This window comes from Pseudoalteromonas sp. RB2-MNA-CIBAN-0110, assembly GCF_040309305.1.
Lineage (GTDB): Bacteria > Pseudomonadota > Gammaproteobacteria > Enterobacterales > Alteromonadaceae > Pseudoalteromonas > Pseudoalteromonas arctica.
In genome coordinates this window covers 57672-115342 of record NZ_JBEOOQ010000005.1, presented here as the reverse complement: position 1 = coordinate 115342, position 57671 = coordinate 57672, and the positions used below count along the sequence as shown (strand labels likewise).

Annotated in this window: 50 protein-coding genes, 6 tRNA genes and 1 pseudogene (2 of these 57 cut by a window edge); 43 read left to right on the top strand and 14 right to left on the bottom strand. The window is 38.1% G+C overall.

Translation table 11 applies throughout. From position 1 onward, the window contains the following. Positions 1-948, top strand: the 3' portion of a protein-coding gene (locus AAEY68_RS04920; RefSeq protein WP_165728721.1) for a serine hydrolase domain-containing protein. The gene continues 207 nt to the left of window position 1, outside the view; the window shows 948 of its 1155 coding nt (coding positions 208-1155); its start codon lies beyond the left edge, outside the window; its stop codon occupies positions 946-948. Further along, entirely contained in the window at positions 945-1448 is a 504-nt protein-coding gene (locus AAEY68_RS04915; RefSeq protein ID WP_350585612.1) for a SixA phosphatase family protein, read from the top strand. The genes AAEY68_RS04920 and AAEY68_RS04915 overlap by 4 nt, the downstream gene beginning before the upstream one ends. Before the next feature lie 80 nt (positions 1449-1528). Here the strand turns inward: AAEY68_RS04915 and yhbY are convergent, their stop codons facing one another. Continuing rightward, positions 1529-1825: a ribosome assembly RNA-binding protein YhbY gene (gene yhbY / locus AAEY68_RS04910; RefSeq protein WP_002963153.1), complete on the bottom strand. Its 297-nt coding sequence runs from the start codon at positions 1823-1825 to the stop codon at positions 1529-1531. Positions 1826-1913: 88 nt separating this feature from the next. Between yhbY and rlmE the strand changes: the two genes are divergently transcribed. The 8 genes from rlmE to AAEY68_RS04870 all read left to right on the top strand — a co-directional run bounded on the left by rlmE (position 1914) and on the right by AAEY68_RS04870 (position 9992). Further along, positions 1914-2543, top strand: a complete 630-nt coding sequence (gene rlmE / locus AAEY68_RS04905) for a 23S rRNA (uridine(2552)-2'-O)-methyltransferase RlmE (RefSeq protein ID WP_007586629.1) — start codon at positions 1914-1916, stop codon at positions 2541-2543. Positions 2544-2609: 66 nt separating this feature from the next. After that, a complete protein-coding gene (gene ftsH, locus AAEY68_RS04900) occupies positions 2610-4553 on the top strand; it encodes an ATP-dependent zinc metalloprotease FtsH (RefSeq protein WP_350585611.1) in 1944 nt (647 codons plus the stop codon). Positions 4554-4631: 78 nt separating this feature from the next. Then, positions 4632-5480, top strand: a complete 849-nt coding sequence (gene folP, locus AAEY68_RS04895; RefSeq protein WP_010553862.1) for a dihydropteroate synthase — start codon at positions 4632-4634, stop codon at positions 5478-5480. Further along, complete coding sequence (gene glmM, locus AAEY68_RS04890) at positions 5477-6826, top strand: phosphoglucosamine mutase (protein ID WP_007586638.1); 1350 nt, start codon at positions 5477-5479, stop codon at positions 6824-6826. The genes folP and glmM overlap by 4 nt, the downstream gene beginning before the upstream one ends. Positions 6827-6897: 71 nt before the next feature. Beyond that, positions 6898-7647: a triose-phosphate isomerase gene (gene tpiA / locus AAEY68_RS04885; protein ID WP_007586641.1), complete on the top strand. Its 750-nt coding sequence runs from the start codon at positions 6898-6900 to the stop codon at positions 7645-7647. A gap of 1 nt (position 7648) precedes the next feature. Further along, on the top strand, positions 7649-8002 hold the full coding sequence (gene secG, locus AAEY68_RS04880) for a preprotein translocase subunit SecG (protein WP_002962769.1): 354 nt from the start codon (positions 7649-7651) through the stop codon (positions 8000-8002). A gap of 81 nt (positions 8003-8083) precedes the next feature. Continuing rightward, a tRNA-Leu gene (locus AAEY68_RS04875) sits at positions 8084-8168 on the top strand. Positions 8169-8366: 198 nt separating this feature from the next. Continuing rightward, positions 8367-9992 carry a methyl-accepting chemotaxis protein gene (locus AAEY68_RS04870; protein WP_024590962.1) on the top strand — a complete coding sequence of 542 codons (1626 nt, stop codon included), beginning with the start codon at positions 8367-8369 and terminating at the stop codon, positions 9990-9992. A gap of 440 nt (positions 9993-10432) precedes the next feature. Here the strand turns inward: AAEY68_RS04870 and AAEY68_RS04865 are convergent, their stop codons facing one another. Both AAEY68_RS04865 and AAEY68_RS04860 read right to left on the bottom strand, forming a co-directional pair. Then, the gene (locus tag AAEY68_RS04865; protein ID WP_024594050.1) at positions 10433-10840 is read right to left on the bottom strand and encodes a type 2 periplasmic-binding domain-containing protein; all 408 of its coding nucleotides are present in this window, start codon (positions 10838-10840) and stop codon (positions 10433-10435) included. A 12-nt stretch (positions 10841-10852) separates the two neighbouring features. Then, positions 10853-12019: a porin gene (locus tag AAEY68_RS04860; RefSeq protein WP_024594051.1), complete on the bottom strand. Its 1167-nt coding sequence runs from the start codon at positions 12017-12019 to the stop codon at positions 10853-10855. A gap of 454 nt (positions 12020-12473) precedes the next feature. Here AAEY68_RS04860 and AAEY68_RS04855 point away from each other — a divergent pair, with 454 nt between their 5' ends. The 6 genes from AAEY68_RS04855 (at position 12474) to AAEY68_RS04830 (ending at position 18197) form a co-directional block, all read left to right on the top strand. Then, the gene (locus AAEY68_RS04855; RefSeq protein ID WP_024594052.1) at positions 12474-12944 is read left to right on the top strand and encodes a hypothetical protein; all 471 of its coding nucleotides are present in this window, start codon (positions 12474-12476) and stop codon (positions 12942-12944) included. A 53-nt stretch (positions 12945-12997) separates the two neighbouring features. Beyond that, positions 12998-13474 carry a hypothetical protein gene (locus AAEY68_RS04850; protein ID WP_024594053.1) on the top strand — a complete coding sequence of 159 codons (477 nt, stop codon included), beginning with the start codon at positions 12998-13000 and terminating at the stop codon, positions 13472-13474. Between the two features lie 56 nt (positions 13475-13530). After that, positions 13531-14229, top strand: a complete 699-nt coding sequence (locus AAEY68_RS04845; protein ID WP_024594054.1) for a fimbrial biogenesis chaperone — start codon at positions 13531-13533, stop codon at positions 14227-14229. Positions 14230-14303: 74 nt separating this feature from the next. Then, positions 14304-14945 carry a fimbrial biogenesis chaperone gene (locus AAEY68_RS04840; protein WP_148664645.1) on the top strand — a complete coding sequence of 214 codons (642 nt, stop codon included), beginning with the start codon at positions 14304-14306 and terminating at the stop codon, positions 14943-14945. A gap of 2 nt (positions 14946-14947) precedes the next feature. Beyond that, positions 14948-17356: a fimbria/pilus outer membrane usher protein gene (locus tag AAEY68_RS04835; RefSeq protein WP_350585610.1), complete on the top strand. Its 2409-nt coding sequence runs from the start codon at positions 14948-14950 to the stop codon at positions 17354-17356. Further along, positions 17346-18197 carry a hypothetical protein gene (locus tag AAEY68_RS04830; protein WP_350585609.1) on the top strand — a complete coding sequence of 284 codons (852 nt, stop codon included), beginning with the start codon at positions 17346-17348 and terminating at the stop codon, positions 18195-18197. Before AAEY68_RS04835 ends, AAEY68_RS04830 begins: the two co-directional genes overlap by 11 nt. On the opposite strand, the gene AAEY68_RS04825 is transcribed toward AAEY68_RS04830, so the two are convergent. Further along, on the bottom strand, positions 18187-18777 hold the full coding sequence (locus tag AAEY68_RS04825; protein WP_024590969.1) for a LuxR C-terminal-related transcriptional regulator: 591 nt from the start codon (positions 18775-18777) through the stop codon (positions 18187-18189). The genes AAEY68_RS04830 and AAEY68_RS04825 overlap by 11 nt on opposite strands. A gap of 408 nt (positions 18778-19185) precedes the next feature. Between AAEY68_RS04825 and AAEY68_RS04820 the strand changes: the two genes are divergently transcribed. From AAEY68_RS04820 to purF, 10 genes are all read left to right on the top strand, one after another. After that, a complete protein-coding gene (locus AAEY68_RS04820) occupies positions 19186-21408 on the top strand; it encodes a TonB-dependent receptor (RefSeq protein WP_350585608.1) in 2223 nt (740 codons plus the stop codon). 265 nt (positions 21409-21673) lie between these two features. Then, positions 21674-22795 carry a 4-phosphoerythronate dehydrogenase gene (locus AAEY68_RS04815; protein WP_350585607.1) on the top strand — a complete coding sequence of 374 codons (1122 nt, stop codon included), beginning with the start codon at positions 21674-21676 and terminating at the stop codon, positions 22793-22795. Positions 22796-22843: 48 nt separating this feature from the next. Then, entirely contained in the window at positions 22844-23860 is a 1017-nt protein-coding gene (locus AAEY68_RS04810; protein WP_007586655.1) for an aspartate-semialdehyde dehydrogenase, read from the top strand. Positions 23861-24214: 354 nt separating this feature from the next. Next, entirely contained in the window at positions 24215-28384 is a 4170-nt protein-coding gene (locus AAEY68_RS04805) for a FimV/HubP family polar landmark protein (protein ID WP_350585606.1), read from the top strand. 148 nt (positions 28385-28532) lie between these two features. After that, a complete protein-coding gene (truA, locus tag AAEY68_RS04800) occupies positions 28533-29330 on the top strand; it encodes a tRNA pseudouridine(38-40) synthase TruA (protein ID WP_007584098.1) in 798 nt (265 codons plus the stop codon). Between the two features lie 140 nt (positions 29331-29470). Then, entirely contained in the window at positions 29471-30346 is an 876-nt protein-coding gene (accD, locus tag AAEY68_RS04795) for an acetyl-CoA carboxylase, carboxyltransferase subunit beta (RefSeq protein ID WP_007376856.1), read from the top strand. 25 nt (positions 30347-30371) lie between these two features. Continuing rightward, the gene (folC, locus tag AAEY68_RS04790) at positions 30372-31637 is read left to right on the top strand and encodes a bifunctional tetrahydrofolate synthase/dihydrofolate synthase (protein ID WP_350585605.1); all 1266 of its coding nucleotides are present in this window, start codon (positions 30372-30374) and stop codon (positions 31635-31637) included. Between the two features lie 11 nt (positions 31638-31648). Next, positions 31649-32290: an SPOR domain-containing protein gene (locus AAEY68_RS04785; protein WP_024590975.1), complete on the top strand. Its 642-nt coding sequence runs from the start codon at positions 31649-31651 to the stop codon at positions 32288-32290. A gap of 195 nt (positions 32291-32485) precedes the next feature. Then, positions 32486-32980, top strand: a complete 495-nt coding sequence (locus AAEY68_RS04780; RefSeq protein WP_007376853.1) for a CvpA family protein — start codon at positions 32486-32488, stop codon at positions 32978-32980. 18 nt (positions 32981-32998) lie between these two features. Next, positions 32999-34525: an amidophosphoribosyltransferase gene (gene purF / locus AAEY68_RS04775; protein ID WP_007580920.1), complete on the top strand. Its 1527-nt coding sequence runs from the start codon at positions 32999-33001 to the stop codon at positions 34523-34525. 116 nt (positions 34526-34641) lie between these two features. On the opposite strand, the gene AAEY68_RS04770 is transcribed toward purF, so the two are convergent. Continuing rightward, complete coding sequence (locus AAEY68_RS04770; protein WP_007580923.1) at positions 34642-35241, bottom strand: Yip1 family protein; 600 nt, start codon at positions 35239-35241, stop codon at positions 34642-34644. A 206-nt stretch (positions 35242-35447) separates the two neighbouring features. On the opposite strand from AAEY68_RS04770, the gene miaE (AAEY68_RS04765) reads away from it, so the two are divergent. The 5 genes and pseudogenes from miaE (AAEY68_RS04765) to miaE (AAEY68_RS04745) all read left to right on the top strand — a co-directional run bounded on the left by miaE (AAEY68_RS04765) (position 35448) and on the right by miaE (AAEY68_RS04745) (position 39680). Continuing rightward, entirely contained in the window at positions 35448-36206 is a 759-nt protein-coding gene (miaE, locus tag AAEY68_RS04765; protein ID WP_350585604.1) for a tRNA isopentenyl-2-thiomethyl-A-37 hydroxylase MiaE, read from the top strand. Between the two features lie 111 nt (positions 36207-36317). After that, positions 36318-36827, top strand: a complete 510-nt coding sequence (locus tag AAEY68_RS04760) for a hypothetical protein (RefSeq protein ID WP_350585603.1) — start codon at positions 36318-36320, stop codon at positions 36825-36827. After that, a complete protein-coding gene (locus tag AAEY68_RS04755; RefSeq protein ID WP_350585601.1) occupies positions 36827-38770 on the top strand; it encodes a nuclease-related domain-containing DEAD/DEAH box helicase in 1944 nt (647 codons plus the stop codon). Before AAEY68_RS04760 ends, AAEY68_RS04755 begins: the two co-directional genes overlap by 1 nt. 12 nt (positions 38771-38782) lie before the next feature. Continuing rightward, a pseudogene (miaE, locus tag AAEY68_RS04750) lies at positions 38783-38971 on the top strand (tRNA isopentenyl-2-thiomethyl-A-37 hydroxylase MiaE); the annotation flags it as partial. A gap of 52 nt (positions 38972-39023) precedes the next feature. Continuing rightward, positions 39024-39680 (top strand): tRNA isopentenyl-2-thiomethyl-A-37 hydroxylase MiaE, encoded by a 657-nt coding sequence (miaE, locus tag AAEY68_RS04745; RefSeq protein WP_350585600.1) that lies wholly within the window; start codon positions 39024-39026, stop codon positions 39678-39680. Here the strand turns inward: miaE (AAEY68_RS04745) and AAEY68_RS04740 are convergent. The 3 genes from AAEY68_RS04740 to AAEY68_RS04730 form a co-directional block, all read right to left on the bottom strand. After that, the gene (locus tag AAEY68_RS04740; protein ID WP_350585598.1) at positions 39677-40471 is read right to left on the bottom strand and encodes a substrate-binding periplasmic protein; all 795 of its coding nucleotides are present in this window, start codon (positions 40469-40471) and stop codon (positions 39677-39679) included. The two genes, miaE (AAEY68_RS04745) and AAEY68_RS04740, sit on opposite strands and share 4 nt — an antisense overlap. Positions 40472-40525: 54 nt before the next feature. Further along, positions 40526-41263, bottom strand: a complete 738-nt coding sequence (locus tag AAEY68_RS04735) for a UDP-2,3-diacylglucosamine diphosphatase (protein WP_007580929.1) — start codon at positions 41261-41263, stop codon at positions 40526-40528. An 87-nt stretch (positions 41264-41350) separates the two neighbouring features. Further along, complete coding sequence (locus AAEY68_RS04730) at positions 41351-41842, bottom strand: peptidylprolyl isomerase (protein ID WP_350585596.1); 492 nt, start codon at positions 41840-41842, stop codon at positions 41351-41353. 155 nt (positions 41843-41997) lie between these two features. Between AAEY68_RS04730 and cysS the strand changes: the two genes are divergently transcribed. Beyond that, positions 41998-43377, top strand: coding sequence for a cysteine--tRNA ligase (cysS, locus tag AAEY68_RS04725; protein WP_350585594.1), 1380 nt, complete (start codon positions 41998-42000; stop codon positions 43375-43377). Between the two features lie 72 nt (positions 43378-43449). On the opposite strand, the gene folD is transcribed toward cysS, so the two are convergent. Further along, entirely contained in the window at positions 43450-44304 is an 855-nt protein-coding gene (folD, locus tag AAEY68_RS04720) for a bifunctional methylenetetrahydrofolate dehydrogenase/methenyltetrahydrofolate cyclohydrolase FolD (protein WP_002958348.1), read from the bottom strand. 352 nt (positions 44305-44656) lie between these two features. On the opposite strand from folD, the gene AAEY68_RS04715 reads away from it, so the two are divergent. The 11 genes from AAEY68_RS04715 (at position 44657) to AAEY68_RS04665 (ending at position 54154) form a co-directional block, all read left to right on the top strand. Then, positions 44657-44733 (top strand) — tRNA-Pro (locus AAEY68_RS04715). 55 nt (positions 44734-44788) lie between these two features. Continuing rightward, positions 44789-44865 (top strand) — tRNA-Arg (locus tag AAEY68_RS04710). Positions 44866-44888: 23 nt separating this feature from the next. After that, positions 44889-44964 (top strand) — tRNA-His (locus AAEY68_RS04705). Positions 44965-44978: 14 nt separating this feature from the next. Further along, positions 44979-45055: transfer RNA gene (locus AAEY68_RS04700), tRNA-Pro, on the top strand. A gap of 70 nt (positions 45056-45125) precedes the next feature. Beyond that, positions 45126-45202: transfer RNA gene (locus AAEY68_RS04695), tRNA-Pro, on the top strand. A gap of 378 nt (positions 45203-45580) precedes the next feature. After that, a complete protein-coding gene (gene tig / locus AAEY68_RS04690) occupies positions 45581-46885 on the top strand; it encodes a trigger factor (protein WP_007580935.1) in 1305 nt (434 codons plus the stop codon). A gap of 164 nt (positions 46886-47049) precedes the next feature. Continuing rightward, a complete protein-coding gene (gene clpP / locus AAEY68_RS04685) occupies positions 47050-47667 on the top strand; it encodes an ATP-dependent Clp endopeptidase proteolytic subunit ClpP (RefSeq protein ID WP_007580937.1) in 618 nt (205 codons plus the stop codon). A 135-nt stretch (positions 47668-47802) separates the two neighbouring features. Next, positions 47803-49086, top strand: a complete 1284-nt coding sequence (gene clpX, locus AAEY68_RS04680; RefSeq protein WP_002958344.1) for an ATP-dependent protease ATP-binding subunit ClpX — start codon at positions 47803-47805, stop codon at positions 49084-49086. A 151-nt stretch (positions 49087-49237) separates the two neighbouring features. Beyond that, positions 49238-51607 carry an endopeptidase La gene (lon, locus tag AAEY68_RS04675; RefSeq protein ID WP_024592760.1) on the top strand — a complete coding sequence of 790 codons (2370 nt, stop codon included), beginning with the start codon at positions 49238-49240 and terminating at the stop codon, positions 51605-51607. Between the two features lie 177 nt (positions 51608-51784). Continuing rightward, positions 51785-52081, top strand: a complete 297-nt coding sequence (locus AAEY68_RS04670; RefSeq protein ID WP_290192505.1) for an HU family DNA-binding protein — start codon at positions 51785-51787, stop codon at positions 52079-52081. Positions 52082-52252: 171 nt separating this feature from the next. After that, a complete protein-coding gene (locus AAEY68_RS04665; protein ID WP_350585593.1) occupies positions 52253-54154 on the top strand; it encodes a SurA N-terminal domain-containing protein in 1902 nt (633 codons plus the stop codon). Positions 54155-54262: 108 nt separating this feature from the next. Here the strand turns inward: AAEY68_RS04665 and AAEY68_RS04660 are convergent, their stop codons facing one another. The 5 genes from AAEY68_RS04660 to AAEY68_RS04640 form a co-directional block, all read right to left on the bottom strand. Continuing rightward, positions 54263-54754 carry a VOC family protein gene (locus AAEY68_RS04660; RefSeq protein WP_197120707.1) on the bottom strand — a complete coding sequence of 164 codons (492 nt, stop codon included), beginning with the start codon at positions 54752-54754 and terminating at the stop codon, positions 54263-54265. 85 nt (positions 54755-54839) lie between these two features. Then, the gene (locus AAEY68_RS04655) at positions 54840-55601 is read right to left on the bottom strand and encodes an ATP-binding cassette domain-containing protein (protein ID WP_024608618.1); all 762 of its coding nucleotides are present in this window, start codon (positions 55599-55601) and stop codon (positions 54840-54842) included. Continuing rightward, complete coding sequence (locus AAEY68_RS04650; protein ID WP_007580952.1) at positions 55601-56593, bottom strand: peptide ABC transporter ATP-binding protein; 993 nt, start codon at positions 56591-56593, stop codon at positions 55601-55603. The genes AAEY68_RS04655 and AAEY68_RS04650 overlap by 1 nt, the downstream gene beginning before the upstream one ends. Continuing rightward, the gene (locus tag AAEY68_RS04645; protein ID WP_007580954.1) at positions 56594-57487 is read right to left on the bottom strand and encodes an ABC transporter permease subunit; all 894 of its coding nucleotides are present in this window, start codon (positions 57485-57487) and stop codon (positions 56594-56596) included. Further along, a protein-coding gene (locus AAEY68_RS04640) for an ABC transporter permease (protein WP_007580956.1) crosses the window boundary here: on the bottom strand, positions 57474-57671 show its end. It continues 837 nt past the right edge of the window; 198 of the gene's 1035 nt are visible here — the last part of the coding sequence; its start codon lies beyond the right edge, outside the window; it ends in the stop codon at positions 57474-57476. Before AAEY68_RS04640 ends, AAEY68_RS04645 begins: the two co-directional genes overlap by 14 nt.

Here is a 57671-nt window from a genome sequence, read left to right as displayed (position 1 = left end):
ATGGGCGTAACTAAATCACGAAATGGACAAAAAGTTAATAAGCATACTCGGTTTAGACTCGCGTCTGTTTCGAAGACATTTGCAGGCTCGTTATCAGCTAAATTGGCTGCTAACGGCCTACTGGAATTAGATAAGCCTGTTAGCGAATACATAACTGATTTTAAAGGGACTGTTTATCAAGATGATTTAAAGGTGTTTCATCTTTTGAGCCATTCAAGTGGATTAGTTCCTAATGCATACGACAATTTAATTGAATCTCGTATGGATTACCCAGGTATTGTTGAAAAGCTGCTTAGCGTCAAACCAATTTGCAAACCCGGCGAATGTTATGGCTATCAAAACGTTATGTTTAGTCTTATAGGCGATGTGATATTACAAAGCACCGATAAAAGTTACGGACAGTGGTTACGAGAAGCTATTTTTGAGCCATTAAAAATGAGTGATGCGAGCTTAGGTTTTGAACAAATGGTGCATGACAATAATTATGCTCTACCTCATGTGCGGGGTAAAAAACGCTGGTATAGCGCTAAGCTTAAAAAAAATTATTATAAAGTGGGACCTGCAGCGGGTGTGAACGCTAGCGCAAGTGATATGGCTATTTGGTTAAGAGCGCAGCTGGGCCAATATCCTGATGTTTTGTCATTGGATACTCTAGCAAAACAAACACGCCCTTATACACATACAAAAAAAGAAATGCATCGCAGGGTATGGAAAAAACACCTCAATGAAGCCTATTACGGATTAGGCTGGCGCGTTTATAACTATGCTGATGAAACACTTTACTATCATAGTGGCTGGGTGCAAGGTTATAGAAGTGATGTGGTTGTATTTCCTCACTTAAATATTGGTTTTAGCTTAATAGTTAATGCTGAAACCGGCGTAATCAATGAGCTAACGACTGAATTTATCGACAGGCTATTAGAATACAAACGAGGTAAAAAAATATGAATAATAAAATAATATTAGCAATCACTTTTTTAATCATGTCATTCAATTGTAGTTTAGTGTTTGCAGCACCTGATGAGATATATTTGTTTCGTCATAGCGAAAAGTTAACGGGTAAAAATCCAGCGCTTTCAGAAGAGGGGAAGGCACGTGCAAATAATTTAGTTACGTTGTTTAAAGAACATCAAAATATACATCTTTTTAGCAGCAACTATAAACGCACGTTGCAAACAGCCGCACCTTTGCAGGCACATTTTAATACCAAAATAAATGTGTATAACGCAGGTAAGCTAAGTGATTTAAAAAATGAGTTACTAAAACTAAAAGGTGTAGTTGTTGTTATTGGGCACAGTAATACAACACCGCAACTAGCCGAGCTACTTTCGAATGAAAAAGTGCCAGCAATGAGTGAAACACAATTTTCTCAGTACTTTATATTGAATAAGAAGCCCAGTAGTAATGGTAGCGAATATGATGTAACCCATCATAAAATGAGTTTTTGATTTAAAATGTTAAATAATAAAAAACCAGCATTAAGCTGGTTTTTTTAATTTAAACGCACTAAATCCTTTAACAGGAATAATTAGTTACGCGGTAAATGTATTTTTTTCTCAACGCTTTGACGATAAAGCACAATAGTGTGACCTATCGTTTGTAGCTTAGTCGCACCAGTTTCACGTACGATTGCTTCAAAAATTAATGCTTTTGTTTCACGATCGTCAGTTGGAACTTTAACTTTGATTAATTCGTGAATTTCTAATGCACTTTGAATTTCTACTACTACGCCTTCGGTTAAACCGTTAGAACCTAGTAAAACTACAGGCTTAAGGCTATGTGCCTGACCTTTTAAAAACTGCTTTTGTTTGTTTGATAATGTCATGTTTATACAAATTTTGCTGAATATGGCTTGAATTAAGGGTATTCTAACGCCATCTAGAGAATATTACTAATTAGTTGCGTGTTAATTTATGACAAATAAAAAACAGTCAGCCAGTTCACAGCGATGGCTGAAAGAACATTTTGATGATAAATATGTTCAAGAAGCGCAAAAAAAAGGCTGGCGTTCCCGAGCGGTTTTTAAATTAGATGAAGTACAAAATAGAGATAAAATACTTCGTCCAGGTATGACAGTTGTTGATTTAGGGGCGGCTCCAGGAAGTTGGTCTCAATATTTGGCTGAAAAAGTAGGTGACAAAGGCCAAGTGATCGCGTGTGATATATTGCCGATGGATTCACTTGCGGGTGTTGACTTCTTACAAGGTGACTTTCGTGAGGAGGCTGTATTAAATGCGTTGTTAAAACGTATTGATGGTAAAAATGTTGATGTGGTACTCTCTGACATGGCACCAAATATGAGTGGCAATAACTCAGTAGATCAAGCGGGTAGTATGTATTTGGTAGAACTTGCGCTGGATATGTGTAGTCAAGTACTAAAGAAAAATGGCGCATTTATTGTTAAAGTTTTCCAAGGAGAAGGCTTTGATCAATACTTGCAAGATGTACGTAATAGTTTTAAAGCAGTGAAAATACGCAAACCTGATGCCTCACGTGCCCGTTCTCGGGAAGTATATATAGTAGCGACTGGATACAAACTGTAGTACAGTTGCTTGGCGTTTAGTTGAATTTAAATTAATTGGATACAAGAGGTTAACCCCTTGAGCGATATGGCGAAAAATTTAATACTATGGCTGGTGATTGCAGTTGTGCTGATGTCAGTCTTTCAGAGCTTTAATGGCGGCGAGCAAGTTGATCGTCAAACAAGTTACACTCAATTTGTAAAAGATGTCCGCAGTGGCTCTTTACAAGAAGTTATTATCGACCGCGGTACAGGAAATATTACTGGTACTAAGAGCAGTGGTGAGCGTTTTCAAACAACGATGCCAATGTACGATGAAGACTTAATAAATGATTTACTTAAAAATGATGTAAATGTGAAGGGTGTACAACCTGAAGAACAATCATTCTTAGCAAGTATATTTATTTCTTGGTTCCCGATGATACTGCTTATAGGTGTATGGATATTCTTCATGCGTCAAATGCAAGGCGGCGGCGGTAAAGGCGCTATGTCATTTGGTAAGAGTAAAGCTCGCTTAATGAGCGAAGACCAAATTAAAACAACGTTTGCTGATGTTGCAGGCTGTGATGAAGCGAAAGAAGACGTTACCGAATTGGTCGACTTTTTACGTGACCCATCGAAATTTCAAAAGCTTGGCGGAAGTATTCCTAAAGGTATACTAATGGTTGGTCCTCCAGGTACCGGTAAAACGTTACTTGCAAAGGCTGTTGCTGGTGAAGCAAAAGTGCCATTTTTTACAATTTCTGGTTCAGATTTTGTTGAAATGTTTGTCGGTGTTGGTGCGTCACGTGTACGTGACATGTTTGAGCAAGCTAAAAAAGCGGCGCCTTGTATTATCTTTATAGATGAGATTGACGCTGTTGGTCGTAAACGTGGTGCTGGTATGGGCGGCGGTAACGACGAACGTGAGCAAACACTTAACCAAATGCTAGTAGAAATGGATGGTTTTGGTGGTAACGAAGGTATTATCGTTATCGCAGCAACTAACCGACCGGATGTATTAGACCCTGCATTACTTCGTCCAGGTCGTTTTGACCGTCAAGTTGAAGTAGGTTTACCTGATATTCGTGGTCGTGAGCAAATACTTAAAGTACACATGCGTAAAGTGCCATTAGGCGATAACGTAGAAGCGGCTCTTATAGCCCGTGGTACTCCAGGTTTCTCTGGCGCTGATTTAGCAAACTTAGTAAACGAAGCTGCACTTTATGCAGCACGTGGTAATAAACGTGTTGTAAGTATGGCTGAATTTGATGCAGCTAAAGATAAAATCATGATGGGCGCAGAGCGCAAGACCATGGTGATGAGCGAGCAAGAAAAAGCAATGACAGCGTACCATGAAGCTGGCCATGCAATTGTTGGTCGTATGGTGCCAGAACATGATCCGGTTTATAAAGTATCTATTATTCCACGTGGCCGTGCGCTGGGTGTAACAATGTACTTACCTGAACAAGACCGTGTTAGTCATTCAAAAGAGCTTTTAGAGTCAATGATTTCTAGCCTTTATGGTGGCCGTATTGCTGAAGCGCTTATTTACGGCGCAGATAAAGTAACAACGGGTGCAAGTAATGACATTGAACGCGCTACAGACATAGCGCGTAAAATGGTTACGCATTGGGGTTTAAGTGAAAAATTAGGCCCATTACTTTACGCTGAAGATCAGAACGAAATGTACATGGGTGGCGGTGGTAGTCGTTCATCTAGCATGTCAGACGACACCGCTAAAATAATTGATGCAGAAGTACGTTTATTTTCAGACCGTAACTATCAACGAGCAGAAGAAATATTAAAAGAAAATATTGATATTCTTCACTCAATGAAAGATGCGTTAATGAAATACGAAACTATTGATGCTAAGCAAATTGATGATTTAATGGCACGCCAACCAGTACGTGAACCGCGTGATGCACATGACCGTCATGAAGCTAAACCGGTAAAAGCGGAAGAACCTCAAGAACCAGTTGCTGATGAAAGTCAAAAGACTGATGATTCATCAAAAAAAGATGAAACAAACCTTGATGACAAAGCTGAATAATCGTTAAAATAGTAATGAAAGCCCCGAACTTCGGGGCTTTTTTGTATCAGCTATTTAGAAAAAGAATAAAGGTTGGCAATGACTAACATATTAAAGCTTCCGAGAGGGCGTACGCTTAATCTTGAAAAGCCCGTTATTATGGGAATACTAAATGTAACGCCGGATTCATTTTCTGATGGTGGGCAGTTTTTAGATCCCAAAATAGCGCTAAAACGCGCAATGCAATTATTAGATGACGGTGCGACAATTTTAGATATAGGGGGAGAATCTACTCGCCCAGGCGCGCCAGATGTTAGCTTAGAAGATGAACTTGCTCGAGTAATCCCCGCTATTAAAGCGATACGTCAGCACAGTGATTGCGTTATTTCAATTGATACCAGTAAAGCACAGGTAATGGAACAAGCAATACTTGCAGGTGCAGATATAGTCAATGATGTTAGAGCTTTACAAGAAATAGACGCCTTAGAAACGGTTGCGCAGTATGAAGATGTAGCAATTTGTTTAATGCATATGCAAGGGCAGCCCCGGAGCATGCAATCGTCACCTCATTACGATAATTTGTTTGCAGATATAAGTATGTTTTTTAGTGAACGTATTAAAGCATGTGAAACAGCTGGGATTAAGTTTGAACGACTTATTCTAGACCCAGGTTTTGGATTTGGAAAAACGCTTAGTCATAACTATCAAATATTGGCTAAGTTTGACGATTTTAATAAATTAGGTTTGCCATTATTGGCCGGATTATCTCGTAAATCGATGATAGGTAATTTATTAAACAGAAATACAAATGAACGGTTAGCGGGCAGCTTAGCGGGTGCGTTAATCGCAGCGCAAAATGGCGCAAAAATTATTCGTGTACATGACGTAAAAGAAACCGCAGATGTACTTGGTGTATATCAAGCCTGCGAACAAGGAATTTCACAATGAAAGAAAGAAAATATTTTGGCACCGATGGCGTGCGTGGACTTGTAGGCGCCGCTCCAATAAACCCTGAATTTGCAATGAAGCTAGGCTGGGCTGCTGGGCGTGTATTATCGCAAAGTGGTACTAAAAAAGTAATTATTGGTAAAGATACGCGTATTTCGGGCTATATGCTTGAAACCGCACTTGAGGCTGGTTTAATTGCTGCTGGCATTGATGTTGTATTATTGGGTCCTATGCCTACACCGGCCGTTGCTTATTTAGCGCAAACATTTCGTGCTGAGGCAGGTATTGTAATTAGTGCCTCACATAATCCGTATTACGATAACGGTATTAAGTTTTTCAATGGTCAAGGCTTAAAGCTTGATGATGCAGTAGAGCTTGAAATTGAAGCGATGCTTGATGAGCAAATGACATGCGTTGCTTCAGATAAATTAGGCAAAGCATCGCGTTTAGTCAGTGCGGATGGCCGCTATATAGAGTTTTGTAAGAGCCAGTTCCCGCAAGGCCTGTCTTTAGAAGGTCTTAAAATTGTTGTCGATTGCGCAAATGGCGCAACTTATCATATTGCACCTTCTGTTATGCGTGAACTTGGCGCAGAAGTAATAACACATGCGTGTGAGCCTAACGGCGTTAATATCAACCATGAATGTGGCGCTACTCACGTAGATACCCTTAAACGTAAAGTGCTTGAACTTAAAGCCGACGTAGGTATTGCATACGATGGTGATGGTGACCGCGTGATGATGGTTGATCATAATGGCCGTGTTTTTGATGGTGATGATCTGGTTTATATTATTGCTTGCCAAGCAGCCCAAGATGATAATTTGGGTGGTGGTGTAGTTGGTACTGTTATGTCTAACATGGGCCTTGAAAACGCTTTAAAAGCAAAAGGTATCGAGTTTGCTCGCAGTAAAGTGGGTGATCGCTATGTTATGGAATTACTACAGCAAAAAGGCTGGAAAATTGGCGGTGAAAGCTCAGGTCATGTACTGAATCTAGACTTAATTAGCACGGGTGATGGTATTATTTCAAGCTTACAAGTACTTGCTGCTATGGTTGCACAAAATCGTACATTGCAAGACTTAGGCGCTGGTTTTACCAAGTATCCAATGAAGATGATTAACGTGCGTTATACAGCTGGAACTGACCCGACAAAAGCACCAGAAGTGCTTTCAGCTGTAGCAGAAGTAGAGCTTGCTTTAGGCGATAAAGGCCGTGTTTTACTGCGTAAGTCAGGCACTGAACCTGTGGTTCGTGTTATGGTTGAAGCCGAGCAAGAAAAGATTGTAATAGACAGCGCTCAAAAAATTGCAGCTGTTGTAGAATCTATGAGCAAACAAACTGATTAATAACAATAATCTCTTGTAACTTTGGGCGAGAAAAGTTAATATCTCGCCCGCTTTCTAATGTGGAGTGGATAATGGCAATACGCAAGGCGATGGTCGCAGGCAACTGGAAAATGAATGGCTCTTTAGAGTTAGTTAAACAAATGTCTGACGCTATTAACGATGTAAAATCACAAGAGATGGACATTGTTTTATTTCCTCCATTCCCACTTGTACCAGCAATGGTAGCTAGCGGTGTTTCTACAGGAGCTCAAACTGTTTCTGAAAATACACCTGGCGCATTTACTGGTGAAGTTGATGCGCAGCTTATAAAAGATTTAGGTGCAACTTACGTACTCGTTGGTCATTCTGAACGCCGCAGTATTTATAACGAAAGTAATGCAACAGTCGCTGAAAAGTTTGCTAGAGCACAGCAAGTTGGGTTAACACCAATATTATGTGTAGGCGAGAGCGAAAGTGAGCAAGAAAACGGCCAAACCGAACAAGTAGTTGCTGCACAAATTGATGCAGTAATAGAGAAATTAGGTGTAGCAGCACTGAAAGATTCTGTGATAGCATACGAGCCCGTTTGGGCCATAGGCACAGGTAAGACTGCATCGCCAGAGCAGGCACAAACTGTTCATAAATTTATCCGTGACAAAATTGCATCACTTGATAGCAATTTAGCACAAGGGCTTACCATCTTATATGGTGGTAGCGTTAATGAAAAAAATAGCGAATTATTATTTGCACAAACAGATATAGATGGCGGCTTAATTGGCGGCGCAAGTCTAAAAGCAGAATCTTTTACTGCAATCTGTAACAGTGCAAAAGGGACTGTATAAGATGTACGAAATTTTATTAGTAGTTTATTTAGTTGTGGCTTTGGCTCTAGTTGGAATGGTTTTAATTCAACAAGGTAAAGGCGCAGATATGGGTTCTTCATTTGGCGCTGGTGCATCAGGCACAGTTTTTGGTTCGTCAGGTGCAGGTAACTTTATGACAAAAACAACCACAAGCTTAGCAACGGTATTTTTTGTATTAAGCATTGTGTTAGGAAACCTAACTGCTGGTCAAATTAAAAAGACTGACGAATGGGAAAACCTAGAAGCAGCTCCAGCAGTAGAAACAGTAGTTCCTGTTGAAGAAGATGTTCCAGTAACATCTACTAAAGAGCAAAGCTCTGACGTACCAAACTAATTTAGCGTAAAGCTATCGTTAAACGATTTATAGTCCTCAAATAAATCACATGTTTAACAATTAAGCGAAAGCTTAAAAAATGCGGATGTGGTGGAATTGGTAGACACGCCACCTTGAGGGGGTGGTGCTTTAGGGCATGGGGGTTCAAGTCCCCCCATCCGCACCAAATTTAGAAACCAGTAGCAGTGATGTTACTGGTTTTTTTGTATCTGTAATTTATTGTGATCGTTTTATGAGCGATGTGTGTTTATTGTTAAATAATTCTTCTATTTGTTAGAAAAAACTAGAAATATTACAAATTTAGCTCACACTTATAGATATCAAGCCGATAATAGATATAGACAATAAAATAAGGTAGCACAGTATGGCTTCAGGCTTCTCTTTTCAAAACCTAAGCATAACAAAAAAAATACATGCAATAACATGCATTGCGGTAGTGGCTTTCATAGTGATCGTATTGATAAACTATTTAGCTATGAATGATAATAAGGTTTCTCTCGATGAAATGAGTAACTCATCGTATAAGGTTGTAAAAATAACGTCGCAAAACGTAGGGCTTTTAGAAAAACTTGATGAACTTTATACCCAAGCGGTTACGTTTGGTGAGCAAGATCTTATAGTTAAAGCAGACGAGGTATATCAAACTTTAGAGTCTAATATTACCTTAATAACGCAACTTAATAACTCCTACATTAATAACGATATTATTAATGAGTTGTCAGATTATGAAAAAATATCCTCAAGTATTGCTACAGGTATGGTTAACGGTACTGCTGATTTTAGTAAGATTCAGCAACAAGCGCAGCTTAAAACAAGTTTATATGGATCTGTTTTAGAAAGTTTTAAAGGCGCTCAACAAAAAGCGGATAATCGTTTTTTTGAACTGGTTGCCAACACTAAAGCGCGCTCTGATGAAGCATTAACTCTAATGTTAGCTGTATCCATTATTTCATTAATTTTATTATTGTTTATGGCTATTTGGATTGCTAAGAATATAGGTTCATCTGCGAGTGATGCAGCTAACAACCTTAGTTTATTAGCAAGCGGCAATGGTTCTTTAAGCACACAGCTATCTGTTAACTCAGAAGACGAAATTGGCCAAGTCTCTATTAATTTTAACGCATTTATTTCCTTACTAAGAGAAACAGTTCTTGAAGTTATTGCTGTATGTGAGCCTTTAATGGAAAACTCAACACGACTAGTTCAAGGTATGGAACAAGCTGAGCGTGCTACAACAAAGCAAACCACTGATGCTGAAATTGTTAAGCAATCTATGGAAGAAATGAAGCAGAGTGTTGGTGATATATCAGAATCTGCAGCTAACGCTTCTCACGCTGCTGAAACGGCCGAGAAAGAAGTTGAACAAAGTCGTACACAAGTACAGATGTCAGTTACCGCTTCTCGTACGCTCAGTGATGAAATTAATCGAGCTGCAGGGACTATTAATAAGCTTGCGGACGATACAAAAAATGTATCGCAGATTTTGAATGTAATTACGTCTATTGCAGATCAGACAAACTTACTTGCTCTTAATGCTGCTATTGAAGCTGCACGAGCAGGTGAACATGGAAGAGGCTTTGCTGTAGTGGCAGATGAGGTTCGTGAACTGGCTTCTCGCACTGCACATTCTACTAATGAAATACGTGAACTATTGGGATCATTAACGACTGCCGCAAATGAATCTGTAGCTGCTATGACTTCAGCACGTGATATGGCAACAGATAATGCTACAGCCGCAGAAAAAACAGGTATTTCAATAGAGAAAATCGCAGAGCAAATGTTAGAAATTAATGGTATGAATTCGCAAATAGCAGCAGCGACTGAGGAACAAACATCCGTTGCAGCTATGGTAGTAGATAATGTGTCAAATATGCATGTATCGTTCGAAGATACTATGGACTCACTACTTGCTGTACGCGACGTAGCCAAAAACCTACATTACCTATCTGATAACCTATTAGATGCAACCGCTAAGTTTAGAATTGAGTAAAGCTCAGTACTGAGTCAGTATATAAATCTACCCTAGGGTGATGCCAGTTAGTTAACCGCTGACTGGCTTTTTTGTTTGGGTATTTGGTTTGACATACCTAGTATATGTCCACTCTCGCTTTATTAGTAATATGTGATGCTCTACTTTAGCTTACTATTACTCTATTTATATAGGGATACTCCCTGAGTTCTCAATAAACATAGTCTGAATTAAATTAATAATATTAATTGCACAGTTCGCAACACTCAGCTGACAGAAGTCTTCTGAATTGGGTTCGTAACTATTGGCTAGAAAAAGTGTTGTAGTGGGCTGCAAAAAAAGGCCTCTGAATAAATTCAGAAGCCTTCATAAACAGACCAGAAGGTCGGTTTATTGATTAGTTAAATATTTATTAACCTATCAGTATTAACCTCTAGGTGGTTTTTATATCAATTTCACTGCTAAAAGGTAGCAATTACTTTTACTTTATCGGTCACTTTAGCGCTATCAACATAGCCAATAGCATCGTTATTAGCAGCAACAAAATCAATAACAGCTTGGTCAGTTGTTAGTTTTTCAGGCGGGGTGCCTTTACCTGTAAATACAAGCTTTGACCAATATGCATTTAACTGACTGCTAGACTTACCTACTACTTTGTCGTTAAATTCATCAGCTACAGATGTACCATCTTGATTTATAGGATTAACTTTATCGCCATTACTAAATGACTTACTTTTTCCCAGATAAATCTTTTTTATTGTGTCAGCATCTACTGTGCTAGCATTGCTTGGATTAATAATCACAGCAACTTCTGCAAATACATTAATTGAGCACAATGAAAGTGCACTTACTAAAATTAATTTTTTCATCATAAGCTCCAATTAAAAGACAAGATCTACACCAACAGCTACAACATCCGTCTCTGTATCGGTTATATCATCTTCAAAACGACTAAAGTCGATTTTGAAAGCAGCGGAAGGGTGAAAATCATAACGTGCACCAATTGTGTATACGTTACTTTGTGCACGAAGACCTTCAAGAGCACCATTTACAGCCGAGTTTAAGGTTGGTATTGACTCAATGGTATTAAAACGTGATGAGTCATGTTTGTCATCATTGTCTTCATAAGTAAAATGAACAATTACACTGTCAATACGGTAACCAACTGATGCGTAATACTGTGACTGTTCTGGTAGTATACTGTCTTCAACCTCAAATTGTGTATATTCGGCATCAAACAAAAAGTTTTCATAATCAACAGAAAAACCAACGCCAACGAAACTCGTTTTATCTTCTTCAGTGATTAGGTCATTCGCAGTATTAGTTAAGCCACTATCAGACAATACACTTACGAGACCAATTAGGCCGCTATCCTCTGATGAAATGCTAGTGTCGGCCACAATGTATGCAGCTCGCGCACTGAACCAGTCGTATGATAGACTCCAGTTTATACCGGCTAAATTATTTAATTCAGCAGGTAATTCTGTTCCAAATACGTCAATATCACCATCGAATGCACCATAAAAGCCTTGAAGCGTAGAATCCCAATCACCTAATTGAGAGCTGTAAACTACACTAACTCCTTCATAAGTTGAAAATGGGATACCGTATACTGATTTTGGCGGACGTACCCAGCGATAAGCATAACCTACATCCAAGAAATCAGAATACTTGTAAAAAGGAACACGCATTTTACCAGCGCTAAATTGCAGTTCATCGCTGTATTCATAAGTAATGTATGCCCATTCGAATGTAGCGTCAAAGTCATCCTCTCCACGCGCAATAATTTGAGCCGTAGCTGTTAGCTTTTCATGTAGGTCTGCAGATAATTGTAAAGCGAATTTACTCTCATTTTTAAAAGAGATATCGTCATCATAGCCATATATAGTAGGATTATCATCCGGATCATTTGGATCAGCTATGTGATCTAAGTTGTCCAGACTTTTACCACCGATAATTGATGCAAAACCATTAATTCTTACCTCAGCACTAGCATAGCTAGATGCTAAAACTGCACATACAGCCACTGCTACAGATAGCTTTTTCATATGTTGTTCCTATTTGTTATTTAAATGTTGATTTCTTTATTAGTATAAGTGCATAACGAGTATTTATCTAATAAACAGAACTGTTTAAGGTTTTTATTTTATTTTTAGTCAATATTATTTTGTTTTTTAATTAATCAGGTGCGAATGTTTGTGTTTAAAAATGTTTAGTACTGGGGTTGGATATAAAATATACGCCTGGTGATTTTTGTTTATAACGTCTTCATGTAACTTACAAGCCGTAAGTATTGTATTTACTACCATATAGATTTGTTAACATTTAATTATAAGTGTTTTACATAAGTTATTTAGTTTAAATGTTTATATTTTATATTGTTACATAGTCGAAATTATCAATAAGTAAAGCTAATCATAAGCAAATAACAACTTTCTAAACTGCAATTTTATCATAGTATCAGTCCTGTCTTAGCGAGGTCGGTCAAAGGAGATGGCGCGGATGAAGAAGGTAATATGGTTTTTATTATGTTTCTTTGCAATGAATGCATACAGTAACGATGAAGTAAGTTTAACTCTGGTAGGTCATATTTCACCAGTGTGCGGCTTTACTACTCAAAATAACAACCTTCAGTTTTCTTCAGATGGCCTTGCGAGTACAAAGCTAGTGATTAATTGTAATTCACCTATGCGAGTATCAATGCAATCTGAAAATGGTGGCCTGCGCCATCAGCAAAGTACTCAAATAAATGCTTATAACATTAATTGGTCAATAGAGGGGGTTTCAAGCGACGTTTCTGCAACAGCACTTGAGCTCAAATCTATGTACAATTTTGATGTTGATAAGATTTTATTTAACAGCGTAGCTAAATTACAGTTAAAACTAGATGAGCCTTTAATTTATGCCGGAAGTTACCAGGATGTGCTTCGCATAGAAATGACACCATCGGTTGTATCTGGTGGAGTTTGGTAAAACACTAACTATTAAATATAAACAAATATGTCACATGGATAAGGAATATTAAAATGAAAAAGTTAATCGTGTTATCAGCAATCGCAACTCTAACATCTGGCGCAGCATTTGCTGAAAATCTAAATGTAGGTGGTGCAGTGTCATCGATTTGTGGGGTGAGCAACATTAACACTACACAATTCTTTCAAACATTATCAGATGGTGCAACTAAAAATGTAGGCTTTGATTTGCAGTGTAATGATGTTGATGGTGCAACAATGTCATTAACAACATCTGAAGGGCACTTGCAAAATGCTGACCATGAAGATCGTGGTGTCGGCTACACTGCCAAGTTAACTGCAGGGACATTTGATTTTACGCTTTCGGCTGAGAATGGCCAAAATGATAAATCTGAGTCGCAAAGCCGTGCTGGTTCTCCAACGCTTGCAGCAGGTGGCGTAGCTGGAAATATTTTACTAACTGTAACACAAGCACCCGTTTATGCCGGTACTTATGCAGATACGCTGATGTTGGCAATAACAGCTAACTAATTAGCATAATAAAAGGCAGTAATTACTGCCTTTTAATTTAGCAGGAGGGACTCTATATGCGTTATATCTTTTTAATGATACTTTTACTCAGCTCTTATTCTACACTGGCTTTTCAAGTTAAACCAATGGTCGCAGAGCTTGAATCATCAGGTAGCCAATCACAACAAACAATTCGTATATCTAACCCTTCAGATAGTTCTTTAACTATTGAGATATCAGCTTTTGATTTACTAATTGCACCTAACGGTGATGAAACATTAAAAGCGAACGAAGATGACTTTTTAATTATTCCTATGACTACAATTATTCCGTCCGGGAAAAGTCAATCAGTAATTGTTCGATATATTGGGGAACCAATATTAGAAAATTCGAAAGCGTACCGTGTAGCCATTGATCAGGTATCTGTTGATTTAGAGAAAGCGGGGCAGTCAGGCGTTGGTATGTCAGTTAGCTTTAGGACTTTATTTAATGTGGTGCCTAAAGGTGCTGAGGCAAAATTATTAATTAAAAATAAACGCCAAGTAGATACAGAAACATGGAATGTGCTTCTGGAAAATACAGGCAATAAATATATTCGCTTATCGCAGGCACAGTGGCTTATTAAAGGCGATGATCAAGAGCTATTATTAGAAGGGGCTGAATTGAGTAAAGCACTGACTGGAAAAATTTTATTACCAAAATCTAGCCGTGAGGTCTCAATAAAAATTCCAACAAAATTTAATGCAGCAAGCAGTGTTCTAGAGGTCAATTTTTAATGCTGCGGATATGCAGTTACTTTCTTATATATGTAATTGTAATTGCACCGACCTTTGCTGTAGAAGTAACGCCTATGGTGGTTACTTTCTCCCCTGATAGTCGTTCAAGTAACGCTTCTAGCTTGGTTCACAATCAGTTACCAAGAGACATTGCTTTTGATATCCAAATTTACGAAATTGACTTTTCTCAAGGCACGCCTAAATTAATTTCTTTAGATGACTCTCCATTGTGGGTTTTTCCTCCATCGCTATTTTTGCAACCAGGGCAAAGCCAGCAGTTGCAATTTAGATGGTTAGATAAAAAACTTCCTAGTACAGATAAAAGCTATCAAGTTAGTTTGATTGAGCAGCCCATTGCAAAGCAGTCTATAAATAAACAGTCACAACTTACGATGCTGTTAAATGTAAATTTAATTGTTCATTTGGATCAACCTCGATTAGTTCCTAAACTGACTATAAAAGAACCTCATGTTGAGGATGGCTTTATCGTCACTGAAGTATTAAATGAAGGAAAAGGGGCAGGACGATTAAGTGATTATGAAATAAAAATCACTAAAAATAAAACCCTGAGCGATCGAATTTTAAAAGATCAATTAAAAGCAAACGGATACGATGTTTTTTTTGCTCCTCATAGCACCAGTGTCATAAAAGTCCCTATGCCACAATCTTTACAGGAAGGAAGTTTAAATCATCTACGTTTAGTGCTGGCTCGCTAGTTATGCGAGTTTTATTATGCATATTTTTATTGAGCTTTACTCAATTATGTTATTCAAAAATTAACCCGTCTAAAAGAACCATCGAACTCAGTGTTGAAGCAGAACTGAATAAAAATGCTATTGGTAAATTAACTCTTGCAGTTGACCCAAATGATAATTTATCACTCAAATGGAGTGAAATTAAAGTTTCATTCGAACGACTTTTATTTTCAGAAGATTTTGATTCTTTAGAGTCTAAAGTTAATAAGAATGTTATTGATACAAAAGCATTAGAGTCATTTGGATATAATATTTCATTCGATATGAGTGATTTTAGCTTAGAAATATCAGTACCTCTTACACTGACTCGCCCTCAACAGCTAAGTTTAAAATCTGATTCAAGGAATTTAATAGCATCGGAACCCGCTAAACTAAGTGGATTTGTTAATGCTTATTCAAGTTATTTTTATCAGCAAGATAAAGGCGAGGACACAACAGATGAGCTCTTAGCTATTCGCTCTGAAATGGTAGTGAGCTGGGAAGGCTGGGTTTTAGAAAACGAAGTGGAGTATTTATCTGAAGTAGCTCCTACTTCATCAAATATTAGACGCTTAGGTACTCGTATAATACATGACCTACCGCTTAGTGGGTTACGTATATCAGTCGGTGATAATTATAGTTCAGGTAGTTATTTTCAATCAACAGCACGGGTACTAGGTTTGTCGCTTTCACATGATTTTTCGCTAGTTTCTGACAGACCTATCAGACCCAGTGCTTCTCGTAGCTTTACCTTAGAGAGTCCATCCTCTGTAGAGGTGTTAGTTGGCGAGCGGATAGTACAAAAACTTAATTTAGCCGCAGGTATATATTCTCTTGATGATATTCCCCTTAATGAAGGAAGCAATAATATTACTTTGAGGATCACTGATATAGCAGGAGTTGTGCGTTTTGTTGATTTTGACGTAACGACAGGTTTAGATCTTTTTGCTCAAGGGCAACTTGAATATGAGTTTCATTTAGGCGTTCCTTCACGCTTAGGTAGTGAGCTAGATTATGATTACGACGAGCCACTAGCCAGCTTTTATCTTGATTATGGCATTACACCTAGCTGGACAGCGGGTGCGGCAGTACAGGGTGATGAGTATTCTCAGCAGGTTGGTTTTAAAAATATTTATGCAGCTAAAATTGGACAGATTGCGTTTGAAAATGCGATAAGTTTCAATGAAAAAACAGGCCATGCTTATCGCATTGTTTATAGTAACTATAGAAATCATAGTGATAATAACACTGACATTACGGTGGGTTATGAATACTCATCAAGATATTTTACAGGCCTTGGTTATCGGCCTGATTCTCAATCTAGTTCTCGCTTAAGAGAGCATTATATTCAGGCTAATTATAGTTTTTTTTGGGGCGATAATACGCAAACATCTTTTTTTACAAGCTTATCAAGGTCATATGATGAAGCTCAATTTGATAAATCAATTGGGGTTAGTCTTTCTGGTGAGATCGATAATAGCCAATGGAGATATAGTTTAGGTGGGCAGTGGGAGGGTCTCGCTGAAGAAAGTCAATGGGATGTAAGGTTGTCTGTCACTTATAAGTTTTCTAATACTCGACGGGCTAAATTATCTCATCAATCTAGGCGTGAAAAAACACGTTTAGAATTCTCTCAAGATAGTAATCAGCGCTATGTTGGAGCTTTGAACATAAGAGCTGGGCTTGAAAAAAATGATCAAAATGAAGCTGTTTTTGATCTAAATACTCAATATAACGCGAATCGTTTTGTTATGAACTTTGATCATGGGAGTTTTTACGAGCAATTTAATGAGGACTCAGCTTACCATCAGAGCCGATTAAGCTTGGCGTCAAGTATAGCATTTGCAGATAAGAGTTGGGCTGTTGGGAAACCCATATACGATAGCTTCGCTTTAGTAAAACCTCACTCTAGCCTTAAAGGAAAAAAAGTTATATTGGGGCAATATGAAGATGAATATAGGGCAGATAATGAAGACTTCGAGACTATTTTATTGAACGATATAAGTTCATACGCCTCAACCAACGTTGCAGTCGATATTGACAACTTAGCGCCAGGGTATGATATAGGTTCTGGTATTATTACTCTTTATTCACCTTATCGAACGGGTCATGCAATTACAATAGGGACTGCCGCTAACATATCAGTCATTGCAACGCTGTACGACCAACAAAAAAAGCCACTATCGTTACAGGTTGGAACGGCTATTTGTTTAGATAATAGTAGTAAGAAAGAGCATACATTTTTTACGAATAAAAAAGGACGATTTGCATTAACAGGTTTAACCGCCTGTAATTATGAAATTACACTTAAGAATGCAGAAAAGTCACATTTTACGATTGAAGTATCTGAAGGCGAACAATTACAGCGCAAAGGAGCTATTTATGTACAATAAAAAAGTAAGTTTATTATTGGGTGGTTTAGCACTATTTATTTTTACGCCTTTAATTCATGCGCAATGTGCTGCTAGGTTCGATAAGGTTGAACATATTTATGATGATTTTGAAAGCTACCATGCCTTACAGCAAGTAGACTCTAAGAAAGAGTTACGTATAAGCGTTATTAATGATGAGAGTTGTCAATTACAGCTCGTGATTACAAGTGAGAACCAAGCTCAGTTAAAAGGGCAATTTCAAAGTGTTCCGTACCAAATGCAAAGTATACAGAGTCAGTTAGTTAGCACATCAACTTTAAAGTTGAGCTTTACTAATTCTTCGACGATATTGTCATTACTAATACCATCAGGAACGCCGATTAAAGCTGGTGTCTATACAGATAGACTCCAAATGAAATTATACGATCAGGGGAGCAAGTTGTTAGATGAACGAGAATATAGCATTCAAGAAAATATTGTGCCCAGAACAAGTCTTTCTGTACTTGGGTATAATACATTTTCAAATACTATTAATTTGGGAGAGCTAATACCGGGTAAGGAATACACTATGTTACCTAGTTTACAAGTTGTTACTAATTCAGATATTCAATTATCTGTAAGTTCAGATAATAATGGTAAATTAATACACAGTCTCTATAGAGATAAATATGCAATTAATTACAGTCTAGATCTGGCAGGAAGTTGGCTTGAACTAAATAACGTATCACAACATAAATTTACATATTCAGGACAAACCGTTTATTTGTTACCTTTGAAAATTCAACTAAATGATTTTGAAAGGCAAGCTGCCGGTGAATATTCTGACATAATAAGGTTTCAAATAAGTCCGCTTAATTATTAACCTTATTTAAGTTTTTTTGACACCAAAGTAATGCTTGTTGCTTATTTTTTACAGCAATTTTTTGGTAAACCTTGTGTAGGTGAACGCGAACAGTAGCTTCACTTATAAATAAAGTGTCTGCAATTGCACTTGAATGTAAGCCAGAAAATAATAAGTTTAATACTTTCATTTCCTTGCAGGTTAAGTTGTTTGATTGCAGAGTAGTTTGTTGTTCACTCGCTAGCATTTGCCTCATCCAATCATCGGTTACTGCACGAGGGAACCATAACTTTCCTTGTTCAATGGCTTCTAATCCTTGTTGAAGTAGTACTTCGTCAGTGCCTTCGTAAAACAATCCTTTTAAATTTGGCCACTCTTTTAATGCTAGTACATCGCAGTCTTTTGGTACATCAAAAATTACCAGTCCTTGGTGACCATTTTTTAGCATGAATTGATTAATAAGTTCATAATTGGTAATGACGTTTAAGGCTTGATAATTAACAAGTAAAACGTTGAAGTCAGCTGCAACACAAAAAAGTGAAGTGTAATTTGGATTTGTGAAGCATTTGAGGCTTTTATCAGCTGTGTTTTCAATATTCATAATATTCTATCCATAGACTACATTTTAGTACTATATTCTTATTTTTAGTTAATTTCAATGATAGGAGAATGTGTTGTAGCTCTTTTTTTATACACTAAAGTACATGTGTAAAGTACGTTTTATGTGCTTTTTAAAATTGTATTTATGCGTTTTTTTGTTTTAAAACAGCTTTTTAGTGAGGTTGATATTAATGTTCTTTATTTATGATAATCCACCTAAAGCTAACAATGCCTAAATTGCTTTTATTCTTTATACATTTATTCAAATAATTTATACATTTCTTCACAATTCTGTCATATAATACCCATCCAGAGGAAAGATGCATTACGCATCTTTTTTTATGCCTGAAATTTATACTTTTAAGTATAAATGCATAACTAAATCACACGGTATCCTTTGGAGAATATTTTGAAATTACGTAACCTCTCACAGTTAAGTCTAGCAATTTTTGCTGCACTCACTACCTCTGTAAACGCCGAAGAAACTAAAAAAACAGCTAAACAAGACGCATTTGAAAAGATAGAAGTCACAGCTCGTAAACGTACAGAGAGCCTGTTTGAATCTCCAACCGCTATCACTTCAATTGGCGCTAACCTAATTGATAAAGCCAATATGAGTAACCTAGAAGATATTGGTAAATATGTTCCAAATTTAAATATTACCCGCTATGGCGTGGGCAATTCTGCGCATGCGTCTGTATTTATCCGCGGTATAGGTTTGCAAGATCACATAATAACTACCGATCCGGGTGTGGGTGTGTATCTTGATGGTGTGTACTTAGGTCGCCAAATGGGTTCTAACTTATCATTACCTAATGTTGAGCGTGTTGAAGTGCTTCGTGGCCCGCAAGGTACTTTATATGGTCGTAATACATTAGGTGGCGCTGTAAATGTAATTACAAAGCAACCTGGTGATGAAGGTATTGTTACTACTACAGCTAAGCTGGGAAGTCGTGGACGTATTGCTGGCGATGTTTATTTTAATAACTCACTAACAGATGATGTAAGTATGTCTGCAAGTGCATCGTACAAAACACGTGATGGTGTGGGCGAAGCTGTTCATTTAGCAAACCCAGAAAAAGAAATTGGTGAAGAAGAAGAATTTAGTGGTCGTGTTGCACTTAAATGGCAAGCAAATACCGACTTAGCATTCACTTTTTCTTTAGATGGTGTTGATAACGAATCTGGCCAATCGCCTTATACAATTGAATTGACAGACCCACTAGACTCAAATGATGTTTTTAATGGCGACTTCCCATTATTGACTCAAGATTTAATTCCATCAGACCCTGATGATTTAGGCACAACTGTTGCGGGTATTGAATCTACCTCTTACTCAGGTTGGGGCACATCGTTTTCAGCCGATTGGGCAATTAACGATACTTATACCACTAAGTTTATCTCAAGCTACCGTACATCTGAGTATGAAGGTGGCCTAGATGATGATGCATCACCTTTAAACTTGTCTGAGTTTCCAGAGGAGGGCGGTGCTGATCAGTACTCATTTGAAGTTCAGCTAAATGCAACATTCGATAATATGGACTTTGTATCTGGTCTTTACTTTTTTAATGAAGATGGCTTTACACGTTCAGGCCCGTTTGTATTTAGCCCATTTAATACACCTAATGGCTTGTTGAATGATGGTGTAACAGAATCATTTGGCGGTTACGGCGAATTTGAAATTAACCAAGAAACTAATTCGTATGCAGCATATATAAATGCCAGCTACGATTTAACTGACGATTTAACGGTTGGTGGTGGCCTTCGTTATTCAAAAGATGAAAAAGATGCAAATGCTATATTCCCATCATTTCCAACTCGTAAATATGTAAGTGCAGATTTTGATGCGGTTACGTGGGATGTAAATGCATCTTATCAGCTTAGCAATAATATGAATGTTTATGGCCAGATTCAAAAAGGCTATCAAACAGGTGGTTTTCCACCGCGTCCATTTGGTGGACCAGATCAATTTGTATCGTTTGACGAAACAAAAGCGATTAACTACGAAATGGGCTTAAAAGGCCAAGTACACGAAAATGTATCTATGATGCTTGCGGTATTTGTGACTGATTACACCGATTTAGCATTACCGTTTTCAGATCCAACAGCGGGTGGTGGCTTTGTAACAATTGTAGAAAATGCGGGTCAATCTAAAGCGCAAGGTATTGAGCTTGAAACAACTGTTGCTATTACCGATGACTTTACTATTCGTAGTGCAGTTGGTTATTTAGATTCTGAAATAACAGAAGTGGCTGAGGGCGTACAAGGCATAGGTAAAGGCGATTCACCAGCACTGACGCCACGCTGGACTGTGATGGTTGCACCTTCTTACTTTATGGATTTAGAGAGTGGCGCAACACTTGCATTTAATGCTAATTATTCGTATCGCAGTGAAATGCAAGGTCAATCAGTTTACAACCAAAGTGAGACCATTGATTCTCGTGAACTAGTTGGTTTTAATATTTCGTACACTAATCCATATGGCGATATGGAAGTTACACTGTATGGTGAAAACGTTCTAAACGAAGTTTACGATGTTGGTCGCCTACAACAATCAGGTTTTGTTGGTGTAATGCGCAGTAATGACCGTAGTGAATTTGGTTTTAAATTCAAAAAAGATTTTGAGCTATAAACTAAAATCAAGTAAATAAAATTCAATGTAATTGAAGTTTATTTTTCATAATAAAGGCCGAATCATGCTGTGATTCGGCCTTTATATATTCAATAGTAAAATTATTATCCACATAATTTAAATCCCTAATTTAAATTGCTGATTTAAAACAATCAACATAACCACTTTTAAGTATTTGTATCAGCTAAAATGCGCCTTTTTAGTTTGTGTAAAGGCTTGGTTGTTCGTTACAATGGCGCCACTTAATTGCCAAACGGACTCAGTGATGAAAATTCTTGCCGATCAAAATATGCCTTTAGTTGAGCAGTACTTTGCAGACTTTGGTGAGGTTGAGCGTTTTGATGGTCGTAAATTAACGCCTGAACAATTAATAAATGTAGATGTACTCCTTACTCGTTCAGTGACTAATGTTAATCATGAACTATTGGCACAAGCTAACAAGCTGAGCTTTGTGGGGACTGCCACAATTGGCATTGACCATATTGATACGCAATTACTGCATGACAGAAATATTGCTTTTACCAGTGCTCCTGGTTGTAATGCCGTCGCTGTAGCTGAATATGTAATTAGTAGTTTATTTGCATTAAGCCAAGAAAATGCGCGCCTATTGTGTGGTCAAACAATTGGTATTGTAGGAATGGGTAACATTGGCACGTGTTTGTCGCAAAAATTAAAAGCATTAAATGTCGACGTACTGTTATGCGATCCAATTAAGCACGAACAGGGCTTATTACAAGAGCATGTAGCGCTTGATGAGTTATTAACACAATCAGATGTTGTTACTTTTCATGTTCCACTTATTAAAAGTGGCGAGCACAAAACGCTGCACATGATGAATAAAGAGCGATTACAAGCACTTAAGCCAGGAACCACGCTAATTAATGCAAGCCGAGGCGATGTAATTGATAACCAAGCATTGCTTGAGGTAATGGAAGCTGGGGCTGATTTAGATATAGTACTTGATGTATGGGAAAAAGAGCCCAATATTCTAACTGAATTGCTAGAGCATGTGCGTTATGCCAGTGTGCATATCGCAGGGCATACACTTGAGGGGAAAGCACGAGGTACACAAATGTTGTATCAAAAATTGTGTGACCTAAAAGGTGTAGAGGTGAGTAAATCGTTGGATGATTTTTTACCAATACCTGCTATTACAAATGCAACTGTTACGCAAAGCCTTAGCGAGCAAGATATTGCCTGTTTGGTGCATTTAATTTATGACGTACGCCGCGATGACGGAATTTTACTTCGTCATTTAGAAGGTGAGGGCTTTGATAGTTTACGTAAAAACTATCCGGTAAGGCGAGAATTTAGCACCTTATTCCTACAAGGTGATAGCCCACAACTAGCAGCACTTAGTCAACTTGGCTTTAGCATAGCTAAATAATTATTTAACTAACGATGTTGTTTTAATGTCGTTTATAGAGGAAGAAATATGTCGCAAAAATATAACGTTGCCGTACTTGGCGCTACTGGTTTAGTAGGCCGTCAAATCATTGAAACGCTAGCAGATCGTAAGTTTCCTGTAGATCAGCTTTTTTTACTTGCGAGCAGCCGCAGCGCAGGTGAAGACATAAAGTTTCGTGGTGAGACCATTGAAGTACTTGACGTTGAAGGCTTTGATTTTAGCCAAGCGCATATAGGTTTGTTTTCTGCTGGTGGTAGTGTATCTGAAAAATATGCTCCTATTGCTGCTGATGCCGGCTGTATTGTAATCGATAATACATCGCACTTTAGAAATGATTTTGAAATCCCACTAGTGGTGCCAGAAGTTAATGCTTCAAGCCTAGCTGATTTTAGGAATCGTAATATTATTGCTAACCCTAACTGTTCAACTATTCAGATGATGTTAGCACTTAAACCAATTTATGATGCTTACGGAATAGACCGTATTAACGTATCTACTTACCAAGCTGTATCGGGCGCAGGTAAAGAAGCGGTTGATGAACTTGCAAAGCAAACAGCTAACTTGATGAATGCACGCCCTATGGATAATAAAGTATTTCCAAAGCAAATTGCATTTAACGTTATTCCTCAAATTGATAGCTTTGAGGATAATGGCTATACACGCGAAGAAATGAAAATGGTAAATGAAACTCATAAAATTTTGGGTGATACCACTATTGCAGTAAATCCTACATGTGTACGTGTTCCCGTGTTTTTTGGTCACTCAGAATCAATTAATATTGAAACGCGCATGCCTTATGACTTTGAACACGTTAAGCAACTTTTAAAAGACGCGCCTGGTGTCGAGCTAATTGATGATGAAGGTGATTACCCTACAGCAGTGTCTGACGCTAGTGGTAACGATACTGTTTATATAGGCCGATTACGTGCTGATATTTCTCATCCTCATGGATTAAACATGTGGGTTGTAAGTGATAACACTCGCAAAGGTGCTGCAACTAACAGCATTCAAATTGCAGAAGAGCTTATTGCTAATTACATGTAATAGTTAATAGCGCTGAACACACTTTAGAAGCGGTAAACATTATTTGTTTGCCGCTTTTTGTTTATAGAGCTTGTCAATTTTTTGCCGTTTATTTTTAAAAGTATAAAAACTGATTGATAACACTCAATAAATTAATATTTATAAAGATGTTTTAAGGCATTTATTTTCAAGGTGTTGCGATGGATATTAAGCCTTAACTGGTTTATAGTTTGTAATTGGAATAGAGCTTGCAATAAAAATAGATTGTAATAATAAATGCGAGTCAGCCATTTGGCTGATAACAGCAATAATCAACAATATTTATGCACTTAAGCTTTAAGTGTTTTGTTAATATTTAAATATTAAAGGATCAGCATGCGCGGTTTAGTTACACTTATTATATTAGCGTCTGCATTGATAGTAACGCCAGTTTACTCTCAAGACAGTACCCAATTAAAGGGGCCTAAAGGCGTTGACTATGGTGCGCAAGGGCGATCTATTGGGCCAATTAAACCAACAGACACACTTTGGCGTATAGCGGCTAAAGTGCGCCCAGATAACTCCGTCAGCATTTATCAAGTTATGCAGGCCTTGTATAACAAAAACCCCAACTCATTTTTAGAACAAAATCTTAATCATATTCAAAATGGTGCCTATTTAAAAATCCCTACTTTAGCCGAAATAAAAGGTGTAAATACACAGCTTGCAAAACAACGCTCAGAGCAAGATGATGCATTATGGGAAAAGAAAAAAAATGGCACACTTACGCAAAGCGAAATTACCTCAGCACAAACAAAAGTAACTCAAGCTCGTAAAGTCGATGTAGACGATGCCAAAAAAGAGATACAGAAAGAATTAAATGAAATAAAAACAGAGCAAAGTACTAAGCTGGTTGAGTTACAACAACAATTTAAAAATTCTGTAAGCAATGTAGAAGAAATTTTAGTTGAGAATAATAATCTTAAAAAACAATTATCAGGTATTTCAAACGAACTCGAAAACTTACGCTTGCAGTTAGGACAAGACAGTGAAATTCAAAATCAATTAAAAGAACTAATTGTTAAGCAAAACGAGATTATTGCACAACAAAAAAAACAAGAGATAGTACCAAAAGAATCGTTTGATTTAAGCTCATTATTTTCAAATCCGATAGTGCTGGGTTTATTAATGTTTATTCCTGGGCTACTGATTATTTTTGCAATTGTTATGTTTTTACGCAAACGAGCAAGTAATCAAGAAGAGCCACAAAACGATGATGACTTTTTACCACAAACCCCAATTTACACTGGCGATGATGATTTAGGTCCAAGTTTAAATGACGATCCAATTGTACCCGACCCTTTAGATGACTTGAGTGTTCAACTTGATGATAATCTTGAAAATGATATGTTGCCTGATGATGATTTGGATGACGGCCTAGATGATTTTTCAGGTGGTGAGAATTTACTCGATCAGGATGAGCTTGAAAGTCTACTAAGTGATGACATTGTTTTTGATGATGAAAATACCGATGACGATGATGAACTCGATATTTTTATGCAGCAAGGGTTTGATCAACCTTCAGATGAAAACGCTGAAGATATTGATTTAGACTTATCTGATGACTCAATAAACAATGATGAAATTCTAACTAATGATGATTTAGATAGCTTGTTTGATGAAGACGATAGTCTACCTGAGTTTGATGCACCGCAAACAAGCGAAGCTTTAGAGGATGATAGCTTAGAGTCTCATGATGAAATGGCGGCTTTAAGTGAGGAGCTTGCAGATGATGATAATTTTGATATAGATGAATTATTAGATCAAACATCAACAGAATTAGATACCTCAAATAACACTTCAGCTGAACTTGATACAAGCGACGACTTTGATTTAGACGATATAGATAGCTTAATTGATGAAGCGAATGACCCAAAAAGTGATGTGGCAGATGACTCAATTGATGCAGAGTTACTCGACGAAGATGAACTTCTAGAAGAAAGCGACGATTTTGATTTAGATGACATAGATAGCTTAATTGATGAAGCAGCGGTTGACACTGCAGATGATTCATTAGTTGAGGAAAGCGACGATTTTGATTTAGATGACATAGATAGCTTAATTGATGAGGCAGCGGTTGATACTGCAAATGATTCATTAGTTGAGGAAAGTGATGACTTTGATTTAGACGACATAGATAACCTAATTGATGAGGCAGCAGTTGATACTGCAAATGATTCATTAGTTGAGGAAAGTGACGACTTTGATTTAGACGACATAGATAGCTTAATTGATGAGGCAGCGGTTGATACTGCAGATAAATCATTAGTTGAGGAAAGTGACGACTTTGATTTAGACGACATAGATAACCTAATTGATGATGAACTAAAAAATTCAGATGTAAGAGATTCAGAAATTGATAATGCATTAGCAGACTCAGTTGAGGATTTAGCAGATGCTCAAGAAGAATTAAATGTTGATGATATTGAGTCGCTTGCTTCATCATTAAATGAAGAGCCAGAGCTTGAAGAAGAGCCTGAACTTGCAGAAAAGCTAGAGCTTGAAGAAGAGCCAGAGCTTGAAGAAGAACCAGAGCTTGAAGAAGAACCAGAGCTTGAAGAAGAACCAGAGCTTTACGATGAGCCAGAACTTGAAGAAGAGCCTAAGCTTGAAGAAGAGCCTAAGCTTGAAGAAGAGCCAGAGCTTGAAGAAGAGCCAGAGCTTGAAGAAGAGCCAGAGCTTGAAGAAGAGCCAGAACTTGAAGAAGAGCCTGAGCTTGAAGAAGAGCCAGAGCTTGAAGAAGAGCCAGAGCTTGAAGAAGAGCCAGAGCTTGAAGAAGAGCCAGAGCTTTTAGAAGAACTTGAGCCTTTAGAAGAGCCTGAGCTTGAAGAAGAGCCAGAGCTTGAAGAAGAACCAGAACTTGTAGAAGAGCCAGAGCTTGAAGAAGAGCCTGAGCTTGAAGAAGAACCAGAGCTTGAAGAAGAACCAGAACTTGAAGAAGAGCCTGAACTTGCAGAAGAGCCTAAGCTTGAAGAAGAGCCAGAACTTATAGATGTAACGGTTGATGATTTTTCAGACACATCAGAGTCGCTTCTTGATCCTGAAGATGCACTTGAAGAATATACAGATGATACTTTAAAGAGCGTTGATGAGCTTTTAAGTGAGCTACAACAGGCCACTGATGACGACTATATAGAAACACCTGATTGGTCTTTAGATGAGCTTGATGATGATCTTGAAGAAATAGAAGTTGATCTTGGTGACGATCCGCTAGCGGGCGACGATGACTCAGATCTTACTGAAATTGAAGAGCAGCTTGATAGCGAGCTTGTAACGCCAAGTGAAGAGTTGGATGAATATCCTGAACTTGAATTAGACGATGATCAATCATTATTAGAGAATGAGCCTTCGTTTGAGCCGCAAGAGCTTAAAGGAGATGCATCGGGTGATGAAAATGCAGTAGCACTTAGTCAAACAGAGAAAGATCTCGCAAATGCGCTTATGGCAGATGGTGATTTAGATAGTTTAGAAGATGATTTTGATGATGAACTATTAATTGATAATAACTTCTCTGAATTAGAAACTGAAACGGAGATTGAAGATGAGTCGCTTGATGATGATTTACTTCAAGAAATTAATAATGAGGTTGATTCTGTTGAACCACCAAGTATTGAAGATGACATCAAACCTCTTAACCTTGATGAAGTTCAAGAAACATTAGAAAGTGAGTTACCATTTACCCCTGAAGAATTACAAGGGGATGATTTAGATGGTGAGGCACCGGGAGTCGCTTCCAGCCAAGCTGAGCAAGATTTAGCAAACGCACTTATGGCAGATGCTGATTTAGATAGTTTAGAAAATGATTTTGATGATGAGATTTTAATTGAAAATGATTTTTCTGAATTAGATGCTGAATTTGACGAAGATAGTTTAGAGCAAGCACTAACTGATGAGTTATCAGACGAATCGCAAGAGCAAACAAATGCAGAGCGCGAAGCACAGTTAACAAGCTTAGATGAAGTGGGTAGCACTGATATTAGCTCTGACGACGAACTTGATGAAGAGTTTATGTCGAATTTGACGCAAACTGATTTTGATTCATTACTTAGTGAGTTAGCAGAGCCTGAAGACTTAAGTGTTGATGACCGCAGTGAATTTGATGTTGACTTTGACAGCTTGCTAAAAGAAGACTTAGAGACAGATGATTCATTAACTACAAAAGAGTCACTTGTTGAAAGTAGTGATGTTGAGCAACTTGATAATGATGAATTTGTAGATATTGATTCATTATTAGAAGAAAGTGACGACGCTGAACTTGAACACGAACCTTACACCGACGTTAATATGGATGTCGGTTTGAGTGAGTTTGATGCATTACTTGCAGGTGATAACCCAACGGATGTTGATGCTGAAAGTGGTGGCTACTCAGCTAAACTTGATTTAGCGCGTGCTTATATTGAAATTGATGATTTTGATTCTGCGCTTAAAGTTATTGAGGATGTCATTAACAAAGGTCCTGAAGAAGTTCAAGAGGAAGCACTTAGCTTAAAAGCTAAACTAAAATAATTAAAATGTTTATAAGAACCCGTATCTAGCTTAGCTAAATACGGGTTTTTTTATGTGTATTGGTTTGATTACGACAGGTCTCCTTTTATTGCATCGTTAGATAGCATAAAATGCCTCGTTCATTAGCACAGTAGGTAAAACGGTAATTATGCGAGTAGCACTTGGAGTTGAATACAACGGCGCACGTTATAGTGGTTGGCAGCGTCAATCACATGTAAATAGCGTACAGCAAGAAGTAGAAAAAGCGTTGTCGCGTATTTGTAATCATCCTGTTGAAGTTATATGTGCAGGGCGTACAGATGCTGGTGTGCACGGTACAGGCCAAGTAATACACTTTGAAACGCAAGCTGATCGCGATATGGTCGCATTTACACTAGGTATGAATACTTTAATGCCTAAAGATATTGCTATTCGCTTTGCCCAACCGGTTGCTGATGACTTTCATGCCCGTTTTAGTGCTACAGCTCGTCGTTATCGCTATGTTATTTATAACTCCCCCCTACGAGGTGCGGTATTAAACGAGGGTGTTACGCATTTTCATCATCATCTTGATGAAACAAAGATGCAAGAGGCGTGTCAGTACTTAATAGGTAAACACGATTTCACCTCTTTTAGAGCGATACATTGCCAAGCGAATACACCGACAAGAACAATTCATCATCTGTCGGTACAGCGCCAAGGTACTTACGTTATTATTGATATTAAAGCGAATGCATTTTTACATCACATGGTACGTAATATCACAGGCAGCTTAATGGATGTTGGTTTACATAAACAACAACCTATATGGATAAAAGAGCTACTCGATTGTAAAGAACGCGCAAAGGCCAGTGCTACCGCTAAGGCTGCTGGTTTGTATTTAGTGGATGTTGACTACCCTGAGCAATTTAATATTCCTCAAACACCTCTAGGCCCTTTATTTTTGCCTGATATAGATGTGGTATAAGTACTTTTTATGAGCACTTTTAACTACTAAGACCAGTTTTTTATACCGCGTTAGTGTAATTCATGTTTTAATTGAAAAAATTTGTCTGCTAATTGCTATTAGCAGGCTCGCGACACAGAACAGTATTAAGAGAGTTGCAAATGAGTTGGCTAGAAAAAATCTTACCTAAAACGACAAAATCATCAGGTCGTAAAGAAATCCCAGAAGGTGTTTGGGCTAAGTGTACATCGTGTGATTCAATTTTATATAAAGCTGAATTAGAAAAGTCATTAAACGTATGTCCTAAGTGTGACCATCACATGCGTGTTAGTGGCCGTAAGCGCCTAGAGCACTTTTTAGATGAAGGTGATCGTCAAGAGCTTGGTACACAACATGAGCCTAAAGACATTCTTAAGTTTAAAGATTCTAAAAAGTACTCTGACCGTATCAGTGCAGCCCAAAAAGCAAGTGGTGAAAAAGATGCACTTGTAGCTATGAAAGGCCGATTAAAAGGTATTCCAGTGGCAGCGGTAGCATTTGAGTTCTCATTTATGGGTGGTTCAATGGCTTCTGTTGTTGGCGCTCGCTTTGTTGATGCTGTTGATCAATGTTTAGAGCATAACATGCCGCTTATTTGTTTTTCTGCATCAGGCGGAGCACGTATGCAAGAAGCGCTTATGTCGCTTATGCAAATGGCTAAAACAAGTGCTGCACTTGCAAAAATGACGGAAAAAGGTCTTCCATTTATTTCAGTAATGACCGACCCGACAATGGGTGGTGTATCTGCATCACTTGCTATGCTGGGTGATATTAACGTTGCTGAACCTAAAGCGTTAATTGGTTTTGCAGGTCCTCGTGTTATTGAGCAGACTGTTCGCGAAACATTACCTGAAGGTTTTCAGCGTAGTGAATTTTTGCTAGAACATGGTGCAATTGACATGATTATTGACCGCCGTGAAATGCGCGATACCCTTGCACGCATTTTAGCTAAATTTATGAACTTGCCTTCTACGGAACAAGAGCATAGAGTAGCGTAAATTTCAGCTTTACTGATTACACGCTATGACAAAAACAATTCCTAGCCAATCATCAAGCCTTGATGATTGGCTTTTTTATTTAGAAAGTGTTCACCCCGCTAACATTGCAATGGGCCTAGAACGAGTTGCTAATGTTGCCAACAATATTGGCCTTTTAAACACTCCAAGTAAAATTATTCTTATTGCCGGTACAAACGGTAAGGGTACCACTGCACGTTGCTTAGAGTCGCTATTGCTAGCGCAAGGTTTTAGCGTGGGTACTTACGCATCTCCTCATTTAATTCATTATAACGAGCGTGTACGAGTTAATGGCGAAGAACTGGCAGACCAACTTCATATAGATGCTTTTCACCAGCTTGAGCAAGGCCGTAAAGACACTCCTTTGACTTATTTTGAATATGGTACTTTGGGTGCGTTGGCAATTTTTAAACGCTGTAAGGTCGATTATGTATTACTAGAGGTTGGTCTAGGCGGGCGCTTTGATGCTACAAATATAGTAACTCCCTTTGCAAGCGTGATCACCACTATCGATTTAGATCATAAAGAGTACCTAGGTGATACACGAGAGTTAGTGGCTTATGATAAAGCCGGTATTTTTCGTGAAAATACGCCTGCTATTATAGGGGATTTAAATATTCCTCACACAATGACTGATTACGGCAAAGAAATTAATGCCAATATGACGTTGTCGGGCAGTGACTTTATTTTCAAAGAGAATGCTGAGAGCTTTAATTGGCAATATAAAGAACATAATCTTGTAATAGATAAGCCAGCAATACCGTGTCAAAATGCAGCAACTGCGTTAACTGCGCTAAGTGTTTTAAGCTTATTACCTAGTGAGCAAGTCATACGAAATTGCCTCGCTAATTTAGTTGTAGAAGGGCGGTTTCAGCAGTTAAGCGCTGAGCCTTTAGTCTTTACCGATGTAGCACATAACCCTGAGTCGGCGCGTTATTTAGCCAATAAGTTATCAAGCTATAAAGATAAAGGCTTTAAAATTCATGCATTAGCCGCTATGCTTGCTGATAAAGATAAAGTGGGTGTACTTAAAGAAGTAAGTCACTTGGTCGATGAGTGGTCATTAGCGAGCTTAAGTGGTCCGCGAGGCGACACTGCAAGTAATTTACAAAATGCGCTGCAGGGTATATCTCATCATAATACTATCAATAGCTATGATAGTGTGGCACAGGCACTGAGTGTAATTTTACCAAAACAACAAAGTGATACTATGTTGATTGTATTTGGTTCATTTTTTACAGTGGCCGGCGCTATTAATTACTTTAAAAAATAGAGAGGATGTCGGTGAACTCAAGTTTTATTAATCGCTTAGTCGGAACAAGTATAGTAGTGATCGCAGCAATTGTGTTTATCCCTAATATACTCGATGGCGAAAAAGTGCATTATAAAGAGGGCTTTAAAGCGATACCTGATCGCCCTGAGTTCAAAACAATCGATCTTCAAGAGTCAATTGATGAAAACATGGCTAATGCTGAGCCACTAAAACAAGATGAAATTGAAGATATTCAAGCTGACGATGAAGCTTTTGAGCAGCAAAACGCTATGGATGAGAGTGACTACGCTGTAGAGAATAAAGTTGTTGAAGCGACTATTGAACCCAAAGCTACACCGATCACTAAGGCACCGGTTCAGGCTAAACCAAAACCTATTGCGCCTCGTAAAAGTGATGAAAACCTAACAAGTATGGCTTACGTTATTCAATTAGGTAGTTTTTCACATGTTGCAAATGTAAAAGCATTACAGGCTAAATTAAAAGTTGAAGGGTTTAAAACGTTTACTAAACCGATTAAAACCCCAAATGGGACGTTAACCAAGGTATTTGTTGGTCCTTCGCTTGATAAAAATGAATTACAAAAGCAGCTTCCCCAGCTGAAAGAGCTTACTAAATTAAATGGTAAAGTTACGCAATACGAAGTAACAAAATAATTAAAAAAAGGCTTGTATCACAAGCCTTTTTTTATTTATTTATATTTGTTTTTATCATTATCTTTATCTCACAATACCCATTCTATAATGTTAATTTTTTGTATTGACTACAGCCCAGTAATCTCCCGTTTAAACTTGCATACTAACGATGTTTGGGTATAGAATGCGCCCCAAATTAGCGACTAATTGGTTCTTATGATCTGGGTTGATTACGCCATTATTGGCATCATTGCATTGTCTACCATCATCGGTTTAATACGCGGCTTTGTAAAAGAAGCAATGTCATTAGCGGTATGGGCTGGCGCCTTTATCATCTCTAGCTTATTTTACCAATATTTAGCTTCCTTCCTAACAACCATTTCTGAACCCCTTTTAAGAAATGCTGCGGCCATAGCCATATTATTCTTTGCGACGCTACTGTTAGGCGGTTTACTAAACTATATTTTAGGTGAGCTTGTACATCGTACTGGTTTATCGGGTACCGACCGTGTCTTTGGCATAGTGTTTGGTGCTCTACGAGGCGTGTTGGTCGTGAGCGCGTTACTCTTCTTTCTTGATGCTTTTACTGGTGCACCCAATACGCACTGGTGGGGCAATTCTATTTTGATTCCAGAATTTGGCTTTGTTGTTGAATGGTTCTTTTCGTACCTAGAAAACAACTCGAGCTTTTTAAATTCAGTAAACCGTTAATCGGCGAGGATAAATTACATGTGTGGTATCGTTGGAATAGTCGGAACATCCCCTGTGAATCAGGCGATTTATGATGGCTTAACTGTTTTGCAGCACCGTGGTCAAGATGCCGCGGGTATCATTACCATTGAGAATAATACGTTTAGCTTGCGCAAAGCAAATGGCTTAGTGAAAGATGCCTTTCACACACGTCATATGAAACGACTACAAGGTACAATTGGTCTTGGCCATGTGCGCTATCCTACAGCAGGATCTTCAAGCTCATCTGAAGCACAGCCTTTTTATGTTAACTCACCGTTTGGTATAGCACTTGCCCATAATGGCAACCTTACTAATGCAGAAGCTTTAAAAGAGCAGTTATTCTCAGAAGCACGTCGTCACGTTAATACAACATCAGACTCTGAAATTTTACTTAATATCATGGCACATGAATTAAGCAAATCTGATAAGTTGCATTTAGACCCTGAAGATATTTTTACTGCGGTAACCGAAGTAAACAATAAAGTAAGCGGTGGTTATGCAACTATTGCTATGATTATCGGCCACGGCATTGTTGCTTTTCGCGACCCTAATGGTATTCGCCCACTTGTATTTGGTAAACGCGAAACCGAAAAAGGTACTGAGTACATGTTTGCCTCAGAAAGCGTTGCGTTGAAACCGGACGGTTTTGAGTTTGTACGTGATGTAGCCCCTGGTGAAGCTATATATGTTACAGAAGAAGGTGAATTCCATTCACTTAGTTGTGCTGATAAGGCATCTTACTCGCCGTGTATTTTTGAATTTGTTTATTTTGCTCGACCTGACTCAACAATAGACCGTATGTCTGTGTACGCAACACGGGTAAACATGGGGACTAAACTAGGCGAAAAAATTGCACGTGAATGGGCTGATAAAGATATTGATGTAGTTATCCCAATCCCAGAAACTTCATGTGATGTAGCACTGGAAATTGCACGTGTGCTTGATTTACCGTATCGCCAAGGTTTTGTTAAAAACCGTTATATTGGTCGTACATTTATCATGCCTGGCCAAGAGATGCGTAAAAAATCAGTGCGTCAAAAGCTAAACGCAATTGATCGCGAGTTTAAAGGTAAAAACGTATTATTAGTTGATGACTCAATTGTTCGTGGTACAACATCAGCACAAATTGTTGAAATGGCCCGAGAGTCTGGCGCTAAAAACGTTTACTTTGCATCAGCTGCACCTGAAATACGTTTCCCTAATGTGTACGGTATTGATATGCCTTCAGCAGCTGAGCTTATCGCTCACGGACGTGAAGTTGAAGATATTAATGCAAGTATTGGTTCTGACGGTTTAATCTTTCAATCGTTAAAAGATTTAATTGCTGCGGTTAGCCAAGAAAATCCTGAAATTACTAAGTTTGAAACTTCAGTATTTGATGGCCAATATATTACTGGCGATATTGATCAAAACTATTTAAATCGTATTGATAAGCTACGTAACGATTCAGCAAAAAGCACCCGAGAAAGTGCGATGTCTTCAGGTTTAGAAATACACAACCAAGACGAAAACGAAGCTGATTAATGATTAGTTAATAAAAAGTCGTTACACAAAAAAAAGGAGCTAATTAGCTCCTTTTTTGCGAAGGAAAGAAAGGGAACATTTCTATCAAACATGACTCTTTTTTTAGGTGAAATTTATTAAGTAAACATTGGGCTAACAATCCCATTAGTCCAAAGCATAGCTGTTACAGCTAAAATAATAACCAGTAATATTAATCCACACGTTACTACCGAGCTGGCGTAAATAAAGCCACGCTCTTCTGGGATATGCATAAGTATTGGTACGCCGGTGTAGAGTAAATAAACCGAGTAAGCCAGTGCAATAATTCCAATACACACTACAAACCAAAGTACAGGCCAAAAAGCGGCGAGTGCCGACATAAACACTGGTGTTGCAGTATATGCTGCAAGTTCAAGTGTTTGTGTAAATGTAGGTTTAGAGCCAAATGTAACCGCCATCCAATGGGCTAAATACGCCAATGCAAAAACACCCGCTATTAAAGCAAAATACATTGCACCTGCAATTAGCAGTGCACTATCGTGCGTTAAAAATACGGGATTGCCTGCACCTATACTCCATCCTAAATAAACAGATGAGTAGTAGCCCATTATTGAAGGAAATAAAGCAATCAGTAAAATATGCGACAAACTATAGGTTAAACTTTCATGGCGATTATCTATTGTTTGCCATTCTTCAAGTGGGTGAGCATAAATGCCCCAGAGGTGATTTAGTATCATAGTACTTACTCCATAAAAGGAACGTATTATTGTTTTGGTTGGTTTATTTTTATACAGTCTATGTACAGTTATGGTTCACTTATTTTGCAAAGTCAAGTTAACTCGTTATTAACATTTAGACGCAGATAAGGGCTTTGATTTATCCCAAGCAAAATTTCGTGTTAAAATAACGGTCTATCAAATTTATTTAGTAATGAGCAGTCAACGTGCCACATAGCCAACTTTTAGAGCCGATTAATAACTTTTTATTGTGTACCACCCCAGAGCAATGGGTGGAGCAAGCAATTAAAAAAGAAAACTTATCAGTCATTTTAATAGATCACTTAATTTGTGAATTAAAAGCTTCTCAAAGTGCATTATTCTTACTTAAACGTTATGCCTTAACGCCAGAAGGGGTAGAGCAGTTAACAGATCTTATGAAGCCTTACGAGCAATTTGCTTATAAGAGGATAGGTAATACTGAAACGCTTAAAGGGATGAATGTTTTATCAAAGTCGATTAAAGCTCGTTCAGACTGTGCTTATGGTCAGGATATGGTCGATAAGATGGTTCTATTGATAAGAGAAGAGTTACATCACTTCTATCAAGTATTAGAGATTATTGAAGAAAACAATATTCCTTACGATCCAATCCCAGCATCTCGTTATGCTAAAGGTATGCTTAAAAATGTTCGTACTTATGAACCCGAAGCTCTAATTGATAAATTAATCATAGGAGCATATATAGAAGCACGTTCTTGTGAACGTTTCGCTAAAATAGCACCCCATCTTGACCCTAAAATAGGTAAATTCTATTTATCTCTACTTCGCTCGGAAGCTCGACACTATCAAGATTATTTAGCCCTAGCGGAACAAATATCAGAAGTAGATATAACAGAAAGAGTCGCTTTCTTTGCGGATATTGAAGCTGAACTTATTCAGTCTCCCGATATCGACTTTAAATTTCATTCAGGCAAGCCTAGTTAATAACCACGAAGTGTTATTAACTTTAGTCGTAGTGATAGCTTTCTAACTAATTGTAAATATGTAAATATGTAATATTATAATTTACACATTAAAAATTTCGATGGAGTGATAATGCACGCAAAAGCTACTTTTATTTTTTGGCTGACATTAATTTTATATTTAGTAACATTATTCACTGTTACCTATGTTGGTGTTTATTTGACGTATGGTGCAATACCAGTATTAATCCTTTCTGGTTTGGTTATGAGATTTTCAACTCCTAAGCCAAAACATAAAAAAATTATTGATGATAGCAAGTCAGCTATAAATCAGATTGGTAAAACTACAAATGATATTTTAGAGGGGGCTAATAGTTTACTTGATGGTTTTAATAAATCGTTAGGTGAATATAATGAAATAAACGCCTTAGTTCAGGAAAGGGCAGCTTCTTATAAAAATAAAATCCAAGCTCTTAAACTAGAAAAAGTTCCGTTTGAAATTAAAGCTAAATATGCAAAAAAACCATCAGAAAAATTAGACATTGAACAAAAAATAAAACAAATAAATGAACAAATAGAATCAAATAAACAGTCTGTTGAACATATTCGTCAAGCTTGTGAATTAGAAGTAAAGGTCAAGTAATGGCTACTTTATTTCCTGATTTATCTGTCATAAATAAACTTAAAGTTTCAGCTACAGATGGTGAACTTTATTTATGTACATTTCTTAAAGAGAATTTAGGAGATGACTTTGATATATTTTTTAATCCCTACCTAGATGGTGATAGGCCAGATATTATTATATTAAAGAAAGGCTGTGGGGCGATAATTGTTGAAGTTAAAGATTGGAACTTAGACTGTTACACAATAGATCAAAACAACCAATGGAGTGTTGAACACTCTAGAGTTAGATCTCCTTTTTCTCAGGTTTTTAAATATAAATCTAATTTCTTCGATTTACACTTACCAACACTTGGTTTGAAAGAAGCTTTGAACAAGTCATTTTTTCGAGTTATTAGTTGCTTTGTCTATTTTCATCTAGGCACTAAAGAAAAGTTTAAAACTAAGTATGATATTGCACTTTCTCAGATTAATAATGAATTAAACATCAATAATGATGACTTTAAAAATAAGAAAATTAATCACGGCTCTTATGAGAAAAAACGACTATTTCTTCAAAATAAAAAGTCACAAGTAAATAGAGATTTTAATTTATTAATTACAAAAGATAATGTGAATAAATTACTTAATAAGATAAAGGACTTATCATCAAATCAATTATTCACCGATGAAATATACAGTGAATTTGTAAGGAGGTTGAACCCTCCAGAGCAAGTTTTAGAGCAGGGGGTAAAGTTAAATTATGATAAAAAACAACTAAAATTAATTGATAGTATTAACGAGTTTAAAAAAGTTAAAGGGGTCGCTGGCTGTGGCAAAACAACCGTGATTGCTAAACGTGCTGTGAATGCTTATAAACGCCATAACTCACCTATCTTAATTTTAACATTCAATATTACCCTTAAACATTATATCAAAGATAAAATAAGTGATGTGAGAGAGGGGGTCGAATTTAATAATTTTGAAATAACAAATTATCATCAGTTTTTTAACTCTCAACTTAATAACTTAAATATTGATATTAGTGAATTTTTAGAAAAACAATATGCTAAAAACTTATCGCAAGAAGACGTTTTTGATATTTTATATAAAACAGACTTCTTTAAAGGTTTGGAAATAGAAAAATACCACACTATCTTATTAGATGAAATTCAAGATTATGAATCTGAATGGGTGAAAATAATAAGAGATAACTTTCTTGAGACTGATGGAGAGATGTTACTGTTTGGAGATCAATCTCAAAATATTTATGAAAGAGAAATTAACAAAAGGGAATCATCAATAGTCCAAGGCTTTGGCCGTTGGGTTAAACTTACAAAGTCATATCGTTCAGATATTGATTCACCGTTAGTCAATTTATTTAAGAAGTTCCAGCAAAAATTCCTGATTGAGAAGTATCAAGATAGTGAAATATTTGACTCTGAATTAAGTCAAAGCGCAATTAATTTCGATATATTGAAATACCACACTATTCAAGATTTAGAAGACTCAAAAAAGCTTTATCTTGCAATTGTTGATAGCATAAAAGTTAATAAATTTATTCCTAATGACACAACTATCTTATGCTCAAGTATTGAATTGTTAAGGAATTTGAATTCACTTTTCAATATTAATGAAAAAACAATGATTATGTTTGAAAATTTGGAGGAATATTATCAAATTATTGGGGTTAGTGAAGATACGCCAATAAATGAGAAGATCCAGAAAGAGAGACTTTTGAAAAAGGATTTGGAAAAAATACGAAGAAGGAAGAAAAATTTCTTTATGCAAAACTCTGGTTTGATTAAAATTTCTACGACTCATAGCTTCAAGGGATTAGAATCACCCAATGTATTTTGTATTCTTCAGGATAATGATAGTCCTGAGATTATTTATACAGCTATGACACGAGCAAAAAAGAATTTAATTATATTTGATACTACTAATAGTACCTATTCTGATTTTTTCGATAACCAACATCTATAAGATAATAATCCCAAAATTGGTAAGTTTTATTTATCTTTACTTCGATCTGAATCACGACACTATCAAGATTATTTAGCCCTAGCGGAACAAATATAAGAAGTAGATATAACCGAAAGAGTTATCTTCTTTGCAGATATTGAAGCTGAACTTATTCAATCACCAGATACAGACTTTAAATGTTATTCAGGTAAGCTAATTTAATTTTAAAGTACAATCTCTTTAATAACAGGGTGTTACTTAAATATGCAGTAGTATGCACACCTATGCTTTAAATGAATTAAAAGCAGCTCAAAGTGCGATGTTTTTAATACGTAAATACGCGGTAGATAAAGAGGGTAGTGATGCATTACTCGAGTGGCTAAAGCCATTTGAAACGCTTATTTACAAGCGAGAAGGGAATTGGCGCGATCTGGCTGCTAAAAATAAGCTCACTAAATCAATAATTCCTAAATCGAGTTCTCCATACGGGCAAGGTCTAATCGATAAAATGGTTTTGCTGATAAAAGAAGAGCTGCATCACTTTTATCAAGTGCTCGAAATTATGGACGAGTACGGTGTTGAGTATCAAAGTATTACACCATGTCGTTACGCAAAAGGCATGCTCCGTCATGTTAAAACGTTCGAGCCCGATGCATTAGTCGATAAGCTAATAGTAGGCGCTTATATTGAGGCGCGTTCGTGTGAGCGTTTTGCAAAGCTTGCACCGCATGTTGACAAACGTTTAGGTGATTTTTATATTTCGTTGTTACGTTCAGAAGCGCGTCATTACCAAGATTATTTAACTTTAGCGCAAGAAATTGCTGATTTTGATATTACCGATCGCGTAAACTTTTTTGGTGAAAAAGAAAAAGAGTTAATTTCGACAACCGATACTGATTTTAAATTCCACAGCGGTGTTCCCACTGTTTAAATACCCTCATTTTCTTTTAAAAAATTAATATATTCTGCTATTTTCTGATTGCTGAAATTATGTTTTTTCATAATTTTAGCAATGCGTCCATTTTTAGTTATTATATCAATTCCTCTATTAAATTTTTGTAAGTATTCTTTGGCTCTATAATTTGATTTAGAGACAACTAAATATAGTTTATGAGAAGCAAGATCTGGCGATAAGTACTCAATATTATTATCATCTGAATCTTCGGTTTTAGTGTGTTCAAGCCAATAATTTCCAACCTCTTTAGTACCCGCGACTAAATCAATACGCCCTTGTTGTAGGAAATATAAGCTTGTAGGAAGGCTTTTAGTGGACGTTATTGCCAGCTCCGTATTTCTAGCAAACTCTTGGCTTACAACGGCATTGTCTTCTATACCAATACTATAAGGTGTTAATGATTGAACTGTACCGTCGAAATTAATAACACTCTCTTTTCGTTTGAAAACTCCTGAGTGAGCAACTGCAAGTGGACGAGAGTAGTAAAAAACTTCATTTCTTTTTAATGAATAAAAAGCACCTAAAATAGCGGTTTTTCTATTTTTTTCTAATAGCTTTAAAGCGCGATCCCATGTCGTGAATTCTGGTTCGCTATTAATACCTTGCGTTTTAAGAGCTGATTCGGCTATTTCATATAGCCAGCCATTACTAGGTAGGTTTTCGCTAAAATAGGGAGGATAGTTTTCTGTAACAATTTGCCATGTTTGCTTGCTAAATACTTGTGTAGGAATGGCAATTACTACGATGAAAATTAACAGCTTAATCATTCAACCTCTCACTATTATTCATATATATAGATAAATAATAGTCAGAATTTTAAATTATGCGAAAGGCGTGCTAATTAATTCTTGTGATTGAGGGGTAACGACTAAATAAGAGCCTTGGGTATACCAGTCACCTAGCACTGTGCGAGTAAGTGTTTGTTCATTAACTTTATACGTATGAACATTAGGGCGGTGAGTATGACCATGAATCATATTTGTAACGTTATGTTTGGCAAAGGTGGCAAGTACAGCCTCATCGACAACGTCTAAAATTTCGATAGGTTTATCAGCTTGGCTTAACTTACTTTTTTCGCGGGCATTACGCGCTATTTTTTTACGATACCAAAGCGGCATTGCAAGCATCAATTTTGGCCACCACCAACCACGGCTCTTTTTACGAAAGTTTTGATATTCAGTGTCTTGAGTGCACATTTCGTCGCCATGTAAAATAACGGTAGGCGTGCCATATAAATCAATGACCGTTTGTTCATCGAGTAATGTCATTGCGGCCATGTCGGCATATTGCTTGCGCATAATGAAATCACGATTGCCATGTATAAAATAAACAGGTGTGCCACCATCATTAACGGCGCTTAAATGTTTTGCTACATCGGCACTCAGTGCAGTAATGTAGTCATCTCCAACCCATACTTCAAAAAAATCACCCAAAATATAAAGTGCATCTACATCTTTATTTAATATATGTGTATTTAAAAAGTCAAAAAATGCAGCGCTAATGTCGGGGCGGTTTTCGCTTAGGTGTAAATCTGCAATAAAGTAAGTTTGGCGAGTCATAGGTCAGTCTATTTTAGTTTTAAAAAAACGGGCATATACTAATAGTATACACCCGCTTATATACTCACATAATATGAGTAAACGTTACTAGTTAACAGTAACGCTTTCGATGATCACATCTTCAAGAGGTACGTCTTGGTGAAAACCAGTACTACCTGTTGCAACTGCTTTAATCTTATTTACTACGTCCATGCCTTCTACTACTTCAGCAAAAACACAATAACCCCAACCTTGCGATGTTTCGCTGCTGTGGTTTAAAAAGTTGTTGTTGTTCACGTTAATGAAAAACTGTGCTGTAGCTGAATGAGGATCAGGTGTACGTGCCATAGCTAAAGTGCCTACTTTATTAGACAGGCCATTATTAGCTTCATTTTGAATTGGGTCGTTTACTTCTTTTTGTTCCATACCTGGAACAAAACCACCGCCTTGAACCATAAAACCATCGATTACACGATGAAAGATAGTGCCGTTGAAAAAATCAGCATTTGCATACTCTAAAAAGTTTTTAACTGTGTTTGGAGCTTCTTGCTCAAACATTTTAATGGTGATGTCACCAAAATTAGTGTGTAGAACAACCATGTGTTTTCCTATATCCGGTTTAAATATTGGCGCTATTTTATCGTAGTTGGCTAAGATTAACAAAGTAGATGTTTGGTTTGTTATAAAGCGCTAGAGCAGGGGCTTTTCAAGTGGTAACATAACTGTTCAAGTAAATAGTCAAGGACTCAAAGTAAATGGTAAATATATACAACACACTCACGCGACAAAAAGAGCAATTTAAACCTATGGTCGAAGGAAAAATCGACATGTATGTGTGTGGTATCACCATTTATGATTACTGCCATATTGGACACGCTCGTACTTTTGTAGGTTTTGACGTAATTGTGCGCTACTTACGCCATATTGGTTACGATTTAAAATATGTACGTAACATTACAGATATCGACGATAAAATAATTAAACGTGCGAACGAAAATGGTGAGTCAATAAACGACTTAACTGTGCGCATGACTAAAGCGATGCATGAAGATTTTGATAGCCTAAATATGCTACGCCCAGATATTGAACCAACAGTTACAAGCCATATGGATGAAATTATCGTTATGGTTAAGCGCTTGATTGAAAAAGGCCATGCCTATGTCGCAGCCGACGGCGATGTTTTGTTTGATGTATCAACGTTTGAGCAATACGGTGTACTTTCTCAGCAAGATTTAACTATGTTGCAATCAGGCTCTCGAGTTGAAGTAGCGCAAGATAAAGACGATCCACTTGATTTTGTGTTATGGAAAAAAGCAAAAGCAGGTGAACCATCATGGTCATCACCGTGGGGTGAAGGGCGTCCGGGTTGGCATATTGAATGTTCGGCAATGAGCTCAAAGCACTTAGGTGAGCATTTTGATATTCACGGTGGGGGGTCTGATTTACAGTTTCCACATCATGAAAACGAAATTGCCCAATCGTGCTGTGCAAACAACGGCAAGTATGTAAATACATGGATACATACTGGCATGGTTCAAGTAAACAAAGAAAAAATGTCTAAGTCGTTAGATAACTTCTTTACAGTGCGTGAAGTTTTAAAAGCATACGATCCTGAATCTGTTCGTTACTTTTTAATTTCAGGTCATTACCGCAGCCAACTAAATTACTCACAAGAAAATTTAGACCAAGCGCGTTCATCACTTGAGCGCATTTATACAGCGCTTCGTGATGTCGAACCGGTAGAGTGCGATTTAGAAGGTAATGAGTTTGTTGCTAAATTTAGAAAAGCAATGAATGACGACTTTAATACACCAGAAGCACTACCTGTGTTGTTCGAACTTGCTAAAGAATTAAACCGCGTAAAAGAAAGTGACACAGTTCAAGCTGGGCAACTTGCGTTTATATTACGCAGTATTGGTAACGTTCTAGGTGTTGCTCAACAAGCACCGGAAGCCTTTTTACAAGGCGGGCAAGATGACGACGAAGTTGCGACAATTGAAGCATTAATTGTGAAACGTAATGAAGCACGTACGAGTAAGAACTGGGCTGCTGCTGATGAAGCACGTGATGCGCTTAATGCATTAGGTGTAATACTTGAAGATTCAGCCGGTAAAACAACGTGGCGTAAAGCGTAAGCGTTTAAAGTAATTCACGTTCAACTAAAAAAGGGTTGCCAAATGGCAACCCTTTTTTGATTTTTTAACAGCTTAGCTGTGATATTTCTCACACGCTTCAAGTGTGTTTTCAATTAAGCTCGCGACCGTCATCGGGCCAACGCCACCTGGTACAGGTGTAATGAAATGCGCTTTTTGTTCAGCCACACTGTATTGAACATCACCGACTAATTTACCCGTGTCTAAACGGTTAATGCCTACATCGATGACTATAGCGCCTTCTTTTATCCAATCTCCAGGTATAAATTCAGGTTTACCTACAGCCACAACTAATAAGTCAGCGCGGCGAACATGCGTTTCTAAGTCTTGAGTAAACTTATGGCATACAGTGGTAGTACAACCCGCTAATAAAAGCTCTAACGACATTGGACGACCAACAATATTTGACGCGCCAACGACAACTGCATGCATCCCTTTATAACGTACACCCGTTGAATCAAGTAATGTAATAATACCTTTAGGGGTACATGGGCGAAGGGCAGGCATACGCTGTGCTAATCGACCAATGTTATATGGATGAAATCCATCAACATCTTTATGTGGGGTAATGCGTTCTAAAATCTTTTCAGCATCAAGACCTTTTGGCAGTGGTAACTGCACTAAAATTCCATCAACTTCGGCATCATTATTTAGCTCGTCAATTAAATCTAAAAGAGTTTGCTCTTGCGTGTCTGCTGGTAAATCAAATGATTTGGAGATAAAACCTACTTCTTCACAGGCTTTACGTTTTGAACCAACATAAACTTGGCTTGCTGGATCAAGTCCAACAAGTACTACTGCAAGTCCTGGTGCACGTAAACCATTTGCTACACGTTCACTTACGCGTTCTGCTACAGCGCTACGTACTTGTTTTGCGATTGCCTTACCATCAATGATGTTTGCCGTCATGGGTGACCTTTAATTGGGGTTAATTAACTAGATACCGATACTCTAAAAACGAATGCATAATAAAATAGGGGTAAAAATGCTAATAAAGAAAACATACTCTTTATTTAACTCGTTTTATAATGTGCCTACTATTTTCGCAGAAAAGCATAGCAGCGCCAAGTTGCTTTTAATGTATATAACATTTGAGTTATTAAATAGTTTAAATTTCAGCCTACTATTGTAATATTTAACCATTGTGCACTAAAAATGAGCACTTGATTGGTTTTATTAAAAAAACGTTTGACCTAACCCCGTCAAATCACTATTATGCACCCCGTTGTCAACGAGGTCACTCGCTAACAATAATAAGTTTCGGCGATTAGCGCAGTTTGGTAGCGCACTTGGTTTGGGTCCAAGGGGTCGCAGGTTCAAATCCTGCATCGCCGACCATTTTTATAATTTATTATAATCGAATAGCTTATTGGTAAACTATGAAGTTTTCGATGCGCCCATAGCTCAGCTGGATAGAGCAACGCCCTTCTAAGGCGTGGGTCGAAGGTTCGAATCCTTCTGGGTGCACCATTTGAAAACATGTAAATATAGCGGTGATTGTAGCTCAGTTGGTAGAGCCCCGGATTGTGATTCCGGTTGTCGTGGGTTCGAGCCCCATCAGTCACCCCATTTACAACGAATATCGGCGATTAGCGCAGTTTGGTAGCGCACTTGGTTTGGGTCCAAGGGGTCGCAGGTTCAAATCCTGCATCGCCGACCATTTTCTTAAAATGGTCTTAAACTCTCAGTTTAAGTGTTCAGTATGAAAAAAGAAGTTAACTCTTCAATATCGGCGATTAGCGCAGTTTGGTAGCGCACTTGGTTTGGGTCCAAGGGGTCGCAGGTTCAAATCCTGCATCGCCGACCATTTTCTTATCTAATAAGAATAATAAGTAAATTCCTCTAAGTTATAAATCTAAATCTGTTAGCCTATAATTCTATTAAATAATTTCTACTTTAATCCATTCAATGCCTAGTTAGCCTGTTTTTTATTCAGTTAGTCTCTATAGTCCCTTATCTAGTCCAAATAATTGCCCCCTATACTCGACTATCATAAATATTAGGTTATAATGCCGCGTCTATTGTTTAACATAGTGCCCGAAGGGCAAAGCAGCAATGGTATCTCATGGTAGCGACGGATGCTTTTAAGTGTGAAAAACCGCTTAAACTTTATCAAGACTCATGCAGATCACTTTGTTTGTAAAGGAAGGCGAACAGTCGCCAAAATTGAATATTGAGGTAAATCATGCAAGTTTCTGTTGAGACGACCCAAGGCCTTGAGCGCCGTATAACTATCACCGTTCCTTCAGAGAACGTTGAGACCGAAGTAAAAAAACGCCTACAACAACTGTCAAAAACACAGCGTATAGATGGTTTCCGTGCTGGTAAAGTTCCAGTATCTGTAATTAACAAGCGTTTTGGCCCTGCAGTTCGTCAAGAAGTTGCTGGCGAAGTAATGCAACGTAATTACATTGAAGCAATCGTTTCTGAAAAAATCAATCCAGCTGGCGCGCCTACATTCGCACCTAAATCACTTGAAGCAGGTAAAGATTTAGAATTCTCAGCAACGTTTGAAGTTTACCCTGAAGTTGAAGTTCAAGGTTTAGATAAAATTACTGTTGAGAAACCAGCGGTAACAGTGACTGACGAAGATTTAGCTAACATGCTAGAAACACTTCGTAAGCAACACGCAGCGTGGGCTGATGTTGATGCAGCTGCTGGCGAAAACGACCGTGTAACAGTTGATTTCGTAGGTACTATCGACGGTGAAGTATTTGAAGGCGGCAAAGCTGAAGACTTCCCATTAGAACTTGGCCAAGGTCGTATGATCCCAGGTTTTGAAGATAACATCGTAGGTAAAAAAGCAGGCGAAGAAGTAGTTGCTGATGTAACTTTCCCTGATGATTACCACGCTGAAAACTTAAAAGGTAAAGCAGCTCAATTCACTATCACAGTGAAAAAAGTTGAAGCGCAAGAATTACCAGAATTAAGCGAAGAGTTTGCAACTAAATTCGGTGTTACCGAAGGCGGCGTAGACGCGCTTAAAGAAGAAGTTAAAAAGAACATGACACGTGAGCTAGACCAAGCGGTTAAAGCAAGCGTTAAAGACCAAGCAATCAAAGGTCTTTTAGCTAACAACGAAATCGAAGTGCCTAAAGCACTTGTTGATCAAGAAGTTGATGCTCTACGTCAGCAAGCAGCTCAACGTTTTGGCGGCGACGCTCAAAACATGCCAGAGCTTCCAGCTGAATTGTTCCACGAGCAAGCTGTAACACGTGTTAAAACTGGCCTTTTATTAGGTGAAGTGATTAAAGCTAACGAGATTAAAGTTGATGACGCTAAAGTTGAAGCATTAATCGCAACGGTAGCTTCTGCATACGAAGATCCAACTGAAGTAGTAGAATACTACAAAGGTAATGATCAACTTATGCAGCAAATGCGTAATGTAGCAATGGAAGAGCAAGCTGTTGAAGCTATTTTAGCTAAAGCAGTTGTTACTGATGTTGAAAAAGCATTTGATGACATCATGAATCCACAGCAAGGTGCTTAATAAGTCATTGACTTAAGCTCTCGCTAACGATTAAATGGCTCGTGCTACTCTGTTTATACAGCGTGCCCGGGCCATTTTAGTTTTTGGCTCTAAATTTGCGAAAAACGATAACTATGCTTCCTTATAATAAGGATAAGTATAAGCGCATAAGGAATTAAATAAGTATGAATACTGGTATTACAGATCCCCTAAATGCATTGGTCCCAATGGTTGTTGAACAAACACCAAAAGGCGAGCGCTCGTATGATATTTATTCGAGATTATTAAAAGAGCGTATTATCTTTTTAACAGGTCAAGTTGAAGACAACATGGCAAATCTGATTTTAGCGCAAATGCTATTTTTAGAATCAGAAAATCCTGATAAAGATATCTTTTTATACATCAACTCACCAGGTGGTTCAGTAACTGCGGGTATGGCTATTTACGACACAATGAACTTCATCAAACCAGATGTAAGTACAATATGTGTAGGTCAAGCTGCAAGCATGGGTGCTTTTTTACTTACTGCTGGCGCTAAAGGTAAGCGTTTTTGCCTACCAAACTCACGTGTGATGATTCACCAACCATTAGGTGGTTTCCAAGGTCAAGCATCTGACTTTGAAATACATGCTAAAGAAATTCTGTCTATTAAAGATAAGCTTAACCGCTTAATGGCTGAGCATACAGGCCAACCATTAGATATTATCTCTAAAGACACAGATCGTGATAACTTTATGAGTGCCACGCAAGCTGTAGATTACGGCTTGGTAGACTCTGTGTTTACAAATCGCGACAAAAAGTAAGCGCTTGGCGAACAGGATTGCCTGTTTGCCACTTTGAGTTACTATGCGAAAACCAATAAATTTTGGTATAGTTAAAGCGTATTGAAATAGCCGCCAACAGTTTTGGTGGCCAACGTAATAAAATGAGGTAGCTGAATGTCTGACACTCCTACAGACGGCGACAAAAGTAATAAATTGTTATACTGCTCTTTTTGTGGCAAAAGCCAACATGAAGTGCGTAAATTAATTGCAGGCCCTTCAGTATACGTTTGTGATGAATGTGTAGAGTTGTGTAACGATATTATCAGGGAAGAGATCAAAGACATTGCTCCTAAGCATGATACGTCTGACAAACTACCTGTACCAAAAGAAATTCGTAAACACTTAGACGATTATGTTATTGGTCAAGATCATGCTAAAAAAGTATTGTCTGTTGCCGTTTATAACCATTATAAACGCCTACGTAACCAATCGACTAAGCAAGACATTGAATTAAGTAAAAGTAATATTTTGCTTATCGGCCCAACAGGTAGTGGTAAAACATTACTTGCAGAAACATTAGCGCGTCTACTTGATGTGCCGTTTACTATGGCCGATGCCACTACATTAACCGAAGCAGGTTATGTAGGTGAAGATGTTGAAAACATCATTCAAAAGCTTTTACAAAAATGCGATTACGATGTTGAAAAAGCGCAACGTGGCATTGTTTACATTGATGAAATTGACAAAATTTCTCGTAAATCAGATAACCCGTCAATTACACGTGATGTATCGGGTGAGGGCGTTCAACAGGCGCTACTTAAACTGATTGAAGGCACCGTTGCTTCTGTTCCACCGCAAGGTGGTCGTAAACATCCACAACAAGAGTTTTTACAAGTAGATACGTCTAAAATCTTGTTTATTTGTGGTGGTGCATTTTCAGGCCTAGATAAAGTAATTGAGCAACGTAGCCATAAAAATACCGGTATCGGTTTTGGCGTTAGCGTAAAAGAATCTGCGGCGAGTCGTTCTTTAAGTGAAACTTTTAAAGACGTAGAACCAGAAGATTTAGTTAAATACGGCTTAATTCCTGAGTTTATAGGTCGTTTGCCAGTAGTTGCTACGTTAACAGAACTTGACGAAGCTGCTCTTGTGCAAATATTGAGTGAACCTAAAAACGCGATTACTAAACAGTTCTCAGTATTGTTTGGTATGGAAGACGTTGAACTTGAGTTTCGCGATGATGCCTTAGCTGCGATTGCCCACAAAGCAATGGAGCGTAAAACAGGTGCACGTGGTCTTCGTTCAATCGTTGAAGGTGTGTTACTTGATACTATGTACGAACTTCCTTCAATGGATGACGTAAGCAAAGTGGTTATTGATGAAACCGTTATTAAAGGTGAGTCAGACCCAATCTTGATTTATGAAAATAATAAACAAGATAAAGCTGCATCAGAATAGTTTTTAAGCTATTTGAATGAAAAAAGGAGCCTTAGGCTCCTTTTTTTATAATTAATTTAATCGAGTATGGGAAAATTGTTGAACTTTAATTAGGTTATCCCCATATACTTGAGTAATCTTTAAAATAAATGAAGTGCGAAGAGAAACTATAATGACGCTTGAGAGAACCGACCGAGTCGAAATCCCAGTCCTTGCACTGCGCGATGTTGTGGTATACCCGCACATGGTGATCCCGCTTTTTGTTGGCCGTGAAAAATCAATAAAATGCCTAGAAGCGGCAATGGACAAAGACAAACAAATTTTCTTGGTTGCACAAAAAGATGCAACTGTAGATGAACCAGAGCAAGATGATATTTATCGTATCGGTACTATTGCCACTGTACTTCAGTTATTAAAATTACCAGACGGTACAGTTAAAGTTTTAGTTGAAGGTACACAGCGCGCACAAATTGAAGAATTTGTAGATAACGATGACTTTTTTGTTGCTAATGCTCAATTTATTGAATCTGATTCGGTAGACGAGAAAGAACAAGATATTTTTATTCGTAGCGCAATTAGCCAGTTTGAAGGCTATGTAAAGCTAAACAAAAAAATTCCACCTGAAGTACTAACTTCAGTTTCAGGTATTGATGAGCCAGCACGCCTTGCCGATACAATGGCAGCCCATATGCCGCTTAAAGTACCTGAAAAGCAAAAAGTGCTAGAAATTTCAAGCGTTACAGAACGTCTTGAATATTTAATGGCATTAATGGAAGGCGAAATAGACTTACTGCAAGTTGAGAAGAAAATTCGTACCCGCGTTAAAAAGCAGATGGAAAAGTCTCAGCGCGAGTATTACCTCAATGAGCAAATGAAAGCCATTCAAAAAGAGCTGGGTGAGCTTGACGATGTACCTGACGAATTTGAAGCACTTAAAAAACGCATCGAAGAATCGGGTATGCCAGCAGAGGCACAAGACAAAGCGACGACAGAGCTTAATAAGCTTAAGATGATGTCGCCAATGTCTGCAGAAGCGACTGTAGTGCGTTCATACATTGACACATTAATTAATGTGCCATGGAAAAAACGCTCTAAAGTGAAAAAAGACTTAGCGGGCGCGCAAAAAATTCTTGATAGCGATCACCACGGCTTAGATAAAGTAAAAGAACGCATTATTGAGTACCTCGCGGTACAACAGCGTACTAATAAGCTTAAAGGGCCAATTTTATGTTTAGTTGGGCCTCCAGGTGTTGGTAAAACATCACTTGGTCAATCTATTGCACGTTCAACTGGTCGTAAGTATGTTCGTATGGCGCTTGGCGGCGTACGTGATGAAGCTGAGATTCGTGGTCATCGTCGTACATACATTGGTTCAATGCCAGGTAAGCTAATTCAAAACATGACAAAAGTGGGCGTTAAAAATCCATTATTTTTGTTAGATGAAATCGATAAAATGTCATCAGACATGCGTGGCGACCCAGCATCAGCACTATTAGAAGTGCTTGATCCTGAGCAAAACAGCCACTTTGCCGATCATTACCTTGAAGTAGATTACGATTTATCTGATGTTATGTTTGTAGCAACATCAAACAGCTTTAACATTCCTGGCCCATTACTGGACCGTATGGAAGTTATTCGCTTATCGGGTTACACCGAAGATGAAAAGCTAAACATTGCAAAAGAGCACTTAATTACTAAACAAGTAAAACGTAACGGCTTAAAAGAGTCTGAAATAGTTATCGAAGATAGTGCAATTATTGGCATTATCCGTTACTACACACGTGAAGCGGGTGTACGTAACCTAGAGCGCGAAATTTCAAAACTATGCCGTAAAGCAGTTAAAAATATCTTACTTGAAAAAGACACTAAAACAGTGACTATCAATCAAGATAACCTAGAAGACTTTTTAGGTGTGCAACGCTTTGATTATGGTAAAGCTGAAGATGGCGACCGTATTGGTCAAGTTACAGGTTTAGCATGGACAGAAGTTGGCGGTGATTTGCTAACAATCGAATGTGCGGCTGTACCAGGTAAAGGTAAACTTACTTATACCGGTTCACTGGGCGATGTGATGCAAGAGTCGATTCAAGCGGCAATGACGGTAGTACGTAATCGCGCAGATACATTTCGTATTAATAGCGACTTTTACGAAAAACGTGATATTCACGTACACGTACCTGAGGGCGCAACACCAAAAGATGGTCCTAGTGCGGGCGCAGCAATGGTAACAGGTCTTGTATCTAGCTTAACGGGTAACCCTGTACGAGCAGATGTTGCAATGACCGGTGAAATTACGCTACGTGGTGAAGTACTTCCTATTGGTGGCTTAAAAGAGAAATTATTGGCGGCGCATCGTGGTGGAATTAAAACAGTAATCATTCCAAAAATTAACGAACGTGACTTAAAAGAGATTCCAGAGAACGTGCTGGCAGGTCTTGATATTCACCCTGTTACTTGGATTGACGAGGTGTTAAAGCTTGCTTTAGTGCATCCTGTTGAGAGTTTTTCGGTCGAAACACCTAAAAACCAAGAAAAAAGCTAAAAAAAGTGCTTTTTAGGGCTTTTCAAATCTAAACGGTATGATAAGTTAAGCACTGGTTTTCAAGCCTAGCCCTTATGGGGCGTAGGCTTAAGAAAAATATAATCATGTGAGCATTAAAAGTTTGCTCTACAATTTTCAAAAAAGTGATGTTAGTTTAAAAAACCATCGCTCTTGATAATAACAATGAAAGAGGATGATATTGTGAATAAATCTCAATTAATCGATCAAATCGCAGCTGATGCTGACATTTCTAAAGCGGCTGCAGGTCGTGCACTAGATTCATTCATCGAATCTGTATCTGGCGCGCTAAAAGAAGGCGACTCAGTTGCACTTGTTGGTTTTGGTACTTTCTCAGTACGTGACCGTGCTGCACGTTCAGGCCGTAACCCGCAAACTGGTGAAACAATCCAAATTGCTGCTGCAACTATTCCTGCTTTTAAAGCCGGTAAAGCGCTTAAAGACGCAGTAAACTAATCACTGTTTTAAACACATTAGTTATGGCGAGTGTAAAGTTACTGATTCACCACAACAGATGAATTAAGTAACTTTACCGCCAGTTACTTCAAGTGAAAAAGCGTATCTGGTAAGATACGCTTTTTTTACATGTGACAAGGTAAAATACCTTGATCAAAAAGAGATAAACAAATGCTTGAGAAAATCAGAGAAGGTTCGCAAGGACCTGTAGCCAAAATAATTTTAGGCGCGGTGATTTTATCTTTTGCCTTAGCAGGGATCGGTAGTTACTTAGGTCAAACCACAGAACAACCCGTTGCTGAAGTAAATGGAATTAAAATTAGTCAAACCGATTTTAACCGTGCTTACCAAAATGAACGTAGCCGTTTAGAGCAACAATTTGGTGAATATTTTACACAAATTGCCGCTGATCCAAATTACATGGCGCAAATTCGCCAAGGTGTAGTTGACCGCTTAGTACAACAAGAATTGCAATCACAGCTAGCAGCTGATTTAGGCCTTCGCGTAAGCGACGAAAGTGTACGTAAAACAATTTTAGAACTACCGTACTTTCAAATTGGTGAAAAGTTTAATAATGATCGTTACTTACAAGTAATTCGTCAAATGAACTTTCAACCAGATGCTTTTCGTGAATACTTACGTAAAGATATGACACGTAGTCAGGTAGTATCTGCTGTTGCAGGTACAGACTTTGCCCTAGAGAGCGAGCTTAAAAGCGCAATTGCTCTGCAGCAGCAAACTCGTAGTATTGACTACTTAGTCATTAATAAAGAAGCGCTTGCCGCGGACGTAGAAGTATCAGAGCAAGAAGTGTCTGATTACTACGAGCTAAACGCATCACAATTTTTATCTCCAGAGCTTATTTCAGTAAGTTATATTGAGCTTAAAGCAGCAGATATTAATGTTGAATCGGTAACCGAGGATGACGTTAAAGCGTATTACGAGCAAAACAAAGCGCAGTACGTTGAGCCAGAAAAGCGTCGCGTATCACATATCTTAATTGATAACAGTGAAGACGATGATGCAGCAAAAGAAAAAGCCAATGCACTTCATGCACAACTAGAGCAAGGTGCAGACTTTGCTGAGTTAGCAGAATCATCATCTGACGATATCGTTAGTGGCGAAATGGGCGGCGACCTTGAATGGATTGAACGTGACGTAATGGACCCTGCATTTGAAGATGCGACTTTCGCACTGCAAAACAAAGGTGACATTTCTGAGGTTGTTGCTTCTGAGTTTGGTTATCACATAATTAAACTTACAGACATTCAACCACAACAAGTTAAAGCGTATGACGATGTTAAAGCTGACTTACGTGCTGAATTAGAACAAGCTGAAAAAGTAGATGCGTTTTACGAAAAGCAAACAGAAATGGGCGCACTTGCATTTGAAATTTCAGACCGCTTAGACGACGCTGCAGAAGTTGCTGAAGTGGAAGTTAAATCTACACCTCTTTTAGCACTTAATGCTCTACCAGAGCCTTTAAACAGCCCTGCAGTTGTAACAGCACTAACATCAGTTGATTTACTTGAAGATAAAGTAAACTCTGAAGTTATTGAGCTTGGTGAGGAGCATGCAATTATTGTTCGTATTAACGAGCATAAACCTGCTGCTACTAAACCGCTGGATGAAGTAAGCGAGCAAATTAAAGCGCGTTTAGTTAATGAAAAATTATCTGAGCTTGCTAAAGAAAAAGCGCGTAGCTTATTTGCAGAAGTACAAGCAGGTAAGAGCTTAAACGATGTAGCAAACGAGCAAAGCTTGACGGTTCGTCAAGAAGCGCAGTTAACACGTCAAAGCTACACTGTTTCACCTGCTATTGTGACTCAAGCATTTAAAATGGCTCACCCAGCAGATTCTGCGGTAGTTGAGCTTGTTAATTTAAATAATGGTGATGCAGCAATTGTTGCGCTTAAGTCGGTAACAGATGCACAAGTTGCAGCTAATATTGACCCTCAAGCAAAACAAAGCATTACTATGGCGCAAGCTAATAAAAACTACATGGTATTTATTGAAGCGCTTAAAGCCAATGCTGAACTTAACTTACCAACGGCTACACAAACTGTTGAATAATTAATTTTAGCTCATAAAGAAAGGCGCTTTTAAAGCGCCTTTTTTATTGTCTTAAATAAAGTTGGTATATTACCAATTCGCTTAATTAAGTATTATTGCGGATTGGTATTAATTACCTCTGGCAATAAACTCAATCCGATTGCCGCTAGGCTCTCTTATCATCATATGTTGGGTTGGACCTTTACCTAAGTTTTCTGGTGCAAACTCTATAGTAATATTATTTTGCATTTCTAAGTGTGTATGTAGCTCGCTTAACTTTTTGATACTTTCTACACTGAGTGCTAAATGGTGTAAGCCCACATTTTCTGCTCGATTAAACTCCACACGTTTTTCATCATTTTTTACGCGCCATAATGTAATGGTTATTTTATTGTTTGATAAAAAATAAGCGGGGTAGGTTGGATCACTTCCTAGCGTTTTAAAACCAAGTACATCAGTAAAAAATGCTTTGGATGCATTTAAGTTTGATACGGTTAAACCTAAATGATCAACGCCACCAACCCAACTTTTAGAGCTAGAGTTTTCGTCAGCTATTGAGGTTGTTGATAGCAGTAGTAACGCTAATGATGAAATGCCTGTGAGTAATGTTTTTTTTAGCATAGATCCTCTTTATGGTTTTAGTTGTTAAATTGCGCATTTAACAAAGACCTTCATAAAGGAGATTACATTACACGCTAGGCTGCGTTTAGCAGCTAAGTAATCGCTGCGTTACTTTTGATTGGGGGTTTTGAAAAACATCTTCAGTAGGGCCGTATTCAACTACTTCGCCTTTATCGAGTACAACCACATAATCACTGATGTGGCGCACTAGACTTAAATGATGGGTGATCATCACATACGTAAGGCCTGTGTCGCGCTGCAGCTTAAGTAATAAATTCACTATTTGCGCGCGTATAGAAGGGTCTAAAGACGAAACGGCTTCATCAAGCACAATCACCTTAGGATCTAAAATTAATGCACGAGAAAACGCAACACGCTGTAGTTGCCCCACACTAAACATATGCGGGTAGTAGTATTTATGATCGATTAACAAACCCACCTTTGAAAGCGTTGCATCAATTTTTTCAGTGCGTTCACTAGCATCAAGCTCAGTATTATATTGCAGGCAATCATCAAGCATTTCGCCAATGGTCAACCCCGGGTTGAGCGATGCAGCTGAATCTTGAAAAATCATACGAATATCCCGGCATTGATTATCGCGTACGCCATTATCTTCGATAATATTATTCTCGAGCAAAATTTGCCCGCTATCAGCAGTATCAGCTCCTGAAAGTAGTTTTGCTAATGTACTTTTACCTGCACCTGTTTCACCAATTATGGCAATACTTTCGCCTTTACCGACACAAAACGAAATATTTTTAAGTACTTCAAACTTTTTACGTGAAAAAAGCCCTGCTCGCACATTGAATGTTTTTGAAAGCGCTTGTACTTTTAACAGTGGCTGCATTATTTCATGTCCTTAATTAACGGAAAATGGCACGCATAACTATGACCATGATGCTTAGTAAGGGTGGGAGTTACCACGCAGGCTTTTTGTGCTTGCGGACAACGCGGTCCGAGGCGGCAGCCAATGGGCAAATGTTGCAGGGTAGGGATAGTCCCTTTAAGTGCATAAAAAGGTTCTTTATGCGCTAAACCTTGTTCGTAGTCTGGCAAGCTTTTTAGTAATGCTTGCGTGTATGGATGGCGAGGCTGTTTGAATATTTCATGGGTTGGGCCTGCTTCAACCATTTGCCCGCAATATAAAACATGAATGCCATGCGACCAATGTGCAATCTCTTCAAGTTCATGAGAGATCATCAAAATAGACATATTTTTAAGTTGGTTTAAGCTTTTTAGTAATCTAAATACTTGTGCGCGAGTTGTGCTCTCAAGCGCTGTAGTTGGCTCATCTGCTATCAATAGCTTTGGAGTGCGGGCAATGGCCATTGCAATCATTACTTTTTGACATACGCCTTCTGAGAGCTCATGAGGGTAACTACTTAGTACTGCTTCGTGGTTTTTAATGCCCACTTTATGAATAAGCGCTTTTACTCTGTCTTTTCTCTCGCGGTTGCGCTTTAAAAAGAAACCTTTAGTTGCGATCTCTGGCAATGTTTCGGCAATTTGGTCAAATATTTTAGCGGTTGGGTCAAGGCAGCGACTTGGATCTTGATAGATCATCGCTATATCTTGGCTTACTATTTTACGGCGTTTCTCTGGACTTAAACGCATTAAGTCTACGCCGCGCCAATGAATACGGTCGGCAGTAATGTCCCAGCGTTCGTTCAATACACCAATAATCGCTTTTGCTATTAGGCTTTTACCAGAGCCAGACTCGCCCACAAGCGCATGTACTTCGCCTTCTTTTAAGCTAAAACTCACTCTGTCTACGGCTCTAATTACAGTTTCAGAGGTACGTAGTTCAATTGTTAAGTTACGAACATCGAGTAATTGCATTTAATCAGCCTTACGTGCTTTTAGCACTTGTCGCAGGCCATCGCCTACTAAATTAGTAGATAACACGGCTAAAAATAACAGTATACCAGGTAGCGCTACAGTCCACGGTGCTAAATAAATGAGGCCTAGGTTTTCGGCTAATATTGCGCCCCATTCGGTCGTCGGTGGCTGAGCCCCTAATTTTAAAAATCCCAGTGCTGAAATATCTAATATAGCGGTAGAAAGCGCCATCGTGAATATAACCACAATATGCTCATAAATATTAGGAAAAATACCACGCGATATAATATGCCAATTAGACGCACCATCTAGTCTAAACGCAGTAATGTAATCTTTACTTAATTCATCAACAATCAGGTTACGCACTGAGTGAATAAACTGCGGCAGTAATGCTAAAATAATTGCCCATACGGTATTCATTAAACCCGGGCCGAGTATGGCGATTATTATTATTGCCAGTAACAAAGAAGGAATAGAAAGCGTTATATCAAGCAAGTGATTTAAAAAGCTTGAACGCAGCCCTTTACTAATCCCTGCAAAAGTACCCACTAACACACCAAAAATAGTCGTGATTAGGGCGGCTACAACAGAGAGGCCAAACGTATACGTAGCACCATTCATTAAGCGCGAGAGTACATCACGGCCTAAATCATCGGTACCTAAAAGAAAGCGTACATCGCCCATTTCTCGCCACGATGGCGGAATAAGCAGTGCATCAGTGTGTTGTTGGTTTACACCATACGGGGCTAAAAAAGGAGCGGTGGCGGCTAATAGTGCAAACGCCATAAATATCCATAAACCAACCAAAGCAGGGTGGTTATTTTTAAACTTTCGCCAAAATCGCGCCAGTGGCGATTTATTCGACTCTTCAGAAAATAAATTAAACTTTGCCATGGGCCTGATTCCGCGAGAGTGGATCGAATAAAGTGTAAGTAAGCTCAGCTGTAATAGAAGCTAAAATAACAAATAAAGACACTGCCATTAACCCGCCTTGAATTGCAGGAAAGTCACGCTGATAAATACTATCGATTAACCATCGGCCAATACCCGGCCACGAAAAAATAACTTCGGTAATCAT

Bases quoted from the DNA above. Each gene is read 5' to 3' on its own strand.
- AAEY68_RS04650 (WP_007580952.1), bottom strand. From the start codon at position 56,593: ATGCAATTACTCGATGTTCGTAACTTAACAATTGAACTACGTACCTCT.
- AAEY68_RS04840 (WP_148664645.1), top strand. From the start codon at position 14,304: ATGGTGGTTACTTTCTCCCCTGATAGTCGTTCAAGTAACGCTTCTAGC.
- folP (WP_010553862.1), top strand. From the start codon at position 4,632: ATGACTAACATATTAAAGCTTCCGAGAGGGCGTACGCTTAATCTTGAA.
- AAEY68_RS04830 (WP_350585609.1), top strand. From the start codon at position 17,346: ATGTACAATAAAAAAGTAAGTTTATTATTGGGTGGTTTAGCACTATTT.
- AAEY68_RS04760 (WP_350585603.1), top strand. From the start codon at position 36,318: ATGCACGCAAAAGCTACTTTTATTTTTTGGCTGACATTAATTTTATAT.
- tpiA (WP_007586641.1), top strand. From the start codon at position 6,898: ATGGCAATACGCAAGGCGATGGTCGCAGGCAACTGGAAAATGAATGGC.
- lon (WP_024592760.1), top strand. From the start codon at position 49,238: ATGACGCTTGAGAGAACCGACCGAGTCGAAATCCCAGTCCTTGCACTG.
- AAEY68_RS04860 (WP_024594051.1), bottom strand. From the start codon at position 12,019: ATGAAAAAGCTATCTGTAGCAGTGGCTGTATGTGCAGTTTTAGCATCT.
- AAEY68_RS04815 (WP_350585607.1), top strand. From the start codon at position 21,674: ATGAAAATTCTTGCCGATCAAAATATGCCTTTAGTTGAGCAGTACTTT.
- AAEY68_RS04655 (WP_024608618.1), bottom strand. From the start codon at position 55,601: ATGCAGCCACTGTTAAAAGTACAAGCGCTTTCAAAAACATTCAATGTG.
- rlmE (WP_007586629.1), top strand. From the start codon at position 1,914: ATGACAAATAAAAAACAGTCAGCCAGTTCACAGCGATGGCTGAAAGAA.
- AAEY68_RS04665 (WP_350585593.1), top strand. From the start codon at position 52,253: ATGCTTGAGAAAATCAGAGAAGGTTCGCAAGGACCTGTAGCCAAAATA.
- clpP (WP_007580937.1), top strand. From the start codon at position 47,050: ATGAATACTGGTATTACAGATCCCCTAAATGCATTGGTCCCAATGGTT.
- AAEY68_RS04730 (WP_350585596.1), bottom strand. From the start codon at position 41,842: ATGGTTGTTCTACACACTAATTTTGGTGACATCACCATTAAAATGTTT.
- tig (WP_007580935.1), top strand. From the start codon at position 45,581: ATGCAAGTTTCTGTTGAGACGACCCAAGGCCTTGAGCGCCGTATAACT.
- AAEY68_RS04915 (WP_350585612.1), top strand. From the start codon at position 945: ATGAATAATAAAATAATATTAGCAATCACTTTTTTAATCATGTCATTC.
- miaE (WP_350585600.1), top strand. From the start codon at position 39,024: ATGCACACCTATGCTTTAAATGAATTAAAAGCAGCTCAAAGTGCGATG.
- accD (WP_007376856.1), top strand. From the start codon at position 29,471: ATGAGTTGGCTAGAAAAAATCTTACCTAAAACGACAAAATCATCAGGT.
- truA (WP_007584098.1), top strand. From the start codon at position 28,533: ATGCGAGTAGCACTTGGAGTTGAATACAACGGCGCACGTTATAGTGGT.
- ftsH (WP_350585611.1), top strand. From the start codon at position 2,610: ATGGCGAAAAATTTAATACTATGGCTGGTGATTGCAGTTGTGCTGATG.
- AAEY68_RS04810 (WP_007586655.1), top strand. From the start codon at position 22,844: ATGTCGCAAAAATATAACGTTGCCGTACTTGGCGCTACTGGTTTAGTA.
- folD (WP_002958348.1), bottom strand. From the start codon at position 44,304: ATGACGGCAAACATCATTGATGGTAAGGCAATCGCAAAACAAGTACGT.
- yhbY (WP_002963153.1), bottom strand. From the start codon at position 1,825: ATGACATTATCAAACAAACAAAAGCAGTTTTTAAAAGGTCAGGCACAT.
- clpX (WP_002958344.1), top strand. From the start codon at position 47,803: ATGTCTGACACTCCTACAGACGGCGACAAAAGTAATAAATTGTTATAC.
- AAEY68_RS04740 (WP_350585598.1), bottom strand. From the start codon at position 40,471: ATGATTAAGCTGTTAATTTTCATCGTAGTAATTGCCATTCCTACACAA.
- glmM (WP_007586638.1), top strand. From the start codon at position 5,477: ATGAAAGAAAGAAAATATTTTGGCACCGATGGCGTGCGTGGACTTGTA.
- AAEY68_RS04735 (WP_007580929.1), bottom strand. From the start codon at position 41,263: ATGACTCGCCAAACTTACTTTATTGCAGATTTACACCTAAGCGAAAAC.
- AAEY68_RS04855 (WP_024594052.1), top strand. From the start codon at position 12,474: ATGAAGAAGGTAATATGGTTTTTATTATGTTTCTTTGCAATGAATGCA.
- AAEY68_RS04780 (WP_007376853.1), top strand. From the start codon at position 32,486: ATGATCTGGGTTGATTACGCCATTATTGGCATCATTGCATTGTCTACC.
- AAEY68_RS04660 (WP_197120707.1), bottom strand. From the start codon at position 54,754: ATGCTAAAAAAAACATTACTCACAGGCATTTCATCATTAGCGTTACTA.
- AAEY68_RS04825 (WP_024590969.1), bottom strand. From the start codon at position 18,777: ATGAATATTGAAAACACAGCTGATAAAAGCCTCAAATGCTTCACAAAT.
- cysS (WP_350585594.1), top strand. From the start codon at position 41,998: ATGGTAAATATATACAACACACTCACGCGACAAAAAGAGCAATTTAAA.
- AAEY68_RS04870 (WP_024590962.1), top strand. From the start codon at position 8,367: ATGGCTTCAGGCTTCTCTTTTCAAAACCTAAGCATAACAAAAAAAATA.
- AAEY68_RS04850 (WP_024594053.1), top strand. From the start codon at position 12,998: ATGAAAAAGTTAATCGTGTTATCAGCAATCGCAACTCTAACATCTGGC.
- AAEY68_RS04845 (WP_024594054.1), top strand. From the start codon at position 13,531: ATGCGTTATATCTTTTTAATGATACTTTTACTCAGCTCTTATTCTACA.
- folC (WP_350585605.1), top strand. From the start codon at position 30,372: ATGACAAAAACAATTCCTAGCCAATCATCAAGCCTTGATGATTGGCTT.
- AAEY68_RS04805 (WP_350585606.1), top strand. From the start codon at position 24,215: ATGCGCGGTTTAGTTACACTTATTATATTAGCGTCTGCATTGATAGTA.
- secG (WP_002962769.1), top strand. From the start codon at position 7,649: ATGTACGAAATTTTATTAGTAGTTTATTTAGTTGTGGCTTTGGCTCTA.
- AAEY68_RS04645 (WP_007580954.1), bottom strand. From the start codon at position 57,487: ATGGCAAAGTTTAATTTATTTTCTGAAGAGTCGAATAAATCGCCACTG.
- AAEY68_RS04770 (WP_007580923.1), bottom strand. From the start codon at position 35,241: ATGATACTAAATCACCTCTGGGGCATTTATGCTCACCCACTTGAAGAA.
- AAEY68_RS04865 (WP_024594050.1), bottom strand. From the start codon at position 10,840: ATGAAAAAATTAATTTTAGTAAGTGCACTTTCATTGTGCTCAATTAAT.
- AAEY68_RS04755 (WP_350585601.1), top strand. From the start codon at position 36,827: ATGGCTACTTTATTTCCTGATTTATCTGTCATAAATAAACTTAAAGTT.
- purF (WP_007580920.1), top strand. From the start codon at position 32,999: ATGTGTGGTATCGTTGGAATAGTCGGAACATCCCCTGTGAATCAGGCG.
- AAEY68_RS04835 (WP_350585610.1), top strand. From the start codon at position 14,948: ATGCGAGTTTTATTATGCATATTTTTATTGAGCTTTACTCAATTATGT.